Below are 57,671 nucleotides of genomic sequence, written 5' to 3'. Positions count from 1 at the left end.
AACCTGATATCCGTGGCTTGTCGTTTTCGAGCAGCCAAATTACCAGTGATGCAAAAGTGAAGAAAAGGCCGCAGTTGTAACAAATTTACAACAAGCGCATGTTGTCGGACTGTTTTTCCGCTGCGCTCCAAGCCAGCCGCAAATGCGGGCGTTGAAGACCCGCTTTTGGCACTTTACAGATTGTTAAGGTTGTCTATATTCAAACAAAAAACGCCCCGTTAGGGCTAAAATCACGCTGCTTTGTCCTTTTCAACAGCTTCATAATTCAACATAATATCGCGAAATCTAAAGCGATCACTCATTGGAATAGTTCCCAACCATAACTTTGATTAGCTCTGATACCTTGACTAATTCCTAAAGATTTTAAAACTGAGTTGCAAGCCATAATCAGCAGAACGGAACATCATCAAATCATCAATTTAACATAACGTAATTTATAGGTTGTTATATATCTGCATGTATATGCTCTTCCTCATGAACGTTACCAACCCAAAAGCCACCGCTCCGCGATGGCTTTGAGCTGTGTTAGCAATTAATGCTGTTGCCAATATTTGGCGTAGAGTTTTGGGAAGTCGAGTTTGAGTTGTTTTGGTTTGTCTTTGAACTTTTTACCTTGTGGCGCAAAGTTTACTACGCTGTGGTATGGCAGTTCGTCGCCATTACGCGATTCATACAGTAAACCGGCGACCAAATCGAGCTCATCACAATATGGGTATGGTAAACCATCTTTAATGGGCATGGCTTGGTAGTCGGCCAATTCGTCTGGTTGGGATTTTGCTAAAGCAACAACGGTTTCGCCTTGGCTAATGAGCCAATTGCAGAAATCTAAAAAGTCATACTCGGTATTACAACCACACAATACATACGCCGCAGCCCAAATATCCCAGTGCCATAATCCGCGTAGTTGCTTAGTGTAAAGCGCGTCAAACTCTGCCAGCGCTGAATCGTTAAGCGCCTCCAAACGGGTTTTTAACTGCTCATTGGCTGAGTTTGATAGGTCTAAATCGGATAATGTGACTATTTGCCAGAACTGCGATATTTCCATGATTGTGCTTGTGTTAAGGACTCAAAACGTTATTTTAGCATAATCAATTCAGCGGCATAAAGTTTGACGATGAGCAGACTGAGTCAAAAGTTATCTCTGTACCGTAAATATTCGCCTTCTAAAGGAAAAGGCCTTTGCAGTTGCCGCTGTAAGCGATTCTTCTACTCTTAGCGTTATCTGGTTGTTGCGCTTTCTAAGATGAGCGCGACATAAAGTCACGCCTACACCTTAAAAACGGGGCTTTGTGCCCCGCTGTTAGCTTTTATTTCGGATTAGCCTGTAATGATACGCAGCATACGACGTAGTGGCTCGGCAGCGCCCCATAGTAATTGGTCACCGACAGTAAAGGCTGAAATATACTCAGGGCCCATTGCCAGTTTACGAATACGGCCAACAGGAATCGTTAACGTACCGGTGACTTTCACTGGAGTCAGTTCTTCTGCAGTAATGGTGCGGTCGTTTGGCACCACTTTTACCCACTCGTTGTGCGATGCCAAAATCTCTTCAATTTCAGTCACGCTCAAATCTTGCTTAAGCTTGATGGTGAGTGCTTGCGAGTGGCAACGCATTGCGCCGATACGCACACATAAACCGTCGATTGGCACTGGGTTTTTGCTTGAGCCTAAAATCTTGTTAGCTTCAACACCCGCTTTCCATTCTTCTTTACTTTGGCCTGATGGCGTTGGTACGTCAATCCAAGGGATCAGACTGCCCGCTAACGGTACACCAAATTGGTCTTTTGGTAGCGAATCCGATTTGAGCTTATCCGCCACCAGCTTATCAATTTCTAAAATTGCACTTGCAGGATCAGCTAATAAGTCAGCCACTTCAGCGTGGATAGCGCCCATTTGGCTAATTAGTTCGCGCATATTCTTAGCACCGGCGCCGCTGGCTGCTTGATAGGTCATAGGGCTAACCCATTCAATTAAATCGCGCTCAAATAGACCACCTAATGCCAGTAGCATCAAAGATACAGTGCAGTTACCACCTACAAAGGTCTTAACGCCCTGCTCTAGCCCTTGCTCAATCACGTCTTTATTGACTGGATCTAACACTATGATGCTATCGCTTTCCATTCTCAGTGCCGATGCTGCATCAATCCAATAGCCATTCCAACCGCTTTCGCGCAGCTTTGGATACACCTCTTTGGTGTAATCACCGCCCTGACAGGTGATAATAATATCCATACCTTGTAATGCAGCGATATCGTAGGCATTCAGGAGTGGAGTTGCTTCCCCCGCAAAATCAGGACCTAACTGACCTGCTTGTGAGGTGGTAAAGAAGGTTGACTTAATCTTGGCAAAATCGCCCTCTTGTTGCATACGCTCCATTAACACAGAGCCAACCATACCACGCCAGCCTACAAGTCCTACTTTATTCATGTTTATTTACCTTAAGAAAAATTAAAACTAATGATTTATTGCGCGAGTTTTAATTGTGAGGAGCTAAACATAACATTGCTCTATGATCGCTACCAGACGTATTCGTTATATATAAGTTTTTTTCAAGTAGGCACAAAAAACCCCGCAGAGCGGGGTTTGGATACAACATGTAAAGGTTTGTTCAAACGGCGAAATTCGCCAATAGGAACTCTGTTATTCTAGCATAGACAAAAATCTACACCAACAAGCTTAAAACTCATAACTATAGCTAAGACCAAAGTTAATCCCTACATCTTTGCTACGAACGGCCACCTCAGATTGTGTAACTTCTTGAGATTCATTAAGTAAATTCTTTATTTTGAATTTTACTTTAGAGTTAAAGTCTGGATACCAAGTATAAACCATGTCAAGCGAGTGGAACGGTTGCTCGTAAGCATCAGCAGTGCCAGATAAACCTGCAGCGAGGATACGTTCACCGAAGACGTTGTAGACTAAACTGCCGCTATGCTGACCATCAGCAGAATCATAGTTTAGCTGCAGGTTCACAACGTATTTTGAATGTCCAGTCATACGCTTGGTTGGGTTAGTCAAGTTACCCGCATAGGCAGGATCTATCGACGCTTCAGAATCACTCAGGGTCACGTTACCGCTTGTAAAAAAGCCCGTAGCTAGCCAATCAAGATCTTGTAGCCACTCAGCCTCAATACCATAAACTTTAGCTGTTTCACCGTTAACAAAAGACGCTGAATAATCCTCATCACCAATTCTTAACACAGTTTCAATCGGAGACTTAATGTCTTTGTAGAACGCACCGACAGAAACTGAATTGCCTGATTCGCCATAATATTCGTAGCGAAGATCATAGTTCTTAATTGGGCTGCTCTTTAAGCCCACAGAGCCAAATGTACGAATATCAGTTAATGGATCAAAATAAGCAACAGGTACAACTTCACGAAGGTCAGGTCTTACAATTGTTTCACCATAACCTAAACGAACTTGATGTTGTTCATTTGGCAAATAGGTCAAAGATAAAGCTGGGTAGATGTCATCTTCGACAATACTACCACCCTTTATCTTCTCTTCACTGTAGAAGATCTCAAGATCTTCACGCGTGAAGATTAGACTCGAAGTACCGATTGATGTCTGTTTAAACTCTTCGTAACGAAGACCACCACTGACACGGAATACGTTATTGAATAACGCATCAAACTGAAAATAACCAGCATCAATTTTTTGTGCAGCGATATAATCATCCGCATCTGGTGCAGTCGGTTCGTTGAATGAAAGCAGAATACGTTGGCCAGCAAGGAACTCATCCGTCAAGTAACCACTGGTTTTTAACGGATCGCTCGCTACTTCAAGCGCAAGACCTGTGCCATTGTTTACGGCAAACGCACTCGTCGTATAAACACGAGCGCGGTCAGAGAAGTCATAACCACCTTTTAGCTCAAGTTCAACACCATCAAAGCTAAGTGGTAGCGATAGATTACCTGTGGCAGATTTAACATGATCTTCCATATCTGTGTATGAAAAGAATACTCGGTTGTCATCACCTGTGATTTGGGAGTTTTTGTATACGCCGCCTTCGTAATTGTCTCTGAAGTTATATTTAACGCTTGCGGGGATCTCTGTAGTCGCTTCCGATTCGCTGTATTGCCAATCAAAACCGATTCCCCAATAATCCATAAAGGTATGCTGACCAGTAAATTGGCTAACATCTAGCTTGCGTTTCTCGTAATCAAATTTGTGTGTGCGATTCGCTCTTCCATCGTTAACGATAGTGAAAACAGTACTACCAGCTGGGCTCTGTAAGGTCGCAAGCTCGCTTTCTGTTTCTTCATCAACTAAGTAAAGTTTCATCGCTGACAATTTGTGACCGTCAATCTTATAACCGACGTTAAATGTTCCGTTGTAACGCTCATTTTCAGTAGTCACATCAGACGACTTAAAGGTGTTAAAACATGAAGCTGAAACATCTTCTGGAGTTTGTAGCGTGGTGGCACACCCTTTTTCAGCACCCTGGGCAATAACGCCAGTATCTCGATGCTCAAATTTATTTTCTTTATCGATAGCGGCTGTGAATAGGAAGCCAATTTCACCGCCTAGATAGTCCTCAGAGAAACTATTCCCAATATGGAATTTCGCGCCTAGGTTTGGGTCAAGGCTGTCCTTTTTAACTCCAAAATCTCTAGGAAGCTCTCTTAATAGCGATTGGTTGATAGCGATAGCTTGCTCAGAACGAGTACCATTTTCATTATCAGTCAGGCCATCTTTTTTAATAATATTACCAAGAGAAAAATCACCACGGTATTTAACTATCGCTTCGCTCAGAGCCTTCGGAATACTAGCCGTACTGCCACTGAAGGTATAACCATCACTAGCCTCGGAGTTTTTACCTGCACTGAGTTCCAAACCAGCCGTAAACTCTGCAGGAACGCTTTTAGTGCGAATGTCAATATTACCGCCACCAAATGCAGCAGGCATATTTGGCGAATATGCTTTTTGTACCGCCATACTTTCGATAATGCTAGCAGGGAAAATATCCAACGGCACAACATTGCGTGTTAAATCAGGACTAGGAATGTAAGCACCATTTAAGCGAGCACTAGAATAACGCTCACCTAATCCGCGCACGTAAATGAATTTTCCATCAACTAATGTGAGACCTGTTACACGTTTTAAAGCTGAAGCGGCATCACTATCACCAGTTCTTGACAGTTGTTCAGAACCTAAGATATCTGCAACGAATGCTTGGCTTTTTCGCTCTTCAATAACTGCAGCGGCGCTACCCTGTAAGCGGCTACCAACAGCTACAACTTCCTCAATTTCCTGCTGTTCTGCGGCTTGAACATAAGTTGTAGAAGCAGCAAGAGCTAAATAGATTGCAAGATGCAATTTATCAAATCTGTAATTACTAACCATTTTTTCAACCCAATGCCTATTAAAAAACAAGGCGCCTTGAAAGCCTTACTAGGCTGGCGCCTTCAAACCAGTGAAATGGTTATCTAATTAGTCTTGAGACGCTGCAGTTAGAGCAGTTTCGACCCACTTATACCAGTTTGAGCTAGTATCTTGATCAGATACCGCACCAACATAGTTAACGCTGTCGAAGAATGAGCTATCTAGCGAGCTTAGGTTGTTAGCAGTAACAGTTAGGTCGGCAGAGCCTGTTGCAGTCGCGAAACCGTTGTCTGCTAGTAATACGGCATTTTCGCCAACACGTGCGTTAGCACCGCTATTGTCGAACCATGCGGTCTTTGCTACACCAGTTAGAGAGGATGGTTCTTTACCACTGTTGAACGTGCCATCTGCATCATCAAACTCTTTAGCACACGCCATAACAGAGTTGTTAAATACGATTTTGTCCGCTTGCTTCTCACCATCGCTTGAGAAGTGTACACAAGATGTTTGTGTAGCTGCTGGTTTCAACACTAATACGTTGTAGAAATGAGCGTTAAACTCATCATCAAACTTGAAGCCAGTTGATGGGTCTGTATCACGTACTGATAAACCATCTGTAGTAATAACAGTAACGTTTGCAATTGTTGGGTTAGAAGGCGCAACTTCTGGTGTAGAGGCACCTTTAACACCATCGGCTTCAAAACCACCATTACCCATGTACACAGTTTCACCTTCACGAGTGGTTACGGTACCGTGTTTAATGAATAAGAATTGTGCTTTGCCTTGCCAGCCCGCATCAAAATCGAAAGAGTCATCTTGCGTGTCTGTGACTACAATGTGTTTTAGCGTCGTTGCACCACCGAAAATCTCAATGCCATCATCAAAGCCTTGATGAATGTGGATGTAATCGAAACTAGAACCTGAGCCAACCGCGTTTAATGTTAGTGAGTTAAGGTCATCACCTTCCCCACCTACACGAGGGCCTGAACCTGCATACCAAATTTTTGCGTATTTAATGCTGCCGCTTGAGTCTGCATTGTCTTTACCACCGAAGTAGCTTGTAATACCTTCTGAAGGAACATTACAAGTTGCAGCCGCACGTTGTGCGTCAGTACACTGATCTGTAATACCTTTACCATTGATGATGATACCACCCCAATCTGCGTAAAGGGGACCTTTACCTTCATCATCAAAACGAGCGAAAGCTTTAGAAGAAGTAAAGGTGATAGGCTTAGCAGCTGTACCTACTGCTTGAATTTTTGAACCACGAGCAATACGAATTATCGCTTCACCAGAGCTGAATGCAAGAGTTGCACCTGGCTTAACCGTCATCGTTGCACCTTGTGCTGGTACTTCAAAACCTTGAGTAGTATCGCCATCAGCACCAATCATTAGTGCATCAGCAAATAAGTGAACACCACCGTTCGGTAATTCTTCAAAAGTAATATTGCTCGTGATCGAAATATTCTTACTAGCAAAAGAGTCATTATACAAACAATCTTTGCCGTCAAAAACGCCTTCAACTGAACCTGCGTCGCTAGTATAGCTTGCACATTTAACTTCTGCAGTCTGATCACCACCATTGTTAGAAGTATTATTTGAGTTATTAACACTGTTATCAGTAGTAGTGCTGTTGTCATTAACTGTAGGCGTCACATTAATGTCACCACCACAACCAGCAAGCAATAATGCAGTCGTTACTAAGCTTACTTTAAACAACCCAGAAAGTTTCATCCTATTCTCCAAATAATTCTATTATTAAGCGTATAAAAAGCTGGTTACACATTAAAGTTAAGTCATGACAATTTGGTTACAATTTCACTAAAGTTAAATTACAACACAACCATATATTGAATAAATATTTCATTAACAATTCAGTGCCAATATTGTGCAGCCAATTTGGCAACACAACATTAAAAGGAAAATATTAATGAAAAAGACACTCTTATTATCATTTGCTTTGGTAAGTGGCGTTGCTAATGCTCAACTTGTCACATGTACGGACTACATAAAATCAATTGATATGCAATCTGATGGTAACGTTTGGATTTACCCAGAACGCCATGAAACAATTGAATTAGAGCCTACTCATAAAGATTTTTATGAGTATCTAGGCATTATGTACTACGCAATGCAAAATAATAAAAAAGTGGTTTACACCTCTGATAATGGTGAGGGCTCAAATAAATGCCATGATGCAACAGAGTCTTTATTCCCACTTTATGAAATCATCCGTGTAACTAATTAAGCTTTCACGCACGATAAAAAGCCACCCTAGGGTGGCTTTTGGTGGTTGCGATATTTAAACACTTTACAAAAGTGCTGTTTTTAACGTTTCAGAATGTAGCTTTTCATTCTTCACATACTTAATCCATTGCTGGGCTAATTTTTGTGAACGAACATGTTTTTCTGCTTGTTCAAATGCCAATATTGAAGCATCAAAATTTTGTAAACTAAACTGCGCCATACCTAATGCGACATAAGCATTTGCTTCAGAATCTAAGCCACCTTTATTTAAAGCCGCGCGTACCGCGTCCGCAGCTTCTTCGAATTTCTCTAAGGTGATATAGATTTCAGCTAAACGCTGATCATATTTACCGTGCTCACTGGCTTTTGCCGCAGCAATAAAGTAATTAGTCGCTTTGCCATATTCTTTAGCTTGCGCAAAAGCTTCTGCCACAAACGCATTATTTTTGGCGTTGTTTTCGACCACATTAGCCTGCAAGCCTTTGGCATAAAGTGCCGCCGCTTTATAAGGCACACCACTCATTAAGTAGGCTTGCGATAGTTGCTGGTAGTCAGATTTTGATTGGATAAAACCTTGCTGATAAGCCGATTCCAAAATGGCGAGCTGCTTTTTCTCTTCACCAATTTCGCCATACATCCCACCTAACTGTACCCAATACATCGGCTTGTTGTAGAGCTTAACCATTTTTTCCAATACTTTAACCACATCTTTTGGTTGGTTCATGGAATAGTACAGCGCACGTTGTAGTACCAACCAGTTTTCGTTTGGCACTTCATTCTTCGCTTCTGTCAGACCAATCGCGACATTGATGTTTTCAAGCGCATTTTTGTAGTCTTTCATCTGGTAATAGGCTTGCGACTTCAATACAAAGTAGTTATCAGACTTAGGCTGGGTATTAATTGCATCCCATTGCTTTAGGTAGTCGATGACTTTATTGTACTGCTCATTTGCCATCGCCAGCTGCGCTAAGCTAAAGGTGGTCGTCAGTGCCAAAGATTCAGGAATTGCATCTTGCGCTATCACTTGCTCAAACGACGCTATCGCCTTATCTAACTGATTTTGGTTGTAATAAATAAAGCCATAGAAGTTGTACATCATCGCCACTTCATAGGCGTTCATACTATTCATACGTCCTTTAACTGTATCAAGCGCAGCCAAACCACCAACGATATCACCGTCGTCCGCCAGCTTTTGTGCTCTTGCTAATTGGCTGTAAACCTTTTCTCGAAGCGCAGGAACACGCTTAGTTTTGGTTTCAGCATGCGCTTTGCCAAATTCTACACCCGGTAAAATACTGACCAAACTGGGTAGCGCGAGCATGGATGCAAACGCTGCGGCATAAATACTGACTTTAATTACTTTATTCATAGCTTCCCCCGGTTAACCGTCGATCTGGAAGGAAATTTTGTTTTGCACACCAGCCACTTCAACTGCCTCGCCATTTACAACGCGTGGCTTATATTTGAATTTCAACGCGGCATCCATAGCGGCTTGGTTGAAAATCTCTTCTGGTTGCGCTTCAACAACGATTGGGTCGCGCACTGTGCCTTGCTTTGTCACGATAAATTCAACGATAACAAAACCTTCGATACCACGAGATAACGCACGACGTGGGTACACAGGTGCTACTTTCACGATAGGCAAATATTCACCATCGCTTGATTCTAATGCCAAACCTCCACTGAGATTGACATCTGCATCCACATTGGCTGAAAAATCAAAACCATTGCCCATTGCAGCTAAACTATCGCTTTGCGGCGCGGGTGAGTCCATCGGTGGTGGCGGCTCTTTCGGCGTTGGTGGCTTTTCTGGCTTTCGCTCTTTCTTTTGTACCGTTTCTTCTTTCTTCAAACGGACAAAATCAAGCACTTTGCCTTTGGCCGGTTCAGTTGTGGCACCCTCACCACCGGTGATAAGTGCCTGCATTCCTAAAAATAGGAAGAAAGTAACTAAACCAGCGATAACTAGAGCAACTAGATAACGCATGACTTCCTCTTTATGCTTCCTGAGCGGCGATAGATACGTCATAGGCGCCCGCGGCACGCGCTGCATCCATGACTTTAATTAAGGTGTCTGTGGTGGCTTTTTTATCTGCCTGAATAACCACGCTGCCCTGCGGATTTTCGGCTTTCAAACGTTCGATATTGGCTTGCACCGCACGAATATCCACTTGGCGCTTGTTGATCCACACTTCACCTTTTTCTGAAATCGCAACTAGGATGTTGGCGCGGTCTTTTTTCACCGCAGTAGCGGCTTCTGGGCGGTTTACATCAATACCTGCTTCTTTTACAAATGAGGCGGTAACGATAAAGAAGATCAACATGATAAATACCACGTCCAACATAGGCGTCATGTTAATTTCTTCGGTTTCTTCTTCTTGGAAAACTTTAGCTAAAGGTGCTCTCATGATTGTTTCCTCATCGACCAAGCCTAGTGGTCGAGCAATAATTTATCTTCAAGTAGTTCAACTTCACGTTTGGCTTTGCGCTGTAAAAATGTTGCTGCAAATACACCAGAAAGTGCGCCAACCATACCTGCCATGGTTGGGATAGTGGCTTTAGACACCCCTGATGCCATGGAGCGAGCACTACCACTACCTGTAATGGCCATAACGTCGAACACCTCAATCATCCCAGTCACCGTACCAAGCAATCCTAACAATGGGCACAGTGCAACCATGACATTGATGTAAGACAGGTTTTGATTTAACTGCATACCCGCACGGGAGATCATCGCCTGACGAATTTGTTCTGCGTTCCAACTGTTGCGCTCCGCACGGTTGAACCAAGCTGCGGTAAGGTCTTTACGATAAGCGCGGTAGCCACCAAACACATACATAAAGCGCTCTAAGATCAATAACCACATCACAAATATCAACAGACCGATGGCCAGAAGAACCTGACCACCTGTGTCTAAGAACTCCCGCAGTGCATTGATTGCTTCAATCAATAGAACCACGATTACGCTCCTTTTTCGCTACGCTCTGCGATGATGCCAGCTGACTGCTCTTGAAGAATTAACAACAAGTTACGTGAGCGAGTATTTAAAATGGTGTAGAGGAATACAGTCGGGATAGCAACCACAAGACCAAGTACCGTTGTGACTAGAGCTTGAGAAATACCACCCGCCATCAGTTTCGGGTCGCCAGTACCAAATAAAGTAATCGCTTGGAAGGTATTAATCATACCGGTTACCGTACCAAGTAGACCTAATAACGGCGCTACCACAGAGATAATTTTGATAAGCGTTAGGTTACGCGTGATTTTTGGCATTTCACGTAAAATCGCTTCGCTTAATTTTAGCTCTAAAGTGTCATAGGCCACATTGGGGTATTGCTCTTTAACTTTCATCACACGACCCAACGGATTATCTTCACGCGCAACAGTGTCTTTAAGTTGGCGATTGATTTTTGCACCCATGATCATCAGTGCGAAGAAACGCTCAAGGGCGATAAGTAATGCCACTAAGCCCACTGCGATAATCACATAACCTACTGTATCACCTTGGTGAATTTGCTCTTCCGTAGTTGGCGCTTGAACCAACAGACCAAGGATTGAACCACCCGTTGGGTCTAATGCGAAATCTACTCGACCTGATTTAGCCGCTTGAATATCGGCAGCCGTTTCAGTGAAACGAGATACTGGTTGGCGGGTTAGTTCAGACAAAGTATTGGTTGCTGGGTTGAAGCTTAGGTATTTACCATCGGCAACTAAGTTGAACGCACCAATGCGTACCACTTCTTTGCTTTCTTTGGCGCCACCAGCAACGATAACTTCACTGTTGAAACGCTTCACTTTACCTTGTTCAGTCATTTCACGCTGAATTTCGAACCAGACTTTTTCGATGTCTTCAATTGACGCAAGGCGAGTTGTTGAGCCCATTTTTTGTGCCAATTCATTCATAAAGTCGCTACGACCTTGAATTTCAGCGGAAACAGTCGAGGTGCTGAATTTATTACTACTGTCGCCTGCTACTTGTTGTAACACACCGAACAGCTCTTTTAACGAACCCATGCGCTTAGAAAGCGTATCAGTCAAATTCGCCAGCTTGATTTCGTTTTCTTCAAAACCGGTTTCAAGACGCTCTGACTCCTGTAACTTAGCGTTACGGTCTTGCTCAAGGTCGCGGAGCATTTGTAGTTGCTTTGATTCTTGGGCTTTAAAATCTGCTTCACGCTGACGGTTTTGTTGGTTTTGTGTGGCTTGGCCTTGCTCTAAGGTCTTTAACAATGAATCTAAGTTCATTGCTTCTTCAGCCATCGCACCGTTTGAAAGCGCTACTGTTGCTGCCAATACCGCAGCTTTAGAGAATTGTTTGAATAATTGCATGCTAACCTCTTATTCCGCTGCCTGTACTGGTAATGTCAACATATCAGGGGCAAGCTGTTTACGCGCAATACGTAGACCTTTGCTGATCTGAGAAATGTTTGAATCGGGTAATGCGATAAACTGTTTGCTATCGGCATCCCATGCGCCCGCTTGCTGACCATCTTTAGTGAGGTAAAGTAGCTCTAAGCGACCGATACGTAAAAAGTCCACTTCGCGTTCCTGACCATTAATCGTTTGTAATGCGGTATAAGCTTCGATAGTGCGGCCGTAGTCCATTTCAACTTGATAGGCTTCAAGCACTCGGCGGAATTTTTCACTGCTTGATACGTCTGCGCGCTCCATTAGGGCTTTAAGGCCAGCAACACGCTCAGCACGCTCGGTTGGTAAGAAAGGCACATCAAGCGCAACGAATTGCTCAAGGCCAGTTATCATGCGCATCATTAGTGGCGTGATCTGACGCTCGATAACCGAAACTTGATCCATAGAAGCATTGATTGCAGCCATTTCTTCAAGTTGGTTTTTGATTTGTTTACTTAACTGTGCGTTATAGACAGTTAAACCATCAATTTCTTTATTCAGCGTTTTGAATTTATTGAGACGAGATTGCATTGAATCTGTGATGTCATCAATTTTACCCTGCGTTTTTATGGCAGATTCATTGATTGCACTACTTTTTTCAATGACAGTATTCAGTTCATTAGCTGACGCATAGGCCGCAGAGGCGATTGCCGTAGCTAACAACAGGGGCTTAACGCATTTCATCGCACACACCTTAGTTATTGCAAGTTGCTATAATTGGAATGGCGCAAAGTGTACTGCGAGAAAATGACAACCGTGTTGCTTCAATAATACAGTAATATTACATATGTAATAATTACGACATCTTTTGCGCAGGTGTTTGGCAAGTTGTATTGTTTAGTACTACAAGGTATACGTGGCGAAGGGCACTTGGGGTAAGGAGGCTTACCCCGAAAAGTTAAGTCTAAGCAAAGCTGCTATAAAACTCTTAGTCGTCTATTTCTTCTTCTTCATCCATCCATTCAGAATCTTCGATTTCGATGTCTTCAAACTCGATATCGTCATCATCTTTCACGGGCTTTTCCGCTTTCGCAGGCACACTGCCTTTGGCCGCAAATATTGGCGCAGGGGCATAGCTTTCTAACTTCCTCTTGGTTTTTTCATCCAAGGCTTGGAGCTCTTGCTCACTGAGCTGCACTAAATGGGCTTTGACGATTTCCAGCTTTAGTTTTTTCAAGCCAATATCAGAGAACATGAACTCTTCAAATTCATTGCTACATTCGTCTAAATCGACGAAAGTCACGCCCCATTCTGGTTTGACTGGATGTTTATAAAATCTCTTCATGCAAGGTTCCTTAGAAGAAAATTAAACATAGATTTTATAGTTGCTTAGTGAGGTGAGTTTAATCAATAAAATCGAATTTTGACAAGGACGTAAGCTGTCCTGTCGGCGAATTTTTTTCATAATTACGGCAATTTTATTTATCGACAAAAAAGCCAAGTTTGTAACTTGGCTTTTCCGTCTAACTTTTGTGCTGTTTTCAGGCTTATACTTTAAATTTAAGCACCATTTTTTCCAGCTCTTCAAACTGTTTTTGTAAGTGATTGCACTCGGCTAGCGTGGCACGCAAGTTGTCGGCTCCTTGCACTGACAAGTCGCTGATAGTGTGAATGTCACTGTCCAATGACTGAATAACTGCATTTTGCTCTTGGGTCGCATTCGCCACAGCATGGTTCACTCCGTCAATGGCATCAATTGCATTGCTGACTTCATGCATGCGCTCCCCTGCAGCAGACGCTTGCTCGACAGTTTTTACAGTATCAGCAATACTCGCTTTCATAACGCTTACAGCGGTGCTTGAACCTTGTTGCAACTGCGCAATGGTACTTTGGATCTCTTGGGTTGATTCTTGAGTACGCTGCGCTAACTGACGCACTTCATCCGCTACCACAGCAAAACCGCGCCCAGCCTCGCCAGCACGCGCCGCTTCAATTGCCGCATTTAATGCCAGCAAATTGGTTTGCTCAGATACGCCACGAATAACCTCTAACACTTGGCCGATACTAGCTGAGTGTTTATCCAAACTATCAACGGTCTCTTGCGCATTCAGCATTTTGCTTGAGAGTGCTTCAATAGAACGAATGTTAGTACTTAAGGTTTCTTGGCTCAACACTGAGACTTTATTGGCATCAGTGGCGAGTTTCGACGCATGATCGGCGTTATTTGAGATCTCAATCGCGCTTGAAGAAAGCTCATTAATTGCAGTCGCAACATTATCCGTGCGCTTGATCTGTTCGCTATACATATCTAGAGTAGATTGAGTTTGCGCCACTAAGCTGGCAACTGAACGCTCTAATTGTAAGGTTGAGTCCTTTGCTTGCGTGATAGAAACATGGATTTTTTCAATAAACTGATTGAAGTAGTGCGATAACTCGCCAAATTCATCATCTTGCTGAATGTCGAGGCGGCGAGTTAGGTCGCCTTCCCCTTGAGCTATGTCTTTTATCGCTTCATTTAAATGTACAACAGGACGCATCAGATACTTAAGTAACACTTGCATCGCAACCACAATCGCAATTACCCCAAGCAACATGTAAATTGCGGCCATATTGCGGAAGGTGGCAACCGATGAATAGGCAATTTCTTCGTTGATCACCACACCTAAGTACCAATCGACGTTTTTAATCCCAGTTACTTTGATAAAAGATACCAGCTTATCTTCACCATCTATAGTTTGCTCGTTAAAGCTAGGGTCAAGTGCCAACATCTTGCCAAACAACGCATCCATAGGTTTGTCGTTTAATGCTTTGTTGGGGTGACTTAAAATTCTGCCTTGTTTATCGACTAAAAACGCGTAGCCAAAGCCAAGAAAATCCACTTCGTTAACGATTTTGGCGATAGTAGTCATATCAATATCACCACCCGCTACACCAGCAAAACGCCCATTGACGTTAACGGGCACCACAGCAGTAATGGTTAAATCATTGGTCGTAACATCAATATAAGGGCTGGTAAAGGCGGTGTCGCGCGTTGCTTCAGCCAGTTTATACCAAGGGCGAGTCGTTGCGTCATAATCGGCAGGTAATGAGATTGTTTGGTCGTCCAGCACAAAAGTACCGTCGGTTTTACCGATAAAGACGTTTTTAAAATCCCCTGCTTTATCAGCGGTTTTAATTCGTCTTAAAGTATCTTCTTTGCTGTCGCTGTCTTTGTAGCCATCGGCGATAGAAACTACTATTTGCAATTTGCCATTGAGCCAGTTAGCTATGTTACGTGATACTGACTCGGAAATTTCGTTTAACACTGACACTAATTGAGTCTGTGTTTGACCCCGCATTAAAATGAAGTTATTCACGGTGAAAAGACCAAGCACCACCACCAACAACATGGAGGCGGCTAAAGTAACCTTGGTGGTAAATTTAAAAGAGTTAAACATCCTGAGCCTTAGAGTTGTTATTCGCTTGTTACGTTTTCTTTTTAGCAAAAATTTTAGCGCCTGTCTTTGCTTATCCATCAAAAGCAGGGTAAATCCGTCTTTACACGCGTCAAAAATTCGCACACCTGATATTTGTAGGCAAGATAGGCACCAAGTATTGTTTAGCTGACCATAGATATAAAATAGATTACAAAAATGCCGCGCTTATTTAAGAACGGCATTTTCAGTACGGCTTTTTTGAGCGTGAAATTTGAATCTAGCTTATAAGGCTGCCCCTTGCGCTTTGCTTAATTCTCGAGTTACCTCTTGAGGTAACTCTTGAGCTAACTCTTTACTTAACTCGGCTTGGTAAGTTTGCCAACTGCTAGCAAAGTCCAATCCTGTTGTAGTCGCAAACCAAGACCAAGACCATTTTTGCCCATCGTGTGGGTTTAACGACGCATTGATTTGAGTCAGCATGTTCGGGTAACCATTTTGCTCTAACCACAGTAAATAAAATGCTGTAGTTTTATAGCCGCTATCATAGTTACCACCGAGTTTACGTGCGCTTTGCGGGATATATCCAGCTTTATAACGCACCACATCAGCAATACCTTCAATAATTGGACCGATTTCCTTGTAGTTGTGGTCATCAAGCTGATAGGCATGAGCAATTTCATGATACAGAATGCCGATCAGCTCTTGAAAAGCGGCCGCTGCGCCATGTTGTTGCTGAAATTTGTCAAGGTATTCGCGGCTGACATAAATCGCTGCACCAGAAAAGTTGCCATCTTTATATGCAACGCCCTTCATCTCTTTGAGCGTTAAACTCAGCGTTGGTAATTGCGGCGCTTGGTCTGAGTCCTGATAGAGTATCCGCGCTACTCGCAAAGCGATGGTTTGCACCTGCTGCTCGGTTAGAGCTTGCCAAAGTGTCGATTGTGCTTGGGTATCGGTAACCAGCGTAATTTTAGGTAACACAAAGTGCTGCCAGCTTGCTACCGCATCAAATTCCAAGGGTTTTAAGCCAGTATCAAATGTACTTGCTACAGCTGCTGGCGCAATCAGCGCACCAGCAACAAGTAAGGATGATAGTTTAAGGTGCGCCATTATTGATATTCCGACAAGCTTGGTGGGCGCGCTTCAATCGCTTTACCCCAAGTTTTATTCGGCTTATCACCCATTTCATACTCTAGTGTACCGCCATTTTGAATATCATCATGGGTAATATAGCTGCGTAGTAAAGGTTGACCGTTTAAGGTTGCATTAACGATATATTTGTTGGCTTCGCTCAAGCCTTTTGCCACGGTGGTAAACTGTTTACCGTTGGCAAGCGTCAGCGTTACTTTTGGTACTTGCGGCGCGCCAATGGCATAACTTAAGTCGCCTGGTGCTACTGGGTAAAAGCCCATTGCCGAGAAAATATACCAAGCTGACATTTGTCCGACATCGTCATTACCCGCCAGACCATCTGGTTTATCTGAACTTAAGGTATCCATGATTTGACGAATACGCTCCTGCGTACGCCATGGCTTGCCGGCGTAATTGTAGAGGTAGGCAATATGATGACTCGGTTCGTTGCCATGCGCGTAGTTACCGATAAGACCAGCGATATCTTCATGTTCTTTAATCATTTCAGCTGACAAATGGGTATCAAATAACGCATCAATCCGATTTTCGAACGCATCATCTCCCCCCATTAACGCGATTAAACCTGCTACGTCATGCGGTACATAAAAACTATACTGCTTAGCGTTTCCTTCCGTATAGGAGCCCATATATTTGGCTTCCATCGGATTGAAGTCCGGTTCCCAAACACCTTGGCTGTCTTTGCCACGCATGTAGCTCGTTTCTTTATCAAACACATTGCGATAATTTAGGGCGCGAGCGAAGTATTGATCCGCCTCTTGTTGCTTACCCAAGGCTTTAAGCATTTGGGCAATGGCAAAATCATCGTAAGCATACTCAAGCGTGATAGACACCGACTCAGGCAATACATCACGTGGTACATAGCCGTATTTTTTGTACTCAGGGATAGCGTCGTAGACTGGGTTATTTGCAGTGTTACGAATGGCTTCAAGGGCTAAATCCACATCGTAGTTGCGAATGCCTTTTAGGTAGGCGTCTGCAATCACAGACACAGCATGGTAGCCAATCATGGTCCAAGTTTCGTGACCATGGAACGACCAAACTGGCAGCATTTTTTCGTAACTTTGTTGGTAATGCACCAACATGGACTGCACCATACCGGACACTCGCTCAGGGTCTATGTAAGTTAAAAGTGGGTGTAACGCGCGATACGTATCCCACAATGAGAACAAAGTGTAATGCTCAAAACTCTTTCCGTCATGAATTTCGCCATCAACACCAAGATACTGACCGTTTACGTCTTGGTAGATATTTGGCGCTTGTAAAGCGTGATAAAGCGCAGTGTAAAACTGGCGTTTTTGCGAAACACTGCCTTCAACTTGGACTTTATCTAAATAGTTTGCCCATTGCTGACTTGCCGCTGCGCGCACTTTATCGAAGTCCCAATCAGGTACCTCAGTTGTCAAATTCTCTAACGCATTTTTACGACTTACCGCTGACAAACCCACTTTTACTATTAGTGGGTTTTGTTTGACATTATCAAAACTTGCAACGAATTTAAGTGCTTTCCCTGCCGCTTTACGCACAGCTTTATTTTCAATCGTGCTGTGCTTGGTTTTGCCAATACACCCCATGCAGCGATAGCGATTATTGTCTTCGTTAATAAATTCGGCATTACTAATAGGTTGGGAGAATTGAATGGCGAAATACATCGGGCGGTTTTCTGCCCAACCGTTCGTCGCGCGGTATGCAACTAAAGTGCGGTCGTCAATTTGGCGGATTTCACTCCACAGCACTTTATTTTTAAAATTATAGATAGCCGAAGTCAGATCAATCAATACATGGCCTTGCTCGGCATCTTTGAAGTCATAACGGTGCATACCGACACGGGTAGTTGCGGTAAGCTCGGCTTTGATATTGTAATCTTTGAGTTCAACCGCATAATAACCCGGTGACGCCCATTCAGCATCGTGTGAGAAACGTGAGCGATAGCCACTGTCTGGATCGGTAGCTGTGCCCGGTGAGGTTTTCACTTCACCAGTAATAGGCATGATCAACAAATCACCTAGATCTGAGTGACCCGTTCCAGAAAAATGAGTGTGTGAAAAGCCCATAATGGTTTCATCATCGTAATGGTAACCTGCGCAGCGCTTATAAATATCCGCCTGCGGACTAACACCGCGCATTGGATTATCCGTGTCAGGGCTGAGCTGCACCATGCCAAATGGCACCACTGCGCCCGGGAATAAATGCCCATCCCCACCGGTGCCAATGAAAGGGTCAACCCATTGGGTATTGTTAGTTTTAGCCGTCGCCGACTGTACCACTGTTGCGGTAAGAATCGCTCCAGCAGCTGCAATCATTTTCACTATATTCAGCGTCTGACTTGTTGTTAATAATGAGCGTCTCATGCGCCCTCCTGCCTTGGTTTTTGAAATAATGACATCATGTACTGTTGTTGCTAGCCACAAAATCAGTGTAATCACACAGTAACTTGTTTTTACTGTTTAATTTATTGCTTTTAACTCAGTTATGCATGCCTATAAGTAAGTTTCTCGGCGCCCCTAACGCTTCGATCAAATACAACGTTGGAAGCTAAAAAAGATATTTTGGATCGTTCCATATACAACTATCATAACGCGAGAATGAATACGTATTCAATAGTTTTTGCTAAATCCAGTTAACAACTAAGTAGGACGTAATGAAATAAATGGGAAAATAGCTTATTTATAGGCAAAATCAAAAGGCAAGGTGTGTCCTTGCCTTTTCGCAGAAGTGCTAACAATACTGTTAAAACTTATCCTTCAAAGCTCAGTTTACAGCAGTTTTTGCTGCCAACTTTGATTGAAGCGCACGTAGTTAAGTGCGTACCAAGCGATAAACGCATAACACACAACTGGAACCACAAAGCTCATCTGAATCCCCGCGGTGTCTGCAACAACACCTTGCAGTAATGGCACAATGGCGCCGCCAACAATGGCCAAACACAACCAACCTGAGCCTTTACTCGTCAGTGAGCCAAGTCCATCAATGGCAATAGAGAAAATCGTTGGGAACATGATTGAGTTAAATAACCCAATAGCAAGTACGCTGTACATCGCAACATTACCCGAAGTACTCATAGTGATAACTAGCAGTGTGATGATACAAATAGCGTTAAACAATAAGGCATGTGAAGGCGCTACTTTTTGCAGCACAATCGAGCCGATAAAGCGGCCAACCATAGCACCACCCCAGTAATAGGCAATAAGCTTAGCTGCGGCGTGTTCTTCAAGCCCAGCAATATGCGCTTCACCGAAATAATTAACTAAAAAGCTACCAATCGCGACCTCGCCACCAACATAGCAAAATATGGCCACGACACCGAACATTAAATGCGGCGCTTCAGTCAGTGAGTGACCTTTTGCTTTACAATCTAGCTCTTCGGTATGCTCTTTGATCACTGGCAGTTTTAAAAATGCAAATACCACCGCAATGGTTAAAAGTGCTGCTGCTAAAAATAAATAAGGTACTTTTACGTTTTCAGCGCTTCCCGCCTCTGCGGCTAAACCACCGGCGGCACCGAACAGTAAAATGCTGCCAACCCAAGGACCGACAGTTGTTCCAAGTGAGTTGAGCGCTTGCGCTAAGTTCAAACGACTTGATGCGGTTTTTGCAGGACCAAGTGCAGCAACATAGGGGTTTGCAGAAACCTGCAACACTGTGATCCCAGACGCCAATACGAACAGAGCGGTTAAAAACAACCAAAACTCATGCACCACTACCGCAGGATAGAAGAGTAAACAACCCGCAGAAGCCACCACTAATCCTGTGAGTACGCCATTTTTGTAGCCAAAACGCTTTACAAGCGCACCCGCTGGCAATGACACAACAAAATAAGCACTGAAGAAACAAAATTGGATCATCATAGCTTCAGTGTAGCTTAGCTCGAACACGCCTTTTAATCTTGGGATGAGAACGTCGTTCAAGACAGTTATAAAACCCCATAAGAAGAACAGGGTCGTCATCGCGGTCAGCGGGAGCAGATAATTTTGTTGCTCGTTTTCGCCACCAGCGACATAAGTTTGATTAGTGTTTATTTCACTCACTTGTTGTCTCCAAAAGATTAGCTCACCTCAGCCTGCTGGGTCGTTGTGCCCGATCTTTAGCTGGGTGACCATGATTTTACACACAGTAACAAGAAAATCACAATTGTTTTATTGGATCGTTCCAGATAAACTTATCGACTATGATATACTTTGCAGCAATATGAATGATTGGAGATTTCATGGCACACGCAGATTCAGCGGTGGACTTTCGCAGCAGTGCTTTTCTTACAGCACACATCGAGAAAACAATGCAGTTTTACCATCCTAACGCTTTGGACAGCAACGGAGGGTTTTTCCACTTTTTTAAAGACAATGGTGAAATTTACGATAAACACACACGCCATTTAGTATCCAGTACTCGTTTTGTGTTCAACTACGCAATGGCTCATCTTGCAAATCCCAATGCGGAATATCTTGCGGCGGTCGAACATGGTCTCGACTTTTTAGAGTCCGTACATAAACAAGCAAACGGGGGATATGCTTGGCTGTTACATGATGGGAAAGTGGTTGACGGTACAAATCATTGTTATGGCTTAGCTTTTGTTCTGCTTGCCAATGCAGTGGCATTAAAAGCTGGCGTCCAAACGGCACGCGCAACCATTTACCGCGTGTGGCAGCTACTCGAAGAAAAGTATTTTGAGCCTGAATTTGGCCTCTACCTTGATGAATACAATGCAGACTTTAGCCAAGCTAGCAGTTATCGCGGGCAAAATGCCAATATGCATAGCTGTGAAGCCCTGCTCATGTGTTATGAGGCGACCAACGACAAGGTGTTTTTGGACCGCGCCTACTTACTCGCCGAAACGATGACAGTTAAGCAAGCTAACCTTGCCAAAGGTTTAGTATGGGAGCATTACACCCAAGATTGGCAAATTGATTGGCACTACAATCTTGATGATCCTAAACATTTGTTCCGTCCGTGGGGGTTTCAACCAGGGCATCAAACCGAGTGGTGTAAACTGTTACTGATTCTAAATCGCCATCGCCCGAATGACTGGTTGGTAGTGCGAGCAAAAGCGCTATTTGATGCTGCCATGCAATACGCTTGGGATGAAGTCAATGGCGGTTTAGTTTACGGTTTTGCGCCAGACAACCAAGTATGTGACAATGACAAATACTTCTGGGTGCAAGCAGAAAGCTTTGCCGCAGCCGCATTACTCGCCATCGCCACAGGCGACGAAACATACTGGCAACATTACACAAAAATTTGGCAATACAGCTGGCAGCACATGGTTGATCATCAATATGGCGCTTGGTTCCGTATCCTTACGGTTGATAACCAAGCTTATAGCGACGAGAAAAGCCCTGCCGGCAAAACTGACTACCATACTATGGGCGCCTGTTATGAAGTATTACGTGCCTATCAATTACGAGAGCAAGCATGAGCATTGTGTGTTTTGGCGAAGCGCTGATAGATTTCTTGTCTGATGGCAAGATGCCTGAATCATTTACTAAATATGCTGGTGGCGCGCCAGCTAATGTTGCCGTTGCAGCAGCAAAACTGGGCGTACCCAGTAGTTTCTGTGGCATGCTGGGCGACGATATGTTTGGTCAGTTTTTGTTGCAAGAATTAACCAGTCTTGGCGTAAATACTCAATATTGCCGCTTCACCACGGAAGCCAAAACGGCGTTAGCATTTGTATCACTTGATCAACACGGTGAACGCAGTTTTAGCTTTTATCGCCCACCTGCTGCTGACTTACTGTTTCGCGCAGAAGACTTTGCCAAGGAAATGTTCGAGACACATAAAGTGCTGCATGTTTGCAGTAACAGCCTGACTGAAAACAACATTTATAAGACTACAGTACTGGCACTACAAAAAGCTAAAGAGCAAGGTATGTTGCGCAGCTTCGATATGAATCTTCGCGAGAATCTCTGGCAAAGTACTCGTCATTTACTGGCAAGAGTGTGGCATGTGATGGCGCTCAGTGACATAGTCAAATTATCACAAGAAGAACTCACATATCTTAACCACCATAGTCATACAGAAGAGCCTGAAGAACATACCATTCACGCTATTCTTGGCGCAGGCGTAAAACTCTTGGTGATCACTAACGGTAGTCAACCGATACGTTATTTTACGGCATCACTGTCGGGGCAAGTCGATGTACCAAAGGTTAAAGCAGTCGACACCACAGCCGCGGGCGATGCTTTTGTTGGTGGGCTGCTTGCAAAAGTTTCCGCGCATTCTTCAGTTTTTGATTTTAATGCTAGCTTAAATCACAGGACGCAAATTGAAGCTTGGCTTGAGTTTGCTAGTCGCTGCGGTGCGTTTGCGGTGACCAAAAAAGGCGCTTTTGCTTCTTTACCAACGCAACAGGATATGTGCTAATAATGACATTGACCTGAGGTAACCCTTAGTTCGCCTCAGGTCAGTTGTTATTTTTGCCATAAAAAGGTATTAGAAGAGGCTCGAATGCCCTTGCTGTTGAGTTGAAATAATGTGTAGATTGATTGTTGTGTTGCTATTGTTGTGCTCGATACCAGCAATCGCAGATTTACAGCAACTCGACGCCATCAAGTTAAAGCCCCGTGAGCAAAGAATTACCTTGCTCGAGCAAACACTCAATGACGCGCAATTCACCACTTACCCGTTAGATTACCAACTTAGTTATATTAGAACGCTCGCAAACGATTATCGTGACTCGGGCAATGCACAAAAAGCCCTGCCAATTTTACAACAATATTTAGCAACCAATGCGCTGCATGAGCCTCAATTCGGCTACTTATATTTATCATTAGCGCACAGCTACTACTTATTACAACAATATGATGAAGCTGAAAAGACTGTCCAACTTGGTCTTTCTTTCGCAACGGAGCCGCAGCATACCAATCTTCACTTACTGCTAGTCAATCGCCTTGGGGCCATCTATCACAATACCGGAAGATATGAAGACGCGATTAAACTGCTATTAAACAACTTGCCACTTGCAGAAGCTAACAGTAATCAACGTTATCTCGAAGGGCTGTATTCGCAGCTCGGACGCAACTTGGAGCGTCTAACTCACTATCAACAAGCACTTGAGTTCAAACTAAAAGCCTTTGCTATTGCAAAGGCGATTTATCCCGAAGAAAATCTCGCCAGCAGTTATTATGGATTGGGGCAATCGTATCTTGATTTAGCCTTATACCCTGATGCTAAATTCTATTTTCAGAAAAGCTTAGAGCTAGATCTACTAAAAAACGACCCGCTCGATATTGGCCACAGCCAAATGAAGCTTTCCTTTAGTGAATTTAAGCTCGGTAATCTAGAGTCTGCTATCATTTTCGCTGAAGCCGCACGTGGTAGTTTTATTACCGCCAACAGTGCCCGTGACCAAGCGTGGGTTGAGTTGAACTTATCGACCATTTATCTCGATAAACAACAATTGCAGCAAGCGCAAAATGCGTTACAAAAAGCGCAGCTGTATTTTTTCGCTAAAGACGCTGAAGTCAATATGCAAAGCGATGTTTGGTACAACCTTGCACGTCTTCGCCATTTAAGCACCACCCCACCATTTAGCTATGATGAGCTAGATAAGGCCATCGCCATCGAGACAGAGCATGGTTATATAACCAAACACATCCGCTCCTTAGCGTTAAAGCAGCAGTTTGCCATGGCTAACCAAGATCTCAGTTTAGCCTTAGAAATTAGCCTTCAGTTAGCCGCCATCAGACAGCGCGTGCACGAGCAGGCAATTGAGTTACAGCGCAGTATCGCGCTCTCAACGCTTGAACATAATCGCAAAGACTTGACCATTACCCAGCTAGAACTCGAGCGTATTAAGCAACAGCGTTTAGTCGAACAGCAAAAACAACAGCAGCTATTAGCGCTCTTCGTTTTTGTCATTGTATTGCTACTGTCGTTAATTATCACAGCGATTGTCTTTTATCGGCGTAAGCTCGAACAACGAGAAAAAGATTATTTAGCAACACTGATGACACAAAAAGACAATTTGTTTTCGGACATTTCTCACGATTTGCGCACACCATTAACTGCACTTAGTCTTACAATTGAAGCTGTAGAATGTGGGCTTATGCCAGCCGATAGCGATACCTTTAAAAAGCTCAGTGGCAAAGTTGTCACTCTGACCACTTTAGTGGAGGATATTTCCGAACTGGCGCGTCTCAATAGCCCGGATTTTAAACTTAAATCTGAGCCAGTTAACGTTTTTGCTTATTTAGAGGAACTTAAAGACTCGCTCAGCTTAATGGTCAAGCAACATCAATTCACTTTTCGCAATCAGCTTGGTAATGGGTTGATTTTACAGCTTGATAAAAGCCGTATGACTCAGGTGTTATTCAACCTTATTACCAATAGCGCTAAATATACCCATGCCCCCGGACAAGTTAGTTTTAGCGCTGAGGTCACTGAGCGTGGGGTCTATTTTTGTATCGAAGATACCTCTCCGGGGGTGTCAGATGCAGCGATACCCAAACTGTTTGAACGTCTATATCGCGAAGATAGCGCGCGCAGCCAAGGTAAAGGCAATGGCTTAGGGCTGGCTATCGTAAAACGTATTGTGTCGTTACATGGCGGTGAAGTGTGGGCTTCCCACAGTCCGCTAGGAGGATTAAAAGTCTGTATTATTTTTCCAATTGTTAATTAGTAGACAAACCAGATAATCACTCACAGTCGAAAGTCGGCCAGTCAACCAGATAATCTTCGATATCATCAAAATCGACATTCGCCTCATTCACTGTGCGGCCTTTAACCGTCAGACCAAGCGCTATCATTTTGTCACGGCTACCGCCGTTATTGAGTGGATGCCAAGCAGCCAAGCCACGCCCTTCTAATAATCGCCGATAGGCGCAGCTTGGCGGCATAAAATAGGCTTGTTCAACGTTTTCTTTGCTGAGCTTCACGCAAGTAGGGACATTTTTCAGACGGTTGGCATAATCTTTACAGCCACAGTTACTATCATCTAAATAGGCACAAGAGATGTTGCTAAAAACCAGCGTTTCTCCTGGGCGCAATGCGGTAAAAGCATCAGCATCATCTTCATAATCTGAATCAATAAATGAATGTAGGCAGCATTTACCACAGCCGTCACAGATAGCTTCCCATTCTTGTTCATTCATTTCATATAAAGACTTGCTAAGCCAAAACGACACGGCTACTTCTCCGAAAAAAAGCTAATTTTAATCGCTTAACACGCTACTGTCGAACAAAAACGGGACTGTTAGCCCCGCTCTGATAGGTTACGCTTAACTTATTGAAAGCTTCAAGTAGTTTGAGTCGGTAGCCGCTCTTTAAAGCTGAGCCGCAACCCAAGCTTTGATTTTTGCTTCCAAAATCGGCATGGGCATTGCGCCATCAATCAGCACTTCGCGATGAAACGCCTTTACGTCGAATTTTGCGCCCAATTTGCTGGTGGCATAATCACGTAATTCGCGAATTTTAAACTGTCCAAGCTTATAAGATAACGCTTGTCCAGGCCATGCGATATAACGCTCAACCTCGGCGGTTACATCTGATTCTGCCATAGACGAATTTTCCAACATAAAGGCAATTGCTTGCTCGCGACTCCAGCCTTTAGCATGTAACCCAGTATCTACAACCAAACGCATTGCACGTAGCTGCTCGTCAACTAGACGGCCATACCACATATAAGGATCGCTAAACAAACCCATCTCTTTACCTAAGCTTTCTGCGTAAAGCGCCCAGCCTTCGGCAAAAACGGTATAGCCGGCAAATTTTCGGAAGCTTGGTAAATCTTCAATTTCCTGTTGCAATGCAATTTGAAAATGGTGCCCTGGTGCCGCTTCATGAATGGATAGCGTTTCAACAATAAACTTAGGCTGCGCTTTTAAGTTAAAAGTATTGATGTAGAAAATGCCTGGATTACTGCCATCAGCTGATGGGCCCTGATATGATGCGCCCGGCGCTGATTCAGCGCGAAATGCTTCAACTGCTTTCACCACATAATCCGCTTTTGGTGCCACATCAAATAACAGTGGTAATTTTGCATCTATGGTTTTTTTCACTTCTTCGTAGGCTTTTATCACGGCTTCTGCGCTATCGAAATAAAACTCGTCGCTATCACGCAAATGCTTAAAGAAAGCCTGTAAATCTCCATTAAAACCCACCTGCTCACGCACTTTTTCCATCTCACTGCGAATACGCGTCACTTCCTGCATACCAATGTCGTGGATTTCGTCCGCACCAAGCGCCAATGAAGTATGAGACTCAATTTGCAGCTGATACCAAGCTTTTCCGTTAGGTAAATCACTAAAACCAACTGAGGTACGGCACTTTGGAATGTACACTTCTTCCAAAAATTCTGCCATATCACGGTACGCAGGAATGATGTCAGTCATAATGGCCTCTTTATACTCAGCGACCAGAGCGGCCTTCTCTGCGGCAGTAAACCCTACTGGGAAACGCTTGATCGGTTGCCAAAACAAAGAGTCTTCTGCGTTATAAACCACATGCGCGGCAAACTGCGGCACAAGCTTCATTGCCAGCGGCTTAGGTAAAGTGACGCCTTGTTCGGTCCCTTGTCGCATCGCCTCCTTAACACTTTCAAGCCATGGCTTGAACCCTTTAGCCCGAGCTAAGAAAGCTCTATAATCCGCGACGGTATTAAACGGCTGCGCGCTTTCGCCAGAGCCAAATGCAGCTAACTCATTATGTAGCCCTTCCATTTGGTTTATTGGCAATAAAATATTTGGAAATTCGCGCGCACGCACTGCGAGCTCAAGATCACGGCTAATGATGTCGTAGCTTAATTTTGCTTGGCCACTGAGTTTATTTGGGTCAATTTCACTAAGTTGTTTGCGATAGTTATCAACCAATTGTGTATACGCAGCACGCGCTTCGAAAACCGGTAAGTCGAACTGGCTAAAGTATTTTTCTTCACCCAAATAAGTGCCATACATAGGTGCAAGATCGGAACTTTGTTGAAAATAAGCTTCCAATAACACATTGAGTTTGGCATTTTCTGCTTCGTTATTTACTGCTTGTTTTACAACTATCTCTTTTTCTACCACCGGCTTTGGTGCTTCGTTAGTAGTCTGACAGCCACTCAGTGCCGCCGCCATAGCGATAATTAAAGTCGCGGGTTTAAACATAAATACTTCCACTATAAAGAGTTAATACATCCAGCCCGATTTAGTTTTAGTCTTAATATCAAGCTGCTAGTGATGTACTGAAAGAAATTCAAAACGCGACATCATCGCCTTTTTTTGCTTTAAATGAAATAACAAAATAAAGCTTGAAGTTGGCAGCGGCCAGCCCTATATTAGATTTCAGTAATTATTGAAACTTTAAAACCATGAAGCTAACACCAAAAATTGAAACTTTCGTAATGCATTGTGGCGAAATGGGCAGTCGTTGGGGTTTCAACCGTACGATTGGGCAAATGGTCGGCCTCTTGGTGATCAATCCAGAGCCTTTGACCGCCAATGATATTGCTGATGCGCTTAAAATTTCTCGCGGTAACGTCAGTATGGGGATCAAGGAGTTACAGTCATGGCAGTTAGTACGCGTGCACCATATTCCTGGCGATCGCAAAGAGTACTACGCCCCAAATGGCAGTATTTGGGATTTGGCCAATAAAGTCTTTGAAGAACGCAGAAAACGCGAAATTGACCCAACACTCAGCATGTTACGAGATCAAATCTTAGATGAAGCGCACACCGAACAAGAGCGCTTTGCTCAACAACAAATGCAACAAATCCATGACTTATTAGAAACCGTCACGAAATGGTCAGCTGAATTACAGCGTTTGAGCCCTGAGCAGTTGCAGTCGTTGATGAAACTCGGCGCGTCAGTCAGTAAGGTAATTGATCTAAAAGATAAACTATTTAAAAAGGCGTAATCCATACACGCACGAAGCTAATTCAAAGCAAGGATCTGTGACTTAGTCACTCAACGTAGAACAAATTTACAGATCTAGCAAACGGTTTAAATACTAGCCCAACCAAAAAGGCAGCCTGTTGGAAGCTGCCTTTTTTATTGATCCGTACATGCGTTGTACGCCACTAGATTTTTGGATAACCAATTCTATCGGATAAATAACCAACGCTAGTTGCAAAGTAATAAGAACGATTCCAGTGCATCAGCACCTTATAGTTATCATATGCCAAATACATACGCCCTTTTTCATTGTCAGGCATTACCAATGCAGCTTTTAAGTCTGTTACAGGCAAATCCTTACCGTCCATACGACGTAAACCTAAGGCCTGCCACTCAGTTAAAGAACGTTCTGATTTGTTCCACGCAGCTAACCATTCTTCACGAGTTTTTGTACCACGCTTGACAATCCATTCTGGCTGATATTGCTCTGGCAACTTAACCTGCCGACCCCACGTTAGGTCATCGTTCCAGCCAACTTGTTTGAGGTAATTGGCAATAGAAGCAAACGCGTCTTCAGTTGTAGTCCAAATGTCTTTGCGGCCGTCGCCATTGTAATCAACGGCGTAGGAATTAAATGAGGTAGGCATAAATTGGGTTTGTCCCATTGCACCAGCCCACGACCCTTTGAATCTATCAAAATCGATATGGCCTTCTTTGAGAATATCTAAAGCAGCCCATAACTGACGTTTGTACATTTCCTCACGGCGACCATCAAACGCAAGTGTTACTAGCGAGCTAATAACAGGGAAACTACCCTGCACTTTGCCAAAGTTACTTTCAAGCCCCCATAGGGCAACAATAAACCGCGCCTGCACACCATAATTAGCAGCTATCTTTTCCAGTAGTGGCTGATGCTCTTTATAAAGCGCTCTTGCTCTATCCACTTTCCACTGAGGCACTCGTTTAGGCAAATAAGTTTCCAGCGTTTCAACCACTTCAGGTTGGTTCTTGTCCGCCTTCACAACTTTTTCTTTGAATTTAATATCAGCAAATGCTTTGTCGACTAACACTTGCTGATAACCTTTTGCCAAAGCTTCTTGCTTAAGGCCACTCACATAGGTGTTAAACTCGGCTTCAGTTTTGGCAAACACAGAGCCAGAAATTGCAACTGAAACGAGTATCGCACTGAGTTTTTTAATCACTACTTACTCCGTTTTGTTTTCTAAACGTATCCAACAGGTTTTCCTCTGGTGGCGGTAATTGTAAGTAAAACCCTTTTTCGCTTAAGGAAGCCTTAACCGAATCAATATCCGCTACACCCAACTTATCACGCGCGGCAAGATTGACCAACATTACAAACACAGGACGACCAAATGTCGTCATTAAAGGTGCTGGTACTTTTGTAAAGTCGTCACGTTTTTCTACAAACAGAAAAGTATCTGCTTTTTTACTACTTTTATATACTGCTGTTAGCATTCTCATGCCCATAAAATCTTGCTTAACCGTTCGCATCACTATACCATGACTTAACTTGTATTTGGAAAGTTTTACAGCTCGCCTCGGCGTATTAATTTCGGGGTCAAATAATCAAAAATGATGAGTTGTAACCATAATTGAGCGCGTATGTCAGAACAAATTTTTGAGTTAAAAGGTAACCTTTTCACCCTCTCGGTCTTGCATCTGTTTAAGTTTGATCCAGAACAACTGGTCAAAGAGTTAGACAACAAGATCTCTCAAGCCCCAAAATTTTTTCAAGGCGCCCCGATCGTCGTTAATCTCTCGCAAGTGCAAGATGCCGTCATAGATTTTTCTGCATTAGCTGGCTTGCTCAGCAATTTAAAATTGAATCCGGTTGGAGTCTGTAACGGTAGCGATGAGCAACATCAAGTTGCGAAAGAGCAAGGCTTGTCGGTGTTAAATTACTCACAAGACATTAAGCCGCAACAAAACAACTCACAAAACTCAACCGCTGAGGTAGTAGAAAAGGAAATTTATCTCCCTGCTCAAGTGGTTAATGGTACAGTCAGATCTGGTCAGCAAGTCTATGCTAAAGATAGAGATCTGATTGTATTGGGCGCTGTAAGCCATGGCGCTGAGGTAATAGCTGACGGTAATATTCATATTTATGGCACTTTACGTGGCCGTGCCATTGCCGGTGCAAAAGGACATAGTGAAGCCAGTATATTCTGTCAGAAACTTGAAGCTGAGTTAGTGTCTATCAATGGCAGCTACTGGATTAGCGATTCTTTACAAGGTGAGTTTTGGGGAAAGCCTGCTCAAATACAACAAAAAAATGATACTTTAGAAATTTTAGCTTTGGTCAAAGGATAAATCATATGGCAAAGATAATTGTCGTTACATCAGGTAAAGGCGGTGTTGGAAAGACAACGTCAAGCGCAGCCATTGGTACAGGCCTTGCGCTAAAAGGATACAAAACCGCTATTGTGGATTTTGACATTGGCCTTCGTAACTTAGACCTTATCATGGGTTGTGAACGTCGCGTGGTTTACGATTTTGTAAACGTTATCAACGGCGAAGCCAATTTAAAACAAACACTTATTAAAGATAAACGCGTTGATAAACTCTATATTTTGCCAGCATCGCAAACTCGCGATAAAGATGCGCTGAATAAAGAAGGCGTTGAGCGGGTTTTAAATGAATTGAAAAAAGACTTTGATTTCATCGTCTGCGATTCACCAGCAGGTATTGAAGCTGGCGCACTGATGGCGCTTTACTTTGCTGATGAAGCCATAGTTGTAACTAACCCTGAAGTCTCGTCAGTACGTGATTCTGACCGTATTTTAGGTATTTTACAAAGTAAATCAAAACGTGCAATCGAAGGCCTTGAGCCAGTTAAAGAATACTTATTGCTGACACGTTATAACCCTGAGCGCGTAGACAAAGGCGAAATGCTTTCTGTGGACGATGTACAAGAGATCCTAGCGATTGATTTATTGGGCGTTATTCCTGAATCAAAAGCAGTTTTGAATGCCTCTAACTCGGGCCAACCAGTTATTCTGGATAGTGAGTCTGATGCAGGCCAAGCTTACATGGATGCTATTAGCCGTTTACTGGGTGAACAGGTCGATTTCCGCTTCCTAACTGCTGAGAAAAAGGGACTACTTAAACGGATTTTCGGAGGATAAAGTGTCGCTATTAGATTATTTTCGCTCACAGAAAAAGAATACCGCATCACTCGCGAAAGAGCGTTTACAGATCATCGTAGCGCACGAACGTTCTCAACGTGGTACACCTGATTATCTGCCAATGCTAAAACAGGACATTTTGGCCGTGATCCGCAAATATGTGCATGTTGATAGCGATGCAATTAATGTTCAGTTTGAACAAACTGAAGATGATTTAGCGGTGCTGGAACTTAACATTACATTGCCAGATGACGACAAACACCATAAGTAATGTAGGTATAAGAGGTACAAACTGTCAGATTAAGTTCGCTGAATTTAGCCTGACAGTTTTTTGTAACTGGGTCTTTGTTTTAAAGCACCTTAGTGTTCGTTGGTGTCGTTTTATACCATCCACTCTTTAAGCGCAGCTGCCACCAACTCTCTGCGCCACGGCAAGAACAAATCTGGCTTTACATAGACATCTTGTTGCTCTGGTGTCATTTTCCAGCACCAACTTAACACTTGGTTCATCTGTTTTTTTGAAGCCAACACATCTGTGGGAATACCTGTTTGTTCCGCTACCTTATCTACAGCATGTTTTATTTGCTTTAGATTTTTCTTATATTCAGGAAAATCAATCAGGCGTTTTAACTTAGCTGGACAAGCTTCATCAGGCACAGCTTTACCCTTTTCGATACAAACTAGAATATCTTTACCATAGCGATTCACTTCCATTGCTTCAACGCCCGGAATATTTCTTAAGCTGGCAATGCTAGTTGGGCGTCGTTTGGCAATTTCAACCATGTTATGTTCTTTAAGCACATGACTAAGCGCAAGATTTTTTTGCTCCGCCTTATTCTGCCGCCACGCCGCCAATTCTCTAAGCACAGCTAAGTCTCTTGGCCGACACTGCCAAGCATTTTTTATCTCTTCATAAAGAAAGGGATCTGGCACTCGTTCCGCTCGTTTGTGCGCGATCAGTTGACTCTCACTGAACACAATTTGTTGCCAGCCTTTGGCTGCTATCTGAGGGGCAATTAATTGATAGCAAGGTAACAAGTGGAAAACATCACTGGCGGCATAGTCAAGTTGCTCTTTAGTCAGCGGTCGTTGCAACCAGTTAGTACGACTTTCACTTTTATCTATTTCAATGTTAAGCAGTTGCCCAACCATGCTGGCAAATCCAACACAGTTACCGCTTCCAAGCAGCTGTAAAGCGAATTGTGTATCGTACAAAGGCGCAGGCACAAATCCAGCAAAGCGCTGGAACACTTCGATATCTTCTGATGGTGAATGGATTACCTTCACGATGTCGGGGTCTTGAAACAACCGGAACAAGCCATCAAAGTCAAGCGCTGCCAAAGGGTCGATAAGTGCGAGCGCACTACCATCATAAACCTGAATTAATGCCACCTCTGGATACAAGGTCTTGCGCCGCATAAACTCGGTATCAATTGCCAACACTGTTGCATGGCGGATCACATCGACAAAATTATCTAAGGCACTTTGCGTAGCAATAAATTGGTACTGCACTCTGACTCCCAACTCTAATTAACTTCTCAGGTAAAAATAAACCGGCTTTCGCCGGCTTATTTTATGCTTTTAACGCACGTCTTAGGATCTTACCGACATTGGTTTTCGGCAGCTCCGTTTTAAATTCAACAAACTTTGGTACTTTGTAGTTCGTTAGATTAGCACGACAGTGGTTGATTATATCCTTTTCAGTCAGATTAGGGTCTTTTTTCACGACAAAAACTTTAACCTGTTCACCACTGACTTCGTGAGGTATCCCAATTGCTGCCACTTCCAGCACGCCATCGTGCATTGCAATGACCTCTTCAATTTCGTTCGGGAACACGTTAAAGCCAGAAACAATGATCATGTCTTTTTTACGGTCAACGATATAGAAAAAACCTTCGTCGTCATAAGTGGCGATATCACCCGTTGCAAACCAACCGTCTTTAAGGCAATCGGCAGTAGCATCAGGACGGTTATAGTAACCGGCCATCACTTGTGGGCCTTTGACCCACAACTCGCCCGCTTCACCTTTGGCTGCTTCTTCACCATTTTCCAACATGATTTTCAATTCAGTGCTCGGTGCCGGCAAACCAATTGAGCCATTATAGCCATCTAAGTCATACGGTGATATCGTCACTAAAGGCGAGCACTCAGTTAGGCCGTAGCCTTCCATCAGCTTACTTTTTGTGACACGCTGCCAGCGCTCTGCAACTGGACGCTGTACAGCCATACCACCACCTAACGAAAACTTCAGCGTTGAGAAGTCTAAATCAGCAAACCCTGGGGCGTTAAGCAAGCCATTAAACAGTGTGTTCACACCCGTAATGGCAGAAAACTTATACTTTTTCAGCTCTTTAACGAATCCTGCCATATCACGTGGGTTAGTGATAAGAATATTGTGGCCACCGTACTTCATAAAGGTTAAGCAGTTCGCTGTTAACGCGAAAATATGATAGAGCGGCAACGCGGTTATGATGATCTCTTTACCATTATCAAGCACTTTGTCTAAACAACCCGACACCTGCTCAAGGTTGGCCACTAGATTACCATGGGTCAACATCGCGCCTTTTGAAACGCCAGTTGTGCCACCGGTATATTGCAAAAACGCTAGCTCGGACAGATGGACTTCAGGGCGGCGATATTTGCTCGCATCATAGTTAACCACTTGAGCGAATGGGATAGCGGTTGGCAGACTGTAAGCTGGCACCATTTTTTTGATGCGCTTAACCACAAAATTCACCAAATGCTTTTTAATCCCACCCAACATATCTCCAATCTGAGTAATGATGATGTGTTTAACTGGTGCAGTTGGCAATGCCTTTTGTAGCGTGTCGGCAAAGTTTGCCAAAATGAAAATAGCTTTGGTTTCTGAATCTCTTAACTGGTGCTCAAGTTCACGCACTGTATAAAGAGGATTAACATTAACCACTGTACAACCTGCACGCAGCACACCTAAAATCGTGATTGGTGTTTGTAGCAAGTTAGGCATCATCACTGCAACTTTATCACCTTTACCTAGGTGCAATTCGTTTTGCAAATAACTCGCCACAGCTTTAGTTTCTTGGTCAATTTCTCTGTAAGTCAGCGTCTTATCCATATTGGTGAACGCTGGCAGATCCGCATATTCTTTAAAACTCTTTTCAAATAAGTCAAGCAATGAGTCGTAATGCTCTGGATCTATTGTTTCAGGCATACCTTCTGGGTAGCGCTTCAACCAGATTTTTTCCACTCTTGGCTCCTGTTCTCATTATTTTTATCTATCGGATAAACCTTAATCTATCTAAGGCCGTTACACAATCGAGCATTTACTCTAATCGCGAGATATTCCCACATTTGCTGCAAACTTACAATTCACATCGGTTATTTGCACTAATATGCTGAGAAATGTGCTCAAAAGTTATACTAGGATACTCCATGTGGCAATGGTGCCCACCTTTAACAGGTACAATGCTAAGCCTAGAATAGCACGATTTAAACTCTGCTAAACTCTGTTCCATTAATTTAAGGCCGTTTTCAGCAGTCAAAGCAAGCGTTGGCGCCGTAATGCCTGTAAGGACGTTTTTGGCCTGAGCCAAAGTATAACGAAAAGCGGACGCACTTTTTAATCTTGGGTCGCTCGTGAGTGACCATCCTTTGCTATCTTGTGCAACCGAACGTCTCATCAATACATCACACAGAGTTTCTGACAAGTCGCTAACAGCCAGTCTTGCGGCAATAATATCTTGATAGTCACGAAACCGCCGTGGGGTTTTGTACAGTAAGGTTTGCCTCTGTAAATAGGCCAGCTGCAGCATTTTTTGGGTTTGTGATGCTTCGCTGGTTATAAGCCCAAAACCGTCTATCTGCGTTAAAGTGATGACTTTGTCACCAAAACCCGCCGCAATAACACCGGCCACCAATGCCCCCATTGAATGACCAACAAAGTGGCACCTTGATATTTTCTCACGTTCAAGAAAATCGAGTACATCATAGACATATTCGATAAAGTAATAATGAGCATCAGCAGTTCGCCACTCAGATAAGCCATGCCCCGCAAAGTCAATCGCAAGCCAGCGCAATGGGCTGTCATTCATTTGTGGTAATGATGCCAATGGCAAGAATGAGTTTGCGCTATCTAACCAACCATGCAATAGCACTACAGTTTGCGCATCTTGGCTGCCACTACCCCACTTCAGTCCCGCTACTTTATCGCTTTTAAACGATAGAATTTGCGTTTTTGTCTCTAAATCCATAAATATCCGTGTAATATCCTTCGTGTTAAATTAATATCGGCCGCAAAGAATTGTAGGTCTTCTTGGTTTTGTTATGCCACAAAGAGCCGAAACTTAAAAAATCAGCAGCATTCATCGCCTGCATTTCCACCACTCACGGGTAACTCTAAATTAGGGAACGAAAATGAAATACAAATTAACCCTGCTGGCGAGCTTAGTCGCCTCTTTTTCAAGCTTTGCTGCGCCCAAAAATATCATTTATATGATCGGCGACGGTATGGGCCCAGCCTATACTACAGCTTATCGCTATTACATGGACAACCCTGCCACTAAAGTTGTTGACCCAACTGTGTTCGACAGCATTCTCAAAGGTATGGCCCACACCTATCCTGACGATGACACCGTAGTCACCGACAGCGCAGCGGGTGCAACAGCGTTGAGCACAGGAACAAAAAGCTACAATGGCGCGATTGCCGTCGATACCGCAAAACACGACCTTAAAACCATGCTAGAAATAGCCAAAGAGCATGGCAAAACTACAGCTTTGGTCGCAACATCGCAAATAAATCACGCCACGCCTGCGAGTTTTGCCGCTCATAATGTCTCGCGTCGCAATTATAATGAGATTGCAAACGATTACATTGATAACAAGATTAATGGCAAGCTTGCTGTCGATTTAATGCTAGGCGGAGGAACAGATTATTTTATCCGTGAAGACCGCAATATTGTCGCTGAATTCAAACAAGCGGGATATCAGTATGAAGACGATTTCGCTGCGCTTGAAAATATCAATTCCATTCCCGGTCTTGGTCTATTCGCACCGGTAGCTTTCCCTGCTGCTATCGACGCCAATCCCGACCGACTAGAAAAAATGACCAAAAAAGCGCTTAGTTTGCTGCACAAGCAAAATAATAAAGGCTTTTTTGTGATGATTGAGGGCAGCCAAATCGATTGGTGTGGTCATGCAAACGATATCGCTTGTGCCATGCACGAAATGCACGACTTTGCTAACGCCATCTCGGTTGCAAAAGACTATGTTGATGCTAACCCAGACACGTTATTAGTGATAACCGCTGATCATTCGACCGGTGGTCTAACCCTAGGCGCAAATGGTGAATACAAATGGTTGCGCGATGTCGTAAAAGGCGTAAAAGCCTCTGCTCCAGTAATCACTAAAGCACTTATGAATGCTGAAGATCTTGCTGCAACTTGGCCGCAATATTCTTCAATCCCATTAACTACAGCATATTTAGAGCAGTTAACAAAAGCTAAAGTAGCAGGCGAAAAAGCGTTAAATAAAGCGATTCGCCATATCATTGATGCCGAAAGCTTTACCGGTTGGACTACGAGCGGCCACACCGCTATTGACGTGCAAGTATTTGCGCATGGCCAACACGCCAACGATTTTGTTGGCTCGCAAAACAACACTGCTATCGCAGAAAAGTTGATAGGTTATATCAAGCAATAATTGAACGCCGCTGTTGTACCAATACAGCAGCGGCATCCTCAAAACTCACCGCTTTAGAATACAAAAAGCCCTGTACGCAATCAATTCGCGCTTCTTTCACGGCATCTTCGTCTTGCTTAGTTTCAACACCTTCCGCGACTAGCTTGAACCCCAACTGTTCACACAGAGCTGCAAGGTTCTTGTAAAGGACTAAGCCTTTGCTGTTTCCCTTTGATGGCAATAGACTTTTATCGAGTTTAATGGTGTCGATAGTTAAGTTTGCAAGCACCGATAAACAAGAATAGCCCGTACCAAAGTCATCCATTGCACAGCGAATATGATTTCGTTTCAGTTCAGTGACAACCGCTAAGGTTTTGTCAAAGTCTTCAATGTAACTGGATTCCAGCAGTTCTACCTCAACTTGTTCAGGAAACTGGGAAAACGCTTTGATAATACGACGATAACCCCCTGCCAACAGGTGCTCTGGGGTGATGTTAAAGCTCACTTTTGGCCGGAACCCACGTTTTGCGAACTCAGCTAAATCGACTTCTAATTTATCAATCACGAAGTTATCTATGATATGCATGAGTTTGTGTTCATGCAGTACCGCTAAAAACCATGGTCCTTGAATATCGCCAGCCGCAGTTCGCAACCGCAATAAAGCCTCGAAACCTAGCACTCGGCCAGTATGGGGGTTTAACTTAGGTTGATAGTGCAAGGTTAACTCACCAGAATTAAGAGCCTCGCTCACCTCAGCCAATGAATGGGCTGATTTATCCGCTTTGCTTTGATGGGTAGCAAAATGGGATTCAGTCTGCTCTTCGATTAAGCGTCCTGCAGCATAGCGTTTCACAAGTAAATCAGAGGCTTTTCCGGAAAGGCTTTGCTCACTATGTAGCCTCAAAAAAGGAGTATAAAGTGACGCATTTAAAATCACTAAACACAATTGCCACAAGGCGCCTCTTGGACCATCACTGAGCCACCAGCCACTGATAAATACCGGTGTAAACCACGGCAACTCGGCAACAACATGAAACTCCAACCACCCCGCACTCACCACCCAATACGTCAGTACTGCATTAAATAAAGGCGTAACAAAAAACGGTATGATAAGAAATGGGTTAAGTACCAAAGGCAGAGCATAAAGCATCACCTCGCTGATATTAAAAACCGCAAATGGTGCTGCTAACTTGGCAATTTGCTTATGATGCGGCGTCACTTTTTGCCAATAAATGGCTAAGATCAACCCCCACAAACAACCTGTACCGCCCATAATTACAAATGCAGTGTAAAGCTGCTGACCGTCAACGCCATTAAACAGTAGAAAGTCATCTAATTCAGTTGGGAATAACACCCCGTAGGTGTTGTCACCATGAATCCCAAAAAACCAAAACAAATGAGAAACCAACAATTTAAGCATTAATTTCGCTTCACTACTGATACCACTCAGTGCTGCAACTAGCGCTTCACCAAGCCCGTTTAGTGCGCTCTCCAATAGCGGTAAACCAAACAAAACAGCTGCCGACAACAATACATAAGGTAAGATGAGATTAAGGTGTTTACGTAAGAATAAACTGATGTTGCCTACTTCAACTAAGCGCAACCATTTAGCGCGCAGCATAAACTCAAGTGCATAACAACACACTATAGGCAGCAGCAGTGTATAAACGACACCCGCTTTTTGATCGATGACAATGCCATGTTCAGACTGGCTAAAGTAGCCACTGGTGGAAACAAAACAACTCAAAACTAAGATAGGCACTGCGATGGTATTCAGGCGTAGATTTTTTGACAAATGGTAGCTGATAGATAGCAACATCAGAATTGGAAAGGCGGCCCAAATAAAATGGTCGAAGGTCGCAAGTGTGGTACTTAACTGTTGCCATTTAAGGTAATACACCAATTGAGCAGCTAAGGTAATTAACGCCGCGCCAATAAAAAAGGGGATAAGCGCAATATAGCCCTCTCGTAACGACAACACTAAAGTGTTGGACGAAACGGCCAACGAGATGTCGGTAAACCTGCTACGCCAGTGTTTTGCCAAAACGCGTGCTCTTGTTCTTTTTGTTTTCTCCAATTTGGAAAAAAAACCAATAAAAATCAAGTACCGTTAGGTGAAATTTTTCAATATTGTTGGGGAGATAGCCTAGTTTTTTATTGAATTTTACACAATCAAGCGAATAAATCGACACCAATTAGACTGCGGATCTCTTGTCGCCGAGCGTCATTCGCAACGTTTTTATATGCAGAAATAGCAACGCCATTTTTAAAGTTTGGCTGGTCATAAATTGCGCTACGCTTGTCTTGTTGTTGAGCATCTAAAAGCGCAACCGCTTTATCACTACTGCGCACATAGTGCTTTTCAGCGTCTAATTGCTGCGTATTTTGCTGGCGTGACGAGGCATCCACAGGTTTTTGCTGTGGCCGCACTTGATAAGTATGTTGACCAGAAACTATCGACAATTGCATGTGTTGCGCTCAGTAAAGAGGTGATTAAACCACCACCTCCTTGAGTATAAACCGTTATTCTCGACCGGGCAATTTCTTCCACGTTACAGTATCACGCACATAGTGAGGTTCGGCCTCACTGGCGCTCACCGCCAAACCTTGGGCAAATTGCAGCTCTGCCATCGCAAGCATAAACTCAGCATTGGGTAAGGTCAGCTCATCTAAAATTGCTAAGCCAAGTTCAGCAGCGCGTTGCGGATAAGCTTGCCAAGCTGTACCAACAGCAGTAGCGGAAGTATTGCTTAAAGTGAGTGCTTCAGGCCTTAGTACCTGCTCCTCACCAATAGGTTGCATAACACCTTGGTCATCAAGCTGGTATTCGCAAACATAGATTTCGTCCATCCGAGCATCAATGCCAGCTATCACCTGAGTAACGCCATGTTTAGCAAAAGCTTCTTGCGCCATAGCTTGCAGTGTTGACACCCCGAGTAACTTAAGATTGCTCGAAAAACCCAGTCCTTGCGCTATTGCTACGCTTATCCGCACGCCAGTAAAACTACCAGGGCCACGGCCAAATACTAAGCCATCTAAGTCTTTTAAGCTGCAATGTGCAGCCTGGAGAACTCGGTCTATTTCAGGTAAAATTTTCTGACTATGCTGCTGTGGGCATACCTCAAAAAATCGCCACAACTCACCTTGGTATTGCAAAGTAATAGACAATGCTTCGGTTGACGCGTCTAACGCCAGTAAATTCATGCTCATTTATGCTATGGTCTCTAAAAATGCAAGCGCTTTACCTAAATCTCGGGTGCGTTGCATATTGGGTAAACTTTTAATAAATATCTGGCCGTAAGGCCTCGTTACTAAGCGATTATCGCAAATAACTAACACACCACGGTCTTTACTATCACGGATCAAACGCCCCACACCTTGCTTTAAACTGATCACAGCTTGCGGCAACTGAATCGCCGCGAACGGATCTTGACCGCGCTTTTCACAGTCCTGCATACGTGCTTGCAAAAGTGGGTCGTCTGGCGATGCAAACGGCAGTTTATCTATGATAACACAACTTAACGCGTCGCCACGGACATCGACACCTTCCCAGAACGCGGCGGTGCCAAGTAACACCGCATTCCCATGACGCACAAACTGCTCAAGGATGATCCGCTTTGAGGACTGCCCTTGCATAAACACAGGAAAAGGCAGCGTATCGCTCAACCCCTCATAAACCAAGTGCATCACACGATAACTGGTAAACAACAAAAAGCAGCGCCCTTTTGCGGCCAAGATCAGTTGTTTGGCGAGCTTGACTAACGCGTGCGGCATTAAGTCGTCACGGCTTTCAGGCAAATAACGCGGCATACACAGCAGTGCTTGCTGCTGGTAATCAAACGGGCTTTCTAATAGCAATTGCGATTGTGGCTTTAATCCTAAGCTATTGGCAAAGTGCTGCAAATTACCGTCGACGGACAAGGTCGCTGAGGTAAACACAAAACCTGCCTCGGTTTTCGCCATCATCTCGGCAAATTTGGCCGCGATATTTAACGGCGTAATATGAATATGTACGCTACGTTTGCCTGCTTCATACCAATAACTAAAACCGGTCTCATTAACATCAAAAATGCGTTCAAGCTTGCCCTTGAGGTTTAACGTACGTTCAAACACAGGCTCTATTTTTTCGCTACGATCCAAACACGTTTTTAACACTTGATAGAGAAAATCCAAGTCTGAGATCACTCGGTGTAAGCCATCACAAATATGACGCTCTTTTAACATCAATCGCCAATCGCCTTTGGCACCTTCGAGCGGAAAGGCCAAACGAAAGTCCGCCACAGCAGTTTCAAGCTTATTTAAGGTTCGGCCGAGTTGCAGCATATCTGGGATATCTGCACGATAAATGACGCGAATGTCGGCGATTAAGTCATTAAGTTGTTTAGTGCTAAAACTCTCTCCAAAGTAGTCACAGGCGATTTCAGGTAACTGGTGCGCTTCATCAAAAATGTAGCTATCGGCGGTTGGCATCAGCTCCGCAAAACCGCTATCTTTGACTGCCATATCGGCAAAAAAGAGATGATGGTTAATGACTACCACGTCCGCATCCATCGCCTTTAAACGCGCTTTGCGAATATAACAATCTTGAAAGTCAGGGCACTCTTTGCCTAAGCAATTATCCGCTGTGGAGTTAACATATGGCAAAACTTTGGCATCTTCTTCAATCCCCACACAATCTGCCAAGTCGCCATTATTGGTTTCAGTAGCAAATTTTGCCACCATAGCTAACTGGTGCATCACATCAGGGTCATCAGTGGGTACATGACTCACATGCTGCGAGAGGCGATACAAGCACAGATAGTTTGCTCGGCCTTTCAGTAAAGCGACTTTTTTCCCTACATCTAGGGCTTTTTGAATGGCGGGTAAATCACGATGAAAAAGCTGCTCTTGCAACGCTTTTGAGCCAGTGGAAATGATCACTTTTTGCTTACTGACAAGCGTAGGCACCAGATAAGCGAAGGTTTTGCCAGTCCCGGTTTCTGCCTCAATCACACATTGAGAACGTGAGGTGATTGCCTTGTCCACTTCCACCGCCATGGCAATTTGCGGTTCTCGTGGTTGATAACCGGGAAACTGCTTAGCAATGGGACCGTCGGCAGAAAATAACTGTTTAATACCGGTAACCTTGCGAAATTAAAATCAGTCACGATTTTACGGCGAGTACCGCCGCGCTGCAAGCTTCGCCGTGACAGCTTATGCCCAAATGTCTAAATGTTTCTCTTCTTGCTCATCTTCTTGCTGCTGTTGTGGTTTGTCTCGAGATTGCTCCTTTTTGGCCGCTTCGAGCTGTTTTTCACGACGCTTTTTTATCGCCTCGACTCGATTGCCAACGACTCCAGCAATAGCAAACGTGCGTTGATGATGCACATCAAGGCGGACTATTTTTGCCAAAAACGGGGTATATGCGTCCATACCATCCTCCTACTCGTACTTATTTCCTATATTATCGGCAGTTATAATTTATTCTTAAATTCATAGATTTTTCACTTGCCAAAGTTAACCTTGCTGTGTTTATCTATAAATGTAATCACTAATGACCAAATAACAAATAAGGTTTTGAACATGTTAAGTATCCTGACCACTGCATTCCATCATCACCATCATACATCGGAATAGCCTGTCAGGTATTTCGCTGGTGGGTTATTCCTTAAAGGAACCTCCGGCGAGCAGCACACTCAGATTTTAAATTTCGCCCCGAGGTTCCACCTTGGGGTTTTTCGTTTTAATACGTAGGAAATTTTAAAAATGAGTAGCAACAACAGATTACGCATCGCCATTCAAAAATCAGGACGCTTGTCCAAGGATTGTCAGGCACTGTTAAAACAGCTTGGCATCAAACTCAACCTTCGCGAAGAGCGCCTTATTGCGCATTCTACCAACATGCCTATCGACGTACTGCGCGTACGTGATGATGACATTCCAGGTCTGGTCATGGACGGAGTATGCGACTTAGGCATAGTGGGTGAAAACGTACTGGTTGAAGCTCAAGCAGAGCGCGCTAAGGGCGGCCAAAACGCTGAGGTGCAGAAACTCTCTGCACTAGACTTTGGCTACTGCCGCTTGGCCTTAGCTTGGCCGCAAGAGCTTGGTCCACAAACGCAAAATTGGTTTAACGGCAAACGTATTGCAACTACTTATCCGCAAATCTTAAAAGACTATTTGCGCCGCGCCAACATCGACGCCAAAGTGGTGGTTTTAACTGGCTCAGTTGAAGTTGCACCTCGGGCAGGCCTTGCCGATGCCATTTGTGATTTAGTCTCAACTGGCGCAACACTTGAAGCCAATGGCTTAATGCAAGGCGACACCATTTTAGAATCTAACGCCTGTCTAATTCAAAACACCAACCTAAGCTGCCCAGACAAGCTCGCCTTAATCAACAAATTACTGCCGCGTTTAAAGGGGGTACGTCAGGCCAAAGAAAGTAAATACATTATGCTGCACGCACCAAAAGCAAGACTTTCAGAAGTTTGCCAATTGTTGCCGGGTACAGGTCAACCTACGTTGTTGGCTTTAGCGGGTAATGATGACATGGTTGCGCTACACATGGTCAGCAGCGAAACGCTATTTTGGGAAACCATGGAAGAGCTCAAAACGCTAGGCGCGAGCTCGATTCTCGTGATGCCAATTGAAAAGATGATGGAGTAAGCCATGCTGTGCTGGAATGAGGAAAGCCCACAACAGCGTAAGCAGCTACTTGCTCGCCCTGCGGTAAGTGTGAGTGCCGATGTCAAGGCCGTTGTGGAAAACATCATAAACGACGTAGCAACTCGCGGCGACCAAGCTTTGCTTGATATGGCAAACCGTTTTGATGGTCGCACGCAGCCAAGATTATTGGTGCCGAGCGTCGAAATTGCGCAAAGCGCTGCGCTCCTGAGTGCTGAATTAAAAGCGGCTATCGAGCAAGCGTATCAAAATATTCGCAGTTTTCACGCCAAGCAACTACCGCAAGGCTACAGTCTTGAAACCCAACCGGGTGTAAGCTGTGAGCTACAATATCAAGCCATCGAAGCGGTTGGTTTGTACGTACCGGGCGGCAGCGCACCACTCCCCTCTTCGGTATTGATGCAAGGAGTGTGCGCACAGCTCAGTGGTGCTGAAGTCGTGCTAGCTACGCCAGTCAAAGGCAATGAAAAAATTAACCCTGCGATTTTATATGCGGCCAAATTATGCGGCATCACTAAGATAGTTGAAGCCGGTGGCGCTGGTGCGATTGCAGCAATGGCGCTTGGCACTGCAAGCGTGCAACGCGTGAATAAAGTATTTGGCCCAGGCAATAGTTTCGTCACTATGGCTAAACAATTATTGAGTCAGTCTTTGCCTGGCTTTGCCATTGACATGCCAGCTGGCCCTTCTGAGGTGTTAGTCATCGCCGATGAGCGCGCAAATCCAGCCTTTATTGCTGCTGACTTACTCTCGCAAGCAGAGCACGGCACGGACTCACAAGTGATTTTGCTGTGTAACAGCAAAGCCACAATCGAGGCGACTGAGCGACAACTTGAACTTCAACTCGCTACTTTGCCAAGAGCAGAGATTGCGCGTGCAGCCTTGGCTAACAGTAGTTTAATTTTGGTTGAGAGCTTGGAGCAAGCCTTTGCCATTAGTGCCGAATATGGTCCTGAGCACTTAATTTTACAGATTGCCGATGCCGAACGTTATGTGCCTTTAGTGAAAAATGCCGGTTCAGTGTTTGTCGGCGATTACACCCCTGAGTCTGCAGGTGATTATGCCTCTGGCACTAACCATGTTTTACCAACTTATGGCTATAGCAAAACCTATTCAAGCCTGAGTTTATTAGACTTTTATCGCACTTACACTATCCAGAAAATCAGCAAAAATGGACTAATCAACCTCAGCAGCGCAATTTTGCCACTGGCGAGCGCCGAAGGGTTAGATGCCCACGCCAATGCTGTAAAAATTCGACTTGAGGCACTCAATAATGACTAACATTTCTTTACCTGAAAATATTCAGGCGCTTAAAGCATACAGTTCGGCCAAGAGCCTCAAGCTATCGGGTACAACTTGGTTAAACGCCAATGAAAGCCCATACGCTAGAAATTTCTCAGTTGCCTTAAATGACTTTAACCGTTATCCCGACCCTCAGCCTGAGGCCGTGATCAACGCTTATGCACGCTACGCTGCATTAGCGCCTGATCAAGTGCTAATGACGCGCGGTGCCGACGAAGGGATTGAACTGTTGGTACGTACGTATTGTGCACCAGGAAAAGATAGTATCGCACTGTTTTTACCCACCTATGGCATGTACAAGGTGACAGCAGATACGCATAACGTGGCTATTAATAGTTTGACGCAAGCCTTGTTGCTTGACGGCAGTGTGGACGAAATCTTAGCTGCAATTGGTGATAGCAAATTGGTGTTTATCTGTAACCCAAATAATCCTACAGGCAGCCTCACTCCTGTGGCAAAAATAGCGGAACTTGCAAGTCGCTTAAGTGGCAAAGCTTTGCTTATCGTTGATGAGGCGTATATCGAGTTTTGTGCTGCGCAAACTGCGGTTGGTCTTGTCCAAGATTTTGCCAACGTGGTGGTGCTACGTACTCTATCGAAAGCCTTTGCCCTAGCGGGGCTGCGCACGGGCTTTACTTTAGCACAGCCAGAGGTACTTGCTCCTATTCGTAAAGTGATTGCTCCTTACCCTGTCGCAACTGTGGTTGCACGCATCGCGGAACAAGCACTCAGCCAAGATGCGATAACGCAAATGCGCCGCCAAGTGACAATTCTAAACGCAGCGAAACAAACCCTTGTCGGTTGGCTGCAAAATGCCAGCGCCGTTACCACTGTGCTACCGGGTGAAGGTAACTTTGTGACGTTAAAACTCAAAGACAAAGCCAGCATTGACCTTGCCATGCAACGCGGCTTAGTGATGCGCCAATTTACCCTTTATGGCGAAGACGATTGGCTACGCATTTCAATCGGCTGCGAAAACGAACTCAAACAAGTCAAACTCTGGTTAGACGCCATCAGCAATTAAGGAACAACATGACTACGCCCTATTTATTTATTGACCGCGACGGCACTATGATTGCAGAGCCTGTAGTAGACAAGCAGGTTGATAGTTTGGAAAAGCTTGAACTTTTACCCGGTGTGATCCCAGCGCTATTGACATTACAAGCCGCTGGCTATCGTTTAGTAATGGTCACCAACCAAGATGGTTTAGGCACCGACAGCTTCCCCGAAGCAGACTTTATTAAACCACAACAAAAAATGATGGATATCTTCAGCAGTCAAGGCATCCAATTTGATGACGTATTGATTTGCCCGCACTTTCAGCACGACAATTGCCAATGCCGTAAACCTAAAACGGGATTGCTAACTGAACTGATGCGCTCTGGCAAAGTCGACTTAGCTCGCTCTTATGTGATTGGTGACCGTCAAACCGATATAGGTCTGGCGGAAAACCTGTGCATTCAAGGTATTCTTTATAACAATAACTGGCCTGAAATCGTTACCCAACTCACCACTGCCAACCGCCAAGGTGAAGTAGTACGCAATACCAAAGAAACGCAAATTCGAGTCGCGCTTAATTTAGATAGTCAAAAACAAGGTAACATTACCACTGGACTTGGCTTTTTCGACCATATGCTTGATCAGATCCGCACCCACGCGAACCTTGGTTTAGTTATCGAAGCGAGCGGCGATTTACATATCGACGAGCACCACCTTGTTGAAGATGTGGGCATCGCACTTGGCCAAGCGCTGAAGCAAGCGCTTGGCACAAAAGCTCAAATTGGACGTTATGGATTTGCCTTGCCGATGGATGAGTGCAAAGCCGAGTGTCAGTTAGACTTATCAGGTCGCGCATCGTTTGTGTTAAATGCCAATTTTAGTCGCGAAAAAGTGGGCGACCTTGATGTCCAAATGGTCGAACACTTTTTTAAATCGCTGGCAGATAATGCCGCAATTAGTTTGATTTTGTCGGTCAGCGACGGTAATTGCCACCACCAAGTGGAAGGATTGTTTAAAGCCTTTGCTCGAGCGCTACGCATGGCGATAGCCAAAGATGCAAGCCAAGTCACCGCCAGTTCAAAGGGATGTTTATGATAGCCATAATTAACACGGGCTGCGCCAATATCAATTCAGTGCGCTTTGCGTTTGAAAGACTGGGCGTAACGCCCAAGGTTATTGATGCACCAGAACAACTGCGTGATTTTGAGCGCGCAGTGCTGCCGGGCGTTGGCCACGCGCAAGTGGCCATGCAGCGCTTACAACAAGGTGGTTGGCAAGCCGCAATACGAGAATATCAGCGTCCGCTTTTGGGCATTTGCCTTGGTATGCAATTACTTTGCGAAGCCACTGAAGAAGGCAACGTCACCTGTCTTGGCCTTATCCCCGGTAAAGTCCAGTTACTTGAAACCGGCACGTTAACCGCACCGCACATGGGTTGGAACAATCTTGAGGTAATCCAAGCTCACCCGCTTAGTGCTAACTTGCAGCCAAACGACCAAGTGTATTTTGTGCACAGCTTTGCCCATCAGCCTAATTCGGCTACGTTAGTGCAAGGCGAATATGGCCAAGCGTTTTCTGCCATTGTGGCCAAAGATAATTTTGCCGGTATGCAATTTCACCCTGAACGCAGTGCCAAAGTTGGCAGCACCCTTTTACGTAACTTTTTGACTTGGCAGGTGTAAAGGAAAGTCCATGATCATTCCAGCATTAGATGTATTACAAAATAAAATTGTCCGTTTATATCAAGGCAAATACGATACGGCCCAATTTTACCCCTATCAACTCGACGCAAGATTGCTCGACTATCAACAAAGTGGCGCCAGTAAACTGCATTTGGTTGATTTAGAAGGCGCGCGCGATCCCGCTCAAAAGCAGTGGCAGCATATTCAATTTGCCACCGCACAACTCAGCGTACCGTATCAAGTCGGTGGTGGTATTCGCCGTCGTGACGATGTCAAAGAGTGGCTAAAGGCCGGTGCAAATCAAGTCGTCATAGGCTCAATGGCGGTTGATAATCGTGAACAAGTCGGCGAATGGATAGCCGAATTTGGTGCAGAACGCTTTGTGATTGCGCTTGATGTCAATAAAACCGCCCATGGCTGGGCACCAGCAACCCATGGCTGGTTGGCAGATTCCGAGTTAGATCTATTCGAGTTATTAGACTATTACCTGAGCCTAGGTGTGGTCGATTTTCTCTGCACTGACATCAGTAAGGATGGTACCATGAGTGGCCCTTCGTTTGCGCTTTATGAGGCGATTGTTCAACACAATCCGGCCATTCGTGTACAAGCATCCGGTGGTGTCAGTAGTCTTGCCGACATTGAACAACTGATGGCTATCGGTGTTGCCGGAATTATTCTAGGTAAATCTTTGCTGGATGGCGCATTCACCGTTGAGGAGGCGCTGGCATGCTCTCAAAACGCATAATCCCGTGTCTTGATGTGAAACAAGGGCAAGTTGTTAAAGGGGTTAAATTTCAAGGCCATGAAGTAGTTGGTGATATTCTAACGCTCGCTCAGCAATATTCAGCAGCGGGCGCTGATGAACTGGTCTTTTACGAAATTAGCGCCTCAGTGGAAAAACGTTTGCTCGATGTCAATTGGGTGCGGGATATCGCACGCCACATCGATATTCCGTTTTGTGTAGCTGGTGGAATTAAATCGGTTGCCGATGCGGCAAAAGTGTTAGAACAAGGTGCTGATAAAATCTCTATCAATAGCCCTGCCATAGCCAGACCAGAACTTATCAAAGAGCTACATGACGAGTTTGGCAAGCAATGTGTAGTAGTCGGCATTGACAGCTTTTACGATGCAGCCCAAGGCAAATATTTGGTTTACCAGCTCACTGGCGACCCAAACGCGGCGAGCCAAACTCGCTACGAAACGGCAGAATGGGTAAAGCGCGTGCAAGATTTAGGCGCTGGTGAGATTGTACTTAACTGCATGAATCAAGATGGTGTGCGCAGTGGTTACGACCTTGAACAGTTGAGTGCGATCCGTTCCTTATGTCATGTACCGCTAATAGCCTCAGGTGGAGCCGGACAAATGGTCGACTTTAAAAACGTCTTTCAACACGCTCAAGTCGATGGCGCGTTAGCGGCGAGCGTATTTCATAAAGGCTTGATTGATATTGGCGAACTTAAGCAATATTTAGCAAATAACCAAGTGGCGGTAAGACAATGCAACTAACTCCCGATAATCTCACTCAACTTGATTTTGACAAGTCGCCGCTGATCCCAGCCATAGTTCAGGATGCGCTAACAGGTGTGGTCTTAATGCAGGGCTTTATGAACAGCGAAGCCATTGCGGTCACCTTTGCTAAGGGTCTTGTGACTTTCTACTCGCGCTCCAAGCAAAGGCTATGGACCAAAGGCGAAAGCTCTGAAAACTATTTACAGCTTGTCTCTGCACATACCGATTGCGATCAAGATGCGATTTTAGTGTTAGCAATACCTAAAGGCCCGACTTGTCATTTAGGTACTAGCAGCTGTTTTGGTGATGCAGCGCCCGAACTTGCCTTTCTTGGCGACTTAGAGCGGGTCATTGCCTCACGTCGTTTTGCCGACCCTGACACCAGCTATACCGCTTCACTATTTGCCAAAGACTTAAGCCGTTCATGCCAAAAAGTTGGTGAAGAAGGGGTTGAGGTGGCTTTAGCAGCAATGAAAAATGACAAAAACGAGCTACTCAATGAATCGGCGGACTTGTTATATCACTTAAGCGTCTTGCTACAGCGCTGTGACTTAGAGTTAAGCGAAGTCGTTAAGGTCCTAAAAGAAAGACACAAGTAATTGTAGTTAGCGCATAACCTCATGATATGCTTACGCCATTAATTTTGCTCTGGTGGTGTAAGCCTTTTTTACTTCGCAGTCACTGCGACCAAACCGCTTACGCTACATAGAACACTTCATTGGCTTTCTTCATCAGGTAACTTATGCAGTTTCAACTTTTGCGTAATGTGTTGTTTGCGCTACTTTGCTGTGCCATTGCTTCTGTACCGGAGCTACTCTACGGTATGCTCAACTCCAGTTATATTGCGTTTAAAAATCCCAAAGCTTATCTCATCACGTTAGTGCTTTTTACCGTGCTGAGTTTTGTAAAAAATCGCGTTTTTTTTGTCACGGTAACTCTCTTGGTGGCGTTTATCCAAAGCGGACAACTGATGTATTTCCATTATTTTGGTAATTTTTCCAGTGCCTTTGATATCAAATTACTATTTTTAGAAACTTACGACGCTCTTACCGGCTTTTGGGACGTTGCACCATTCTTACTGTTACCCGGCGTGATGCCAATCATATCAGCTGCGGCGATCAGCTTGCTTAGGGTACAACAGCAAGACAAACTGCGTCATTTTGGTGCCAGCCCGGTGCTTGTGATATTGCTCCTTTGTGCTCCTTTTGCACAGAGTTATAGCAGCAACGCATTTCAAAAGTTTCAACCTAACATAGGTCACTCGGCGCTAAAAAATGGCTTGTACTCAATGTCTTATTTTTTATCATTAGCCATTCGCAGTAATAACGAGACCATTACAGACTATCAACCTTATGTTGTGACATCCGTTCCAACAAGTGACTACAATATTGTGATACTGATGGGTGAGAGCTTAAGTACTTTGAATATGGGGCTGTATGGTTATGAGCGAGATACTACACCTGAACTAAACAAGCTAAAGTCCGATAGCAACTTTTTTTATACTCGTGCTATTTCTAGTGCGGTCACGACCCGCGTATCACTGGCGATGTTTTATAACGTGACCTATGAGCCAGACAACGCCAAACATTTGCGGAATATGGATACTGCGCTTTACAAACTGGCAAAACAACAAGGCTATCAAACCCATTATATCACCACGCAGAAAAATGCTGGCGCCCTCACGCACGCGTTTTCAATGGCGCATGTCGACACATGGCAAGATAACGATGCTTTATCTCGATTTGATGGAGAGTATGACAACCGGTTATTGTTGGCATTGCAAGAGTTGAACTTAGATTATCAGCAAAAGCAATTTATAACCTTACATATGCGCAGCGCCCATGCACCTTATGTTGATAATTATCCTCAAGAGCAAACTGTTTTCCCCACTGAAGGTCAACCTTACGCCCACTATATGCGTAACTCTTACGACAACTCAGTACGTTACACTGACAAAACCATTTCCGAGCTTATTGCCCACTTTAAGCACTCTAAGCAGCCAACGCTGATTTTCATGACCTCAGATCACGGCGAATTATTAGGTCAAGATGGTCGCTTTGGGCACAATCAAATTGACCTTGACGTTGCAGCGGTTCCCTTCTTACTTTACGCAGTTAACGATCCCGAGCAGCAGCTAAAAGATATCAAGAACCAATTTGGTTGTATGACCAACCACTACGAGATAAGTCGCCAAATTGCCAAACTACTTGGCGCGTATATTGAAAACCCCAATCAAGTGGCCGGTCAATACTACTTAAATGGTCAATCACCATATGGAGAAGCCGGGTTTAAACGCTACACTTTGGATAAGCACACGTGTAGCACACGCCTTAATTAATTTCCTTCAAGCCAAAGGCTGCCTATAACGGCGCAACCCTTTGGCTTTTACCTCTCCATTTTGCCTATCACAATTCCATACACGGCCCTTTAATGGGAAATTTCGAATAAAAACTCGTTTTATTGAAATAAATACAACACAATTAGGGTCTAACACTTCATTGCAACCAAAAATTCACAGTTAACGTGTAACCTAGGCGTTAACTAATAAGATTAAATGGCGAGTTATGGCTTACCCCCCAATTTTCTTAATTAACTTAGACGACAGTACCGAACGTTTAAAACATAGTTGGCAAGAGTTAAACAAATTTGCCATTCCTTTTGAACGCATTAGTGGCGTATATGGTAAAAAACTAAGTGAAGAGCAAATAAGCCAGCACTATAGTAAAACGCTTAATGAGCAAGTGTTTCATCGCCCGCTCGGCACTGGCGAGATTGGCTGTTACTTTAGCCACCGTAAAGCGTGGCAAACTATCGTTGACCGTAAGTTACCCTACGCAATTGTATTAGAAGATGATTTTAATCTGGCTGGCGACTTAAACGAGGTCGTCGCACAAATCGAATCCTTGCCGCTCGATTGGGAACTTATCAAACTGGCTGCGTATGAAAATCGCACTCGCCCAGTGGCGCATCGGCAGCCATTAAACCCGCCATTTGAACTGGTTGTACACAATAAACCTATCACTGGCTGTTGCGCTCAGGCAATAAGTTATGCTGGAGCCAAAAAGTTACTAGCTGCCACCGCAACCTTTGGTCGGCCTGTTGACACTGACATTCAACATAGTTGGGAAACCAAAGTCGCGGTATTTGCTCTAATGCCCTTTATAGTCAAACAAAGAACAGATCTCAATAGCGATATTCAAGCTAATTCCGGTAGCAAACGTATTGCGCAGCATAAACTACGAAAACTGAAGTTACAGCTCCAAGACAAGGTCAAAAATGCGCTATTTCGTCATAAACAAATCGCTGCACTAAAGCGAGTTTACGCAGAGCGAAATACGGCATCTGCGTCCAGCAAAAACAGGGCCTAGCGCACTGTCATTGCTGAACTAACTGAATCGAGCTGGTTTAGAATATAGCAAGTGCAAAGCTAGCATAGGGTTACACTCTGGTTATCATGGCAAAAATAACCTTGTAAACCGTTCAGAATGCAATCCTGTACGAACTTTGTAGGCCATTTTAGGCAAATGCAAAACTCAACTTTATTCTTTAGCTCAATAACCAAAACGCAAAGTTTGATTACTGAGCCAAATCAGCGGCCGACCATCACACACTTCGGGTAGCAATAGCTGGCGAAACTCGACATGCTTGAGCTGCCGGGAATAGCACTGCAAGTTGACCAATAATCAAACACGCCAGTGCGCCAAAGGCAAAGTAACTGCTCGGTATCGGGTTAAGTTCAAAGCGGGTAATGGTGTATTCGTTGAGTAAAATAGCCAGTACGACACCAATAAATACGCCTAGGCAAGTGATTAGTGCGTTTTCCATTAAGAAATAACGTAACACATGCCAGCGGCTGGCACCCAAAGCCCTACGCACACCAATTTGTTTACGGCGTTTCAATATTGCAAAGCGTGCTTGGCCAAAAATACCGAAGGCAGTAACAAAAGACAGCGCCAGTACCACCATCCATAAAGTGTTTAGCGCGGCGTTTTCTCTTTCATAAGTACGCGCTTTTAGCTCATCAACCGATTCCATATAATCGATATGACGCTTAGGCGTTGCGATTAAATAATCACGTACTTGCGTTCTCGCTTCAGCCAGTTGTTCAGGTTTCGCACGCACTACCAAGGTAAGCACTTTACCTGCTTCGCGTACTGGTTTTAATACTGACATTTCCGAGGCATGCCATACTCCCCAAGGTGCGTGCATGCGCTCTACAATCCCTTTAACATGATGAGGTACTTGGGTTAAGTAGATGGTTTTACCTAGCGCTTGTTGCCAATCGTCTGGGTAAAGAAGTTCCGCTAAAGCTTGGGTGATCACAAGCTCGCTCGGCTGAGCTTGTGCTTCATATGCAACGGTAAGTTCTTCAGCTTGGCTAAAGGTCTCACCAAGCACTAAAGTTAAACCTAGTGTTTCTAGCACCTTGGCATCTGCCATATAGGTAGCTGCCCAAGTTTCTTTGCGATCTTCAGGGCGCTTTGTCACTTCATCAATTGCTCCCCAGCCAGCATAAGGCACACTGGATAGGTAAGAAACGGCTTCCACTGCAGATAAGGCACCTATTCCCGCAATAGCTTCGTTCAAACGCGCTTCATATTCATCCTCAGCAAAAGGTTGGTTGGCGACCACGCGAAATATTTGCGCTTGAGCGATACCGCTATCACGAGCAATCATCTGCTGTTTTTCAACTATCATAAAGATGGCGTTGACTAACACGGTAAAAGTGATAGCCACTTGCAAAGCCAGCAAAAGTGGCCCGAGCTTACTGGCTCGCAAGGTTTTAAGGATGGGTAATAAATCTTTCATTGGCTATCCTTATAAACTTTTTAGCTGACTAGCGGGCTGAATATTGATGGCTTTACGAATGGGCAACAAGCCAAACAATAAAGTAGCAGATATTGTCAGTAATACCGTCATTGCGATCAACGTCGCATTCATTTGCATTAACTCAGCATCCAAATAACTGTAAGCTTCTTTGGTTACGTGCAAACCAATAAACGACAACAACAAGCCACATAATGCAGCTAATCCCCCCAACAGTAACATTTCACAGCTATATTGGATAAACAAGTCTTGCTTACTGGCACCTATCGCGCGGCGCAAGCCGATTTCAGCAGCTTTAGCGTGAAACTTAGCTGTCATTAAGCTCATACAGTTAAGTAAACAAACGAATAAGAACAAAAATGCCAGCCACACGCCAATTTTACTGTCTTTTGACACCACTTCTTCATACGTAAGGTAATCTTGAATATCACGTAACTTATGGTATCCCTCACGTTGAAAACGGCCAGTTTTGCGCTGTTCATTGGCATAATTATAGATAAAGTCCATATATCGCTGTTTATCTTCTGCACTTTCCAACTGCACCCAAAAATAGATCCAAGTACATTCTGAACTAAAGAAAGCCTTCACTGATTCATCATCAGGACTTTTCCAACAGCGATAGGCAATTTCATTCTTCGCGAGAATTTCGTTATTGATTTGATTATAAAACGGAATAAATACATCACGGGTGTGCTGAAACGCTTCATAAGAGCTACCGTAAAATTTTGGTAATAAAGGCCAAGTATCAAGTACACCGACTATTCGATATAAGCGCTCACCAATCATGATATTTTCGCCAAGTGAATTTTTACCATCAAATAGTTCATCATTAAAACGCTTTGAGATCACTACCACATCAGCGCCTTTGGCATCATCTTCGCTTGACCAAGGCATGCCATATAAAAATGGTGACTTAAACATGGTAAAAAAATCTACCGTTACGGTCAGAAACTCTTTACTCTGTGCTTGCGACTCTGACTGCTTTGCCGCGTAGACTAAGTCTTTAGAGCCACCAATCGCAGTCTGATACTTGGCTTGCTTGGCAGCCAACAAGTTATGGGCGTCTTGAAAGGTTAAAAACCGTGTCACCCGCTCTTCATCGCCATCATAGGCAAACGGTTTCTCCGGCCCCCAACTGTTTAACTGCACAATAAAAGTGCGGTCTCCCAAACCAGGGAGCGGATCTTTCGACATCATATAATTGACCGTATAGGTGGTCATTGCAGCTGCTATGCCAACCGCGATGGTCAGTACAATCAATATACTCAGTAAAGGCGTGGTTCTAATACTTAGCCACGCAACTTTTAGGTAGTAAGCAAACATCACTAATCCTTATGCTATCGCAGCGGCTTTAACGTTACGCTGAGACTCGCTCAAAATACCATCACGCACTTCAATAATGCGCTCTGCTTGCTGTGCTTGCTGAGGGTCGTGCGTAACCATAATGATGCTAGTACCTTGGCGCTGAATGTCTGTTAAGAGTGCCATGATGCCAGTGGCCATTTGCGAGTCCAAATTGCCGGTCGGTTCATCGGCTAACAGAAAAGACGGTGTACCAGCCAAAGCGCGCGCAATTGCCACCCGCTGTTGCTGCCCACCTGATAGTTGCTGTGGATAATGCCCTTTACGTCCAGCTAAACCGACTTGTTCCAAAGCGCCCATAATTCGGTTATGGCGCTCTTTACTGTTGAATTGCCGATAGCGTAACGGCATGTCGATGTTGTCGTATAAGTTAAGCTCTGGAATAAGGTTAAAACTCTGAAAAATAAAACCAATTTTCTCATTGCGAATTTTTGAACGATCTTTATCGTTGAGTAAGGTGATGTCTTGCCCATCCAGAAAATACTGCCCTGCACTATGGTTTTCAAGCAAACCTGCGATGTTAAGAAAAGTGGTTTTCCCAGAGCCTGAAGGCCCTGTTACAGCAACAAATTCGCCTTGTGCTATGTTTAAATCAAAAGGACACAAAGCTTGTGTCTGTATACTGTCCGTGTAATACGTTTTTGCTACTTGAACCATTTTTAACATGTTAAAATCCTTTATTATTCTATTATTCTCGCTTGTTGTGCTTGCTTAAAAACCCGTAAGTCAGAAACGACTACCGTATCCCCTTTAGATAAGCCCGCCAACACTTCAATTTGAGTCAGGCTCTGGGCGCCAAGTTGGATACGTGTTTTTACCGCTTTTTCTTGCTGAACCAAATAAGTAAATTGCCCACCTTGAGATTGCTCAAACTGCCCTCTTGGCAAATACAATACATTGTCTTTTTGCTCTAAAATAATCCGGCTGGTTAGACGCTGGTTTTGCTTAAGGCCCAAACTCTCGCTCTCTAACAAGCGAATTTTTCCCGCAATACTACCTTTACTAATTTCCGGCGAAATCGCGGTTAGTTCGCCCAAAATATTACGATTATTGACAAACACTTCGGCTTGCATGCCCAAAGCTAAATCATCGCCATACTGCTCAGGGATTTGCACTTCAACTTCAAATTTAGATAAATCTACCACCGTGACCAAAGGCTGGTTTTTCGTCACATTGGTCTTTTGTTCGACTATTAAATTTCCAACCAGTCCGGCAACTGGGGATAACAGTTGAAGTGCGGCAACCCGACGTTCAAGCTCCTCAACCACAACTTGTTGACGGTTGTATTCGAGCTCACGATTTTTCACTTCAAACTTGTGGCTCTCGCGCAATAAATCGATTTCTTTTAGCGTTAATGCGTATTCTCGTTCAGCATTCTGTAGTTCGTCTTTGGCTTTCTGAAAGTCAATATCGCTGACTACTTGCTTGTCTTTACCCTCTTGGGAGCGACGCATTTCTCGTTTAGCAGCGTTTAAAGCAACTTCTGCACGGCCTATATTGTTCTCATGGGCTAACGCTTTTTGTTTAGCATGAATACGTTCGCGCTCAAGTGCACTGAACAAGCGATCACGCTCTGCTCGTTGCTGCGCCAGTTCACTAGTCAGTTCTGGACTGTCAATCTCAGCAAGTAACTGGCCTACACTGACGGTATCCCCAGCCGCAACGGCGTAAGTTACGGTTCCTGACGATGGGCTATAAATCGTTGGGCGTTTTGCGGCGACCACTTTACCTTGCACTGAAATATCTCGCACAAACTCACCTTGTTGCACTTGTGCTAACTTAAGTTCGCTACGCACTATCGCACGCTCCCCGCTGAACCATGCATAAACAGCAGGCACAACTAAATACCCTGCAATGAGTATACTTGCAGCAATCACCCACTTACGCCAACTGAGTTGCCTGTGCTCAATTACTGTATCCTGTGCGCTGGTATCTGGGATGTAACTCATTGGCAGTCCTTGCGATATTTGTACCTAATAAATCTAATACCTGACTATAATATTTTTCCGTTTTATTTTCATCTTATTTACATAAATATTTTTTAGTCACTTAATGTATGCAAGATAAATCTTGATGTGTGAGCTTAATAGTTGAGTTGTTCTCTGGCTTGTAAGACTATCTTTTCTGTCAATAAAAAAGGCGACCTAAGTCGCCTCAGACTGTTGAAAAAGGGCTAGACACAGATCTAGCCCTTTGATCTAATAAGCACAGTGAGTATCGAGAGTTCACCA

General features: G+C 44.1%; 51 protein-coding genes (1 of these 51 running past the window's edge). 20 read left to right on the top strand and 31 right to left on the bottom strand.

Features of this window, described 5'->3' with window-relative positions; genetic code table 11:
• A protein-coding gene (locus tag ACFOEE_RS08480) for a hypothetical protein (RefSeq protein ID WP_377123171.1) crosses the window boundary here: on the top strand, positions 1-80 show its end. Its footprint begins 427 nt before the window's first position; the window shows 80 of its 507 coding nt (coding positions 428-507); its start codon lies off the left edge, out of view; its stop codon occupies positions 78-80.
• Positions 81-532: 452 nt separating this feature from the next.
• On the opposite strand, the gene ACFOEE_RS08475 is transcribed toward ACFOEE_RS08480, so the two are convergent.
• The 4 genes from ACFOEE_RS08475 to ACFOEE_RS08460 all read right to left on the bottom strand — a co-directional run bounded on the left by ACFOEE_RS08475 (position 533) and on the right by ACFOEE_RS08460 (position 7,062).
• Complete coding sequence (locus ACFOEE_RS08475) at positions 533-1,045, bottom strand: DUF4240 domain-containing protein (protein ID WP_377123169.1); 513 nt, start codon at positions 1,043-1,045, stop codon at positions 533-535.
• A gap of 272 nt (positions 1,046-1,317) precedes the next feature.
• Positions 1,318-2,427, bottom strand: a complete 1,110-nt coding sequence (gene asd, locus ACFOEE_RS08470) for an aspartate-semialdehyde dehydrogenase (RefSeq protein WP_377123167.1) — start codon at positions 2,425-2,427, stop codon at positions 1,318-1,320.
• A gap of 249 nt (positions 2,428-2,676) precedes the next feature.
• The gene (locus ACFOEE_RS08465) at positions 2,677-5,349 is read right to left on the bottom strand and encodes a TonB-dependent receptor domain-containing protein (RefSeq protein WP_377123165.1); all 2,673 of its coding nucleotides are present in this window, start codon (positions 5,347-5,349) and stop codon (positions 2,677-2,679) included.
• 87 nt (positions 5,350-5,436) lie between these two features.
• Positions 5,437-7,062, bottom strand: coding sequence for a hypothetical protein (locus ACFOEE_RS08460; RefSeq protein ID WP_377123163.1), 1,626 nt, complete (start codon positions 7,060-7,062; stop codon positions 5,437-5,439).
• A 196-nt stretch (positions 7,063-7,258) separates the two neighbouring features.
• Between ACFOEE_RS08460 and ACFOEE_RS08455 the strand changes: the two genes are divergently transcribed.
• Positions 7,259-7,576, top strand: coding sequence for a hypothetical protein (locus ACFOEE_RS08455; RefSeq protein WP_377123161.1), 318 nt, complete (start codon positions 7,259-7,261; stop codon positions 7,574-7,576).
• Between the two features lie 63 nt (positions 7,577-7,639).
• On the opposite strand, the gene ACFOEE_RS08450 is transcribed toward ACFOEE_RS08455, so the two are convergent.
• From ACFOEE_RS08450 to ACFOEE_RS08400, 11 genes are all read right to left on the bottom strand, one after another.
• Positions 7,640-8,944 (bottom strand): tetratricopeptide repeat protein, encoded by a 1,305-nt coding sequence (locus ACFOEE_RS08450; protein WP_377123159.1) that lies wholly within the window; start codon positions 8,942-8,944, stop codon positions 7,640-7,642.
• A 12-nt stretch (positions 8,945-8,956) separates the two neighbouring features.
• Complete coding sequence (locus ACFOEE_RS08445; RefSeq protein WP_377123157.1) at positions 8,957-9,562, bottom strand: energy transducer TonB; 606 nt, start codon at positions 9,560-9,562, stop codon at positions 8,957-8,959.
• A 10-nt stretch (positions 9,563-9,572) separates the two neighbouring features.
• On the bottom strand, positions 9,573-9,983 hold the full coding sequence (locus tag ACFOEE_RS08440; protein WP_377123155.1) for an ExbD/TolR family protein: 411 nt from the start codon (positions 9,981-9,983) through the stop codon (positions 9,573-9,575).
• Between the two features lie 23 nt (positions 9,984-10,006).
• Positions 10,007-10,534, bottom strand: a complete 528-nt coding sequence (locus ACFOEE_RS08435) for a MotA/TolQ/ExbB proton channel family protein (RefSeq protein WP_377123153.1) — start codon at positions 10,532-10,534, stop codon at positions 10,007-10,009.
• Between the two features lie 2 nt (positions 10,535-10,536).
• Complete coding sequence (locus ACFOEE_RS08430; protein WP_377123151.1) at positions 10,537-11,904, bottom strand: MotA/TolQ/ExbB proton channel family protein; 1,368 nt, start codon at positions 11,902-11,904, stop codon at positions 10,537-10,539.
• A 9-nt stretch (positions 11,905-11,913) separates the two neighbouring features.
• On the bottom strand, positions 11,914-12,666 hold the full coding sequence (locus ACFOEE_RS08425; protein WP_377123149.1) for a DUF3450 domain-containing protein: 753 nt from the start codon (positions 12,664-12,666) through the stop codon (positions 11,914-11,916).
• Positions 12,667-12,910: 244 nt separating this feature from the next.
• On the bottom strand, positions 12,911-13,267 hold the full coding sequence (locus ACFOEE_RS08420; RefSeq protein ID WP_377123147.1) for a hypothetical protein: 357 nt from the start codon (positions 13,265-13,267) through the stop codon (positions 12,911-12,913).
• A gap of 202 nt (positions 13,268-13,469) precedes the next feature.
• Positions 13,470-15,359, bottom strand: coding sequence for a methyl-accepting chemotaxis protein (locus ACFOEE_RS08415; protein WP_377123145.1), 1,890 nt, complete (start codon positions 15,357-15,359; stop codon positions 13,470-13,472).
• A 261-nt stretch (positions 15,360-15,620) separates the two neighbouring features.
• Positions 15,621-16,448, bottom strand: a complete 828-nt coding sequence (locus ACFOEE_RS08410) for a basic secretory protein-like protein (protein WP_377123143.1) — start codon at positions 16,446-16,448, stop codon at positions 15,621-15,623.
• Positions 16,448-18,790, bottom strand: a complete 2,343-nt coding sequence (locus ACFOEE_RS08405) for a GH92 family glycosyl hydrolase (RefSeq protein WP_377123669.1) — start codon at positions 18,788-18,790, stop codon at positions 16,448-16,450. The genes ACFOEE_RS08410 and ACFOEE_RS08405 overlap by 1 nt, the downstream gene beginning before the upstream one ends.
• Before the next feature lie 453 nt (positions 18,791-19,243).
• Positions 19,244-20,515 (bottom strand): sugar MFS transporter, encoded by a 1,272-nt coding sequence (locus ACFOEE_RS08400; protein WP_377123141.1) that lies wholly within the window; start codon positions 20,513-20,515, stop codon positions 19,244-19,246.
• Positions 20,516-20,694: 179 nt separating this feature from the next.
• Here ACFOEE_RS08400 and ACFOEE_RS08395 point away from each other — a divergent pair, with 179 nt between their 5' ends.
• The 3 genes from ACFOEE_RS08395 (at position 20,695) to ACFOEE_RS08385 (ending at position 25,104) form a co-directional block, all read left to right on the top strand.
• Positions 20,695-21,900 carry an AGE family epimerase/isomerase gene (locus tag ACFOEE_RS08395; RefSeq protein WP_377123139.1) on the top strand — a complete coding sequence of 402 codons (1,206 nt, stop codon included), beginning with the start codon at positions 20,695-20,697 and terminating at the stop codon, positions 21,898-21,900.
• On the top strand, positions 21,897-22,847 hold the full coding sequence (locus tag ACFOEE_RS08390; protein WP_377123137.1) for a carbohydrate kinase family protein: 951 nt from the start codon (positions 21,897-21,899) through the stop codon (positions 22,845-22,847). The genes ACFOEE_RS08395 and ACFOEE_RS08390 overlap by 4 nt, the downstream gene beginning before the upstream one ends.
• 109 nt (positions 22,848-22,956) lie before the next feature.
• A complete protein-coding gene (locus ACFOEE_RS08385; protein WP_377123135.1) occupies positions 22,957-25,104 on the top strand; it encodes an ATP-binding protein in 2,148 nt (715 codons plus the stop codon).
• Positions 25,105-25,120: 16 nt separating this feature from the next.
• Here the strand turns inward: ACFOEE_RS08385 and ACFOEE_RS08380 are convergent, their stop codons facing one another.
• Together ACFOEE_RS08380 and ACFOEE_RS08375 are read right to left on the bottom strand one after the other, a co-directional pair.
• Positions 25,121-25,609 (bottom strand): YcgN family cysteine cluster protein, encoded by a 489-nt coding sequence (locus ACFOEE_RS08380; RefSeq protein WP_377123133.1) that lies wholly within the window; start codon positions 25,607-25,609, stop codon positions 25,121-25,123.
• Between the two features lie 138 nt (positions 25,610-25,747).
• Complete coding sequence (locus tag ACFOEE_RS08375) at positions 25,748-27,568, bottom strand: DUF885 domain-containing protein (RefSeq protein ID WP_377123131.1); 1,821 nt, start codon at positions 27,566-27,568, stop codon at positions 25,748-25,750.
• Positions 27,569-27,771: 203 nt separating this feature from the next.
• Here ACFOEE_RS08375 and ACFOEE_RS08370 point away from each other — a divergent pair, with 203 nt between their 5' ends.
• Entirely contained in the window at positions 27,772-28,317 is a 546-nt protein-coding gene (locus ACFOEE_RS08370) for a GbsR/MarR family transcriptional regulator (protein ID WP_377123129.1), read from the top strand.
• 163 nt (positions 28,318-28,480) lie between these two features.
• Here the strand turns inward: ACFOEE_RS08370 and ACFOEE_RS08365 are convergent, their stop codons facing one another.
• Entirely contained in the window at positions 28,481-29,497 is a 1,017-nt protein-coding gene (locus tag ACFOEE_RS08365) for a lytic murein transglycosylase (protein WP_377123127.1), read from the bottom strand.
• A complete protein-coding gene (locus ACFOEE_RS08360) occupies positions 29,490-29,771 on the bottom strand; it encodes a YcgL domain-containing protein (RefSeq protein WP_377123667.1) in 282 nt (93 codons plus the stop codon). Before ACFOEE_RS08360 ends, ACFOEE_RS08365 begins: the two co-directional genes overlap by 8 nt.
• 147 nt (positions 29,772-29,918) lie before the next feature.
• Here ACFOEE_RS08360 and minC point away from each other — a divergent pair, with 147 nt between their 5' ends.
• The 3 genes from minC to minE are packed head-to-tail and all read left to right on the top strand — an operon-like array spanning position 29,919 to position 31,712.
• Complete coding sequence (minC, locus tag ACFOEE_RS08355) at positions 29,919-30,626, top strand: septum site-determining protein MinC (RefSeq protein WP_377123125.1); 708 nt, start codon at positions 29,919-29,921, stop codon at positions 30,624-30,626.
• Positions 30,627-30,631: 5 nt separating this feature from the next.
• Positions 30,632-31,441 carry a septum site-determining protein MinD gene (gene minD / locus ACFOEE_RS08350; protein WP_377123123.1) on the top strand — a complete coding sequence of 270 codons (810 nt, stop codon included), beginning with the start codon at positions 30,632-30,634 and terminating at the stop codon, positions 31,439-31,441.
• A gap of 1 nt (position 31,442) precedes the next feature.
• Entirely contained in the window at positions 31,443-31,712 is a 270-nt protein-coding gene (gene minE, locus ACFOEE_RS08345) for a cell division topological specificity factor MinE (RefSeq protein WP_377123121.1), read from the top strand.
• Between the two features lie 110 nt (positions 31,713-31,822).
• On the opposite strand, the gene rnd is transcribed toward minE, so the two are convergent.
• From rnd to ACFOEE_RS08330, 3 genes are all read right to left on the bottom strand, one after another.
• Complete coding sequence (gene rnd / locus ACFOEE_RS08340) at positions 31,823-32,953, bottom strand: ribonuclease D (RefSeq protein ID WP_377123119.1); 1,131 nt, start codon at positions 32,951-32,953, stop codon at positions 31,823-31,825.
• A gap of 61 nt (positions 32,954-33,014) precedes the next feature.
• Complete coding sequence (fadD, locus tag ACFOEE_RS08335) at positions 33,015-34,667, bottom strand: long-chain-fatty-acid--CoA ligase FadD (RefSeq protein WP_377123117.1); 1,653 nt, start codon at positions 34,665-34,667, stop codon at positions 33,015-33,017.
• A 115-nt stretch (positions 34,668-34,782) separates the two neighbouring features.
• Positions 34,783-35,670 carry an alpha/beta fold hydrolase gene (locus ACFOEE_RS08330; RefSeq protein ID WP_377123115.1) on the bottom strand — a complete coding sequence of 296 codons (888 nt, stop codon included), beginning with the start codon at positions 35,668-35,670 and terminating at the stop codon, positions 34,783-34,785.
• Positions 35,671-35,833: 163 nt separating this feature from the next.
• Here ACFOEE_RS08330 and ACFOEE_RS08325 point away from each other — a divergent pair, with 163 nt between their 5' ends.
• Positions 35,834-37,117 carry an alkaline phosphatase gene (locus ACFOEE_RS08325; RefSeq protein ID WP_377123113.1) on the top strand — a complete coding sequence of 428 codons (1,284 nt, stop codon included), beginning with the start codon at positions 35,834-35,836 and terminating at the stop codon, positions 37,115-37,117.
• Here the strand turns inward: ACFOEE_RS08325 and ACFOEE_RS08320 are convergent.
• The 5 genes from ACFOEE_RS08320 to ACFOEE_RS08300 form a co-directional block, all read right to left on the bottom strand.
• Entirely contained in the window at positions 37,107-39,140 is a 2,034-nt protein-coding gene (locus ACFOEE_RS08320; RefSeq protein ID WP_377123111.1) for an EAL domain-containing protein, read from the bottom strand. The genes ACFOEE_RS08325 and ACFOEE_RS08320 overlap by 11 nt on opposite strands.
• Before the next feature lie 128 nt (positions 39,141-39,268).
• Entirely contained in the window at positions 39,269-39,565 is a 297-nt protein-coding gene (locus ACFOEE_RS08315; RefSeq protein WP_377123109.1) for a hypothetical protein, read from the bottom strand.
• Between the two features lie 54 nt (positions 39,566-39,619).
• Positions 39,620-40,306: a tRNA (adenosine(37)-N6)-threonylcarbamoyltransferase complex dimerization subunit type 1 TsaB gene (gene tsaB / locus ACFOEE_RS08310; RefSeq protein WP_377123107.1), complete on the bottom strand. Its 687-nt coding sequence runs from the start codon at positions 40,304-40,306 to the stop codon at positions 39,620-39,622.
• A complete protein-coding gene (locus ACFOEE_RS08305; protein WP_377123105.1) occupies positions 40,307-42,133 on the bottom strand; it encodes an ATP-dependent DNA helicase in 1,827 nt (608 codons plus the stop codon).
• A gap of 156 nt (positions 42,134-42,289) precedes the next feature.
• Positions 42,290-42,508, bottom strand: coding sequence for a hypothetical protein (locus ACFOEE_RS08300; RefSeq protein WP_377123103.1), 219 nt, complete (start codon positions 42,506-42,508; stop codon positions 42,290-42,292).
• Positions 42,509-42,841: 333 nt separating this feature from the next.
• Between ACFOEE_RS08300 and hisG the strand changes: the two genes are divergently transcribed.
• The 10 genes from hisG (at position 42,842) to ACFOEE_RS08250 (ending at position 52,619) form a co-directional block, all read left to right on the top strand.
• Entirely contained in the window at positions 42,842-43,741 is a 900-nt protein-coding gene (gene hisG, locus ACFOEE_RS08295) for an ATP phosphoribosyltransferase (protein WP_377123101.1), read from the top strand.
• Between the two features lie 3 nt (positions 43,742-43,744).
• The gene (gene hisD, locus ACFOEE_RS08290) at positions 43,745-45,040 is read left to right on the top strand and encodes a histidinol dehydrogenase (RefSeq protein WP_377123099.1); all 1,296 of its coding nucleotides are present in this window, start codon (positions 43,745-43,747) and stop codon (positions 45,038-45,040) included.
• Positions 45,033-46,085 (top strand): histidinol-phosphate transaminase, encoded by a 1,053-nt coding sequence (gene hisC, locus ACFOEE_RS08285; protein ID WP_377123097.1) that lies wholly within the window; start codon positions 45,033-45,035, stop codon positions 46,083-46,085. Before hisD ends, hisC begins: the two co-directional genes overlap by 8 nt.
• Before the next feature lie 8 nt (positions 46,086-46,093).
• The gene (gene hisB, locus ACFOEE_RS08280) at positions 46,094-47,155 is read left to right on the top strand and encodes a bifunctional histidinol-phosphatase/imidazoleglycerol-phosphate dehydratase HisB (protein WP_377123095.1); all 1,062 of its coding nucleotides are present in this window, start codon (positions 46,094-46,096) and stop codon (positions 47,153-47,155) included.
• On the top strand, positions 47,152-47,742 hold the full coding sequence (gene hisH, locus ACFOEE_RS08275) for an imidazole glycerol phosphate synthase subunit HisH (RefSeq protein WP_377123093.1): 591 nt from the start codon (positions 47,152-47,154) through the stop codon (positions 47,740-47,742). The genes hisB and hisH overlap by 4 nt, the downstream gene beginning before the upstream one ends.
• 10 nt (positions 47,743-47,752) lie before the next feature.
• Entirely contained in the window at positions 47,753-48,487 is a 735-nt protein-coding gene (locus ACFOEE_RS08270; RefSeq protein WP_377123091.1) for a 1-(5-phosphoribosyl)-5-[(5-phosphoribosylamino)methylideneamino] imidazole-4-carboxamide isomerase, read from the top strand.
• Positions 48,469-49,248, top strand: coding sequence for an imidazole glycerol phosphate synthase subunit HisF (gene hisF, locus ACFOEE_RS08265; protein ID WP_377123089.1), 780 nt, complete (start codon positions 48,469-48,471; stop codon positions 49,246-49,248). Before ACFOEE_RS08270 ends, hisF begins: the two co-directional genes overlap by 19 nt.
• On the top strand, positions 49,239-49,850 hold the full coding sequence (hisIE, locus tag ACFOEE_RS08260) for a bifunctional phosphoribosyl-AMP cyclohydrolase/phosphoribosyl-ATP diphosphatase HisIE (RefSeq protein WP_377123087.1): 612 nt from the start codon (positions 49,239-49,241) through the stop codon (positions 49,848-49,850). Before hisF ends, hisIE begins: the two co-directional genes overlap by 10 nt.
• 143 nt (positions 49,851-49,993) lie before the next feature.
• A complete protein-coding gene (locus ACFOEE_RS08255; protein WP_377123085.1) occupies positions 49,994-51,589 on the top strand; it encodes a phosphoethanolamine transferase in 1,596 nt (531 codons plus the stop codon).
• A 226-nt stretch (positions 51,590-51,815) separates the two neighbouring features.
• On the top strand, positions 51,816-52,619 hold the full coding sequence (locus ACFOEE_RS08250; RefSeq protein WP_377123083.1) for a glycosyltransferase family 25 protein: 804 nt from the start codon (positions 51,816-51,818) through the stop codon (positions 52,617-52,619).
• Between the two features lie 235 nt (positions 52,620-52,854).
• On the opposite strand, the gene ACFOEE_RS08245 is transcribed toward ACFOEE_RS08250, so the two are convergent.
• From ACFOEE_RS08245 to ACFOEE_RS08230, 4 genes are read right to left on the bottom strand one after another with little or no spacing between them, the layout of a single operon-like run.
• Positions 52,855-54,060 carry an ABC transporter permease gene (locus ACFOEE_RS08245; protein WP_377123081.1) on the bottom strand — a complete coding sequence of 402 codons (1,206 nt, stop codon included), beginning with the start codon at positions 54,058-54,060 and terminating at the stop codon, positions 52,855-52,857.
• 9 nt (positions 54,061-54,069) lie between these two features.
• Entirely contained in the window at positions 54,070-55,401 is a 1,332-nt protein-coding gene (locus ACFOEE_RS08240) for an ABC transporter permease (protein WP_377123079.1), read from the bottom strand.
• Positions 55,402-55,410: 9 nt separating this feature from the next.
• Entirely contained in the window at positions 55,411-56,106 is a 696-nt protein-coding gene (locus ACFOEE_RS08235) for an ABC transporter ATP-binding protein (protein ID WP_377123077.1), read from the bottom strand.
• 14 nt (positions 56,107-56,120) lie between these two features.
• The gene (locus ACFOEE_RS08230; protein ID WP_377123075.1) at positions 56,121-57,389 is read right to left on the bottom strand and encodes an efflux RND transporter periplasmic adaptor subunit; all 1,269 of its coding nucleotides are present in this window, start codon (positions 57,387-57,389) and stop codon (positions 56,121-56,123) included.
• Between the last annotated feature and the right edge of the window lie 282 nt (positions 57,390-57,671).

It is taken from the genome of Pseudoalteromonas fenneropenaei (genome assembly GCF_042643375.1).
In the GTDB taxonomy this organism is placed as follows: domain Bacteria; phylum Pseudomonadota; class Gammaproteobacteria; order Enterobacterales; family Alteromonadaceae; genus Pseudoalteromonas; species Pseudoalteromonas fenneropenaei.
The sequence above is the reverse complement of the archived record's forward strand: the minus strand, read 5'-3'. Positions and strand labels throughout refer to the sequence as shown.

Excerpts from the sequence above, each read along its gene's own strand:
- hisF (WP_377123089.1), top strand. The coding sequence starts at position 48,469 with ATGCTCTCAAAACGCATAATCCCGTGTCTTGATGTGAAACAAGGGCAA.
- minD (WP_377123123.1), top strand. The coding sequence starts at position 30,632 with ATGGCAAAGATAATTGTCGTTACATCAGGTAAAGGCGGTGTTGGAAAG.
- ACFOEE_RS08445 (WP_377123157.1), bottom strand. The coding sequence starts at position 9,562 with ATGCGTTATCTAGTTGCTCTAGTTATCGCTGGTTTAGTTACTTTCTTC.
- hisB (WP_377123095.1), top strand. The coding sequence starts at position 46,094 with ATGACTACGCCCTATTTATTTATTGACCGCGACGGCACTATGATTGCA.
- ACFOEE_RS08465 (WP_377123165.1), bottom strand. The coding sequence starts at position 5,349 with ATGGTTAGTAATTACAGATTTGATAAATTGCATCTTGCAATCTATTTA.
- ACFOEE_RS08255 (WP_377123085.1), top strand. The coding sequence starts at position 49,994 with ATGCAGTTTCAACTTTTGCGTAATGTGTTGTTTGCGCTACTTTGCTGT.
- ACFOEE_RS08420 (WP_377123147.1), bottom strand. The coding sequence starts at position 13,267 with ATGAAGAGATTTTATAAACATCCAGTCAAACCAGAATGGGGCGTGACT.
- ACFOEE_RS08440 (WP_377123155.1), bottom strand. The coding sequence starts at position 9,983 with ATGAGAGCACCTTTAGCTAAAGTTTTCCAAGAAGAAGAAACCGAAGAA.
- hisH (WP_377123093.1), top strand. The coding sequence starts at position 47,152 with ATGATAGCCATAATTAACACGGGCTGCGCCAATATCAATTCAGTGCGC.
- ACFOEE_RS08325 (WP_377123113.1), top strand. The coding sequence starts at position 35,834 with ATGAAATACAAATTAACCCTGCTGGCGAGCTTAGTCGCCTCTTTTTCA.
- ACFOEE_RS08305 (WP_377123105.1), bottom strand. The coding sequence starts at position 42,133 with ATGGCGGTGGAAGTGGACAAGGCAATCACCTCACGTTCTCAATGTGTG.
- ACFOEE_RS08450 (WP_377123159.1), bottom strand. The coding sequence starts at position 8,944 with ATGAATAAAGTAATTAAAGTCAGTATTTATGCCGCAGCGTTTGCATCC.
- ACFOEE_RS08315 (WP_377123109.1), bottom strand. The coding sequence starts at position 39,565 with ATGCAATTGTCGATAGTTTCTGGTCAACATACTTATCAAGTGCGGCCA.
- ACFOEE_RS08300 (WP_377123103.1), bottom strand. The coding sequence starts at position 42,508 with ATGGACGCATATACCCCGTTTTTGGCAAAAATAGTCCGCCTTGATGTG.
- hisD (WP_377123099.1), top strand. The coding sequence starts at position 43,745 with ATGCTGTGCTGGAATGAGGAAAGCCCACAACAGCGTAAGCAGCTACTT.
- hisC (WP_377123097.1), top strand. The coding sequence starts at position 45,033 with ATGACTAACATTTCTTTACCTGAAAATATTCAGGCGCTTAAAGCATAC.
- ACFOEE_RS08405 (WP_377123669.1), bottom strand. The coding sequence starts at position 18,790 with ATGATTGCAGCTGCTGGAGCGATTCTTACCGCAACAGTGGTACAGTCG.
- ACFOEE_RS08460 (WP_377123163.1), bottom strand. The coding sequence starts at position 7,062 with ATGAAACTTTCTGGGTTGTTTAAAGTAAGCTTAGTAACGACTGCATTA.
- ACFOEE_RS08430 (WP_377123151.1), bottom strand. The coding sequence starts at position 11,904 with ATGCAATTATTCAAACAATTCTCTAAAGCTGCGGTATTGGCAGCAACA.
- ACFOEE_RS08230 (WP_377123075.1), bottom strand. The coding sequence starts at position 57,389 with ATGAGTTACATCCCAGATACCAGCGCACAGGATACAGTAATTGAGCAC.
- ACFOEE_RS08395 (WP_377123139.1), top strand. The coding sequence starts at position 20,695 with ATGGCACACGCAGATTCAGCGGTGGACTTTCGCAGCAGTGCTTTTCTT.
- ACFOEE_RS08330 (WP_377123115.1), bottom strand. The coding sequence starts at position 35,670 with ATGGATTTAGAGACAAAAACGCAAATTCTATCGTTTAAAAGCGATAAA.
- ACFOEE_RS08375 (WP_377123131.1), bottom strand. The coding sequence starts at position 27,568 with ATGTTTAAACCCGCGACTTTAATTATCGCTATGGCGGCGGCACTGAGT.
- ACFOEE_RS08270 (WP_377123091.1), top strand. The coding sequence starts at position 47,753 with ATGATCATTCCAGCATTAGATGTATTACAAAATAAAATTGTCCGTTTA.
- ACFOEE_RS08455 (WP_377123161.1), top strand. The coding sequence starts at position 7,259 with ATGAAAAAGACACTCTTATTATCATTTGCTTTGGTAAGTGGCGTTGCT.
- minC (WP_377123125.1), top strand. The coding sequence starts at position 29,919 with ATGTCAGAACAAATTTTTGAGTTAAAAGGTAACCTTTTCACCCTCTCG.
- hisG (WP_377123101.1), top strand. The coding sequence starts at position 42,842 with ATGAGTAGCAACAACAGATTACGCATCGCCATTCAAAAATCAGGACGC.
- ACFOEE_RS08475 (WP_377123169.1), bottom strand. The coding sequence starts at position 1,045 with ATGGAAATATCGCAGTTCTGGCAAATAGTCACATTATCCGATTTAGAC.
- ACFOEE_RS08250 (WP_377123083.1), top strand. The coding sequence starts at position 51,816 with ATGGCTTACCCCCCAATTTTCTTAATTAACTTAGACGACAGTACCGAA.
- tsaB (WP_377123107.1), bottom strand. The coding sequence starts at position 40,306 with ATGAGCATGAATTTACTGGCGTTAGACGCGTCAACCGAAGCATTGTCT.
- ACFOEE_RS08370 (WP_377123129.1), top strand. The coding sequence starts at position 27,772 with ATGAAGCTAACACCAAAAATTGAAACTTTCGTAATGCATTGTGGCGAA.
- ACFOEE_RS08425 (WP_377123149.1), bottom strand. The coding sequence starts at position 12,666 with ATGAAATGCGTTAAGCCCCTGTTGTTAGCTACGGCAATCGCCTCTGCG.
- ACFOEE_RS08245 (WP_377123081.1), bottom strand. The coding sequence starts at position 54,060 with ATGAAAGATTTATTACCCATCCTTAAAACCTTGCGAGCCAGTAAGCTC.
- ACFOEE_RS08390 (WP_377123137.1), top strand. The coding sequence starts at position 21,897 with ATGAGCATTGTGTGTTTTGGCGAAGCGCTGATAGATTTCTTGTCTGAT.
- asd (WP_377123167.1), bottom strand. The coding sequence starts at position 2,427 with ATGAATAAAGTAGGACTTGTAGGCTGGCGTGGTATGGTTGGCTCTGTG.
- hisIE (WP_377123087.1), top strand. The coding sequence starts at position 49,239 with ATGCAACTAACTCCCGATAATCTCACTCAACTTGATTTTGACAAGTCG.
- ACFOEE_RS08415 (WP_377123145.1), bottom strand. The coding sequence starts at position 15,359 with ATGTTTAACTCTTTTAAATTTACCACCAAGGTTACTTTAGCCGCCTCC.
- ACFOEE_RS08360 (WP_377123667.1), bottom strand. The coding sequence starts at position 29,771 with ATGCTAACAGCAGTATATAAAAGTAGTAAAAAAGCAGATACTTTTCTG.
- ACFOEE_RS08385 (WP_377123135.1), top strand. The coding sequence starts at position 22,957 with ATGTGTAGATTGATTGTTGTGTTGCTATTGTTGTGCTCGATACCAGCA.
- ACFOEE_RS08240 (WP_377123079.1), bottom strand. The coding sequence starts at position 55,401 with ATGTTTGCTTACTACCTAAAAGTTGCGTGGCTAAGTATTAGAACCACG.
- ACFOEE_RS08235 (WP_377123077.1), bottom strand. The coding sequence starts at position 56,106 with ATGTTAAAAATGGTTCAAGTAGCAAAAACGTATTACACGGACAGTATA.
- ACFOEE_RS08410 (WP_377123143.1), bottom strand. The coding sequence starts at position 16,448 with ATGGCGCACCTTAAACTATCATCCTTACTTGTTGCTGGTGCGCTGATT.